Below are 49,253 nucleotides of genomic sequence, written 5' to 3'. Positions count from 1 at the left end.
GCCGTCGGCGTGCATCGTGGCCAGCTGGAGCACACGCTTGTGCAGGTCGATCGCATGGAGCATCATCGGAGCCTCCTCAGTTGAGGGTGAAAGTGGCTCCTCAGCTTGCATCACGATCCCGCGTTCTGGAAGTATCAGAGTGGTTTTCTCTGTTCCCTCTGCGCGAGACTGTTCTTTTGCCGGATCTGGATGAACCGAGAACGTCAGGACCCATTCTCCACGTGCGGTGACGCGGACGGACCGTGTGCCTCCGCGCGGTCGCGGACGACCTGCAGGATGTTGCCCTGGATCTGGCGCATCACGAAGTCCGTCCACAGCGCGGCGTAGGGGTTGAAGTGCGTGCTGAGCCGGTGCGTGCTCCACAGGCGCAGCTCCACCTCGCCGGGGGCGACGGGGACGATCTCGTAGGTGCCGTCCAGCACGTCGAAGTACTCGCCGCCCACGGTCACGTGCTGGTCCAGCGTCTTCGTGGGAATGCTGTCCGCGGCGATGGTGAACGAAAGGCGGCGCAGGGGCGTCCACTCGGTCACCGTCTCGCGGAACAGGACGCCGCGCTCGAAGCTGGCCTCGCGCACGCCGCCTACGCCCTCGTGCGAGAGCGTGGCCTCGATGGGCCGCGGAAAGCCGATGCGGTGGATGAAGGTGGTGTGGTACTCCTCCGGCCGGATGGCGGGGACGCGGATGATCTGGCTCCACACCGCCGCCTCGTCCGCCCGGATGCGGATGCGGTTCTCCACGACGCGCCGCGACTGCATCTGCGGCAGCCGCTGCTCCAGCGGACCCGCGGCGTAGGGAAGGACCAGCACCACCAGCAGCGCCGACGCGCGCAGCCGCCGGTTGGCGATGGACCGGACGATCCAGGCCAGCGCCCCGCCCAGCAGCGCCATCGCCATGAACACGGGCGCCATCATCACCACGCAGATCAGCCCCTCCACCCCCACCGCCAGTACCGTGACCAGCACCATCACCGCCGCGGCCAGCGGAATCAGCACCGCGTGGAACGCACGGCGCTCGCCCGGCGGCGCGCCCGCGAACGCCAGGTACCCCACGGCCAGCGGCACCAGGAAGATGAAGGTGAACGTCATGGGCACGGCGATCGGCAACGAATCGCTGAACGCCAGGCGGGCGACCAGGCCATAGACCACGGCGCCCGCCAGCGTGGCGGCGACCGTGCGCTTGTTGAGGAGCGACATCGCGGGAAGCTCCAGGCTTTTGGGAGGAAAAGGCGAACGCGTTTGTTGAACACGTTCAGTTGAACGGGTTCAAGATGATGCACGGACATCCGCCGCGCAAGGAAAATCGCCGCGCTCCCGGAAGAGCGCGGCGATTCGTCCGCCTTGGATGCCGCCGGCGCGGCCTAGAAGTGGATGGCGCGGCCGGCGACGGCGAGGGCCGCTTCCTTGACCGCTTCGGGGAGCGTGGGGTGCGCGTGCACCGTCATGGCGATGTCCTCGGCGCTGCTGTGGAACTCCATCGCCAGCGCGGCCTCGGCGATCATGTCGCTGGCGCGGGGGCCCAGGATGTGAAGGCCCAGCAGCCGGTCCGTCTTCGCGTCGGCGATCACCTTGACCATGCCGTCCGTCTCGGCCATGGCGCGGGCGCGGCCGTTGGCCTGGAAGGGGAACTTGCCCACGCGGTACTCGCGCCCGGCGGCCTTCGCCTCTTCCTCGGTCATCCCCACCGACGCGATCTCGGGCCAGGTGTAGACCACGTTGGCCACGGCGTCGTAGTTGATGTGGCCGTGCTTGCCGGCGGCGAACTCCACCGCGGCCACGCCCTCTTCCTCGGCCTTGTGCGCCAGCATCCGCCCGCCGATGGCGTCGCCGATGGCGTAGACGCCGCCGACCCCGGTGTGGAACCGCTCGTCCACCTGGATGACGCCGCGCTCCAGCCGCACGCCGGCCTCCTGGAACCCCATCCCCTCCGTGTACGCGCGCCGGCCCACGGCCACCAGCACGTAGTCCGCCTCGATCGGCTCCTGCCCATCGATCGAGACCACCACCTTGTCGCCGCGCCGCTCGGCGCCGGTCACGCGGGTGCCGGTGCGCAGCTCGAAGCCCTCCTTGCGGAAGATGCGGTCGGCGGCCTTTACGATCTCGGCGTCCATGCCGGGAAGGATGGTGGGCGCCATCTCCAGCACCGTCACCTTTGCGCCCAGGCGCAGCCAGACGCTCCCCAGCTCCATTCCGATCACCCCGCCGCCGACGACGACCAGGTGGCCGGGGACTTCGGGGATGGTGAGCGCGCCGGTGCTGTCGATGATGCGCTCGTGGTCGAACTTCAGGAACGGCAGCTCCACGGGCACGGAGCCGGGGGCCAGGATCACGTGCTTTGCCCGCAGGGTGCGCGCGCCGCCCTCGCCCTGCACCTCGATCGTCTCGGGGCTGGTGAGCCGGCCAAAGCCGCGCACCCACTCGATCTTGTTCTTCTTGAAGAGAAAGGCCACGCCGTCGGTGTTGGACTTGACCACCGCGTCCTTGCGCGCGTGCATCTTCGCGACGTCCATCCTGGGCTCGTCGACGGTGATGCCGTGCAGCTTGCTCTTGTGGCGGATCTGGTCGAAGAGCTCGGTGCTGTCGAGCAGCGCCTTGCTGGGGATGCACCCCACGCGAACGCAGGTGCCGCCCAGCGCGCTCTCCTTTTCTACACAGGCGGTCTTGAAGCCCAGCTGCGCGGCGCGGATGGCGGCCACGTAGCCGCCGGGCCCCCCGCCCAGGACGACGAGGTCGAAGGTTTCTTCTGCCATGGGACCAGTGCGTGAGTGCGTCAGTGCGTTGAGTGCGGGAGTGGTCTCCACCGCACGATGTCGTCTTCATCGATCCCGCCGCGCCCGGCGTGCGGCGCGGCGGACGGGAAGCATGGGGCGCGCCGCCCGGTCCGGCAAGCGCGCCCGGGATCATACACCTGGTTGCATGCATCCGGGCCCGACCGGAGCCGCGTATCCGACGATTGGAACCGCGGTCCGCCGCGCCGCGGCGTTTGCCCCATCCTTGCATTGAAAACGATGCGGCAACCGCTGCAAGGGTGAACAAAGATTACAGGGGATCAAGGAAAGCACGCGTGCACTGGTTTCTGCGTTATCTGGAGTTGTGGCTGAGCGCGCTGGGGGTCGCGGTGATCCTGCTGGTGCCGGCCGTGGTGGGCGTCTCGCGCGACAACTACTGGTACGTCACCGCGCTGGTGGCGATCGTCGTGGGCGTGGTGCACGGGCTGATCTTCTGGAGCGTGCACCACCGCCAGCGGCTGGTTCGCGAGCGCACGGTGGCGCAGGTGCGCGCCATGCTGCGCGACGACGTCCACAAGCAGGTGGCGGCGCTGCTGACGATGGACGCGCGCGCCACCGATCGCCAGCGACAGCAGCTGGACGGCGTGTTCGATTCCATGATCCTGCTCGACCACCTGCTGGAGTCGCTTTCCACCGAGCGCCTGCGCACGTGGACGGGCTCGGAAGAAGGCCGCGTGGAGATCGAAAAGGGCAATCGCCCCACACGCACAGGTGGACGGCCGGACCTGCACGTGCACCGCGATTCGAAGAACTGAAAAGACGGGTCTCACACCGAATCCGGGAAAACACCCGTCATTCTGAGGAAGCGCCCACGCCGGGTTCTCAGGGGGTGTTGCCAAACCTCGCCGCGTGATTGACTTCCTGAGGGAGGCGCCACCTCGTAACTCGCTTGCACACTGCACCTTGGCGCCGACCGAAGGACCTCGCCAGCAGAACGATGGGGCTGGTCCCGCGGCATGGAGCCGGCCCCGCCTCGCCGGAGAGCAGGTCCTTCGGTCGCGCGCAGTCGGTTGTGTGAAATCGGGTTACACGTGGTGCGCTCCCTCAGGAAGTCATCGCTTCTTTGTGAGGTTGGGGGTTTAGCAACACCCTTTCAAGAAAGTCGCGAAGCCCGTTGGCGCGACCGAAGAATCTCCCTCCCCTCGCGCGGAACCCCTTTCCGGGCAGAGCCCGGGAACCCCGCGTGACGGAAAGATCCTGCCGCTTCGGATAAAGATTCTTCGGTCGGCGCCAGGCTCCGGAGCGTACGGAAAGCACCGCACGGCGCCTCCCTCAGAATGACAGTTTGTCGGATGTGGTATCTGTGTGAGGATTTGGTTTATCAACCGAAACACGAAGGACCTGCCGCCACGCGACAGGTCCTTCGTCTCATCCACTTCCGCACTCACGCACTGACGCACTCCCGCACTCCCGCACTCCCGCACTCCCGCACTGCCGTCACCCCTCCAGCAGCATCGCCGTGGGATCTTCCAGCATCCGCTTTACCGTCACCAGGAAGCGCACCGCCTCGCTGCCGTCCACGATGCGGTGGTCGTAGGTGAGCGCCACGTACATGATGGGGCGGATCTCGATGGCCCCGTTCACCACCATCGGCCGCTCCACGATGTTGTGCATCCCCAGGATGCCCACCTGCGGCGGGTTCAGGATGGGCGTGGAGAGCATGGATCCGAACACGCCGCCGTTGGTGATGGTGAAGGTGCCGCCCTGCAGGTCCTCGAGCCCCAGCTTGCCGTCGCGCGCGCGGGTGCCCAGCTCGGCGATGGCCTTTTCCAGAGCCGCAAAGCTCAGCCGGTCCGCGTCGCGCACCACGGGGACGACGAGCCCCTCCTCCGCGCCCACCGCGATGCCGATGTCGTAGTAGCTCTTCAGGACGATCTCGTCGCCCTGGATCTCGGCGTTCAGCCGGGGAAACTGCTTGAGCGCGCCGATGACGGCCCTGGTGAAGAACGACATGAAGCCCAGCTTGATGCCGTTGCGCTTCACGAAGTCGTCCTGGCGCGCCTTGCGCAGGTCCATGATGGCCTTGAGGTCCACCTCGTTGAAGGTGGTCAGGCTGGCCGTGGTCTGCTGCGCCTCCACCAGTCGCCGGGCGATGGTCTGCCGGCGGCGCGACATCCGCTGCCGCTCCTCGCGCCCGTCCGCCGCGCGCGCCGGCTTCGCGGGAGCGGCGGGCTGGGCGGGCGCCGCGGGAGCCGCCGGCTGCGCCGGGGCCGCGGCGGGCGCGGGCTGGGCGGCGCGGGCGCGGCCGTCCTCGATCACCTTGAGCACGTCTTCCTTGGTGACGCGCCCGTTGGGGCCGCTGCCGCGGATGGAGGCCACGTCCAGCCCGTGCTCCGCCACCAGCGCGCGCACCGCCGGCGACGTCTGCGCGTCCGCCGGCCCGCCGCCCGCCGAAGCCTCGGCTGCCGCGGGAGCTTCCGCCGCCGCCGCCGGTGCGGCCGCGGCCTCCGCCGGCGCCTTTTCCTCGTAGCGTGCCGAGGCCGTCTGCCCCGCCGCGTCGGCCGGGGTGGCGCCGTCGGCGGACTCCAGCGTGCCCAGGAGCTCGTTCACGCCGACGGTGTCGCCCTCGTTCTTCTGGATCTTGCCAAGGGTTCCGGCCGCCTGCGCCGCCACCTCGACGGTGATCTTGTCCGTCTCCAGCTCCACCAGGATCTCGTCCTTGGCGACGGAATCGCCCTCCTTCTTGGTCCAGCGGCCCACCGTGGCCTCTACGACGGACTCGCCCAGGGGCGGAACTCGGATCTCAACGGGCATTCTGTGCTCCCGGTACGTTCTGAAAGAAAGGGGACAGGTTACAGGGGACAGGGTACAGCCAGCAACAGCACGCGCCGTTGCCCGCTATTCCCTATTCCCTGTTCCCTATTCCCTGCAGTTTTCACTTGCGCTTGCCGATCAGCTTTTCGCCGCCGCGGCGCGCGGGCGGGCCCACCGGGGGCGAATCGCCCAGCGCGGCAAAGACGATGCGGTTCTGCTCCTGCTGGTGGCGGTGCTGGTAGCCCTCCGCCGGGCTGGCGCGGTCGGGCCGGCCCTCGTAGCGCACGGGGACGTCCAGCGCATCCACCAGCCGCGGCCCCACGTACGTCCACGCACCCATGTTGCGCGGCTCCTCCTGCACCCAGACGATCTCGCGCAGGTTGGGATACGTGGCCGCCAGCGCGCGGATCTCCTCCGCGGGAAAGGGATACAGCTCCTCCACCCGGCCCAGGGCCACCCGCTCCACCCCCGGCACCGCCGCGCGCTCCCGGCGCTGGTCGTCGGAGCTGCCCACCAGGTCCACGTACACCTTGCCCGACGACAGCAGCAGCCGCGTAACGCCCTCGGCCCGCTCCGCCGCGGACGCGTCGGCGATCACCGGCTGAAAGGTGCCCTGCGCCAGCTGGTCGATGCCGGACGCCGCCAGCGGGTGGCGCAGCAGGCTCTTGGGGCTCATCACCACCAGCGGCCGCGGGTCCGCGTGCAGCATGGCCGCCTGCCGGCGCAGCAGGTGAAAGTAGTTGGCCGACGTGGTGCAGTTGGCCACGCGCAGGTTGTTCTCGGCGCACAGCTGAAGGAACCGCTCCAGCCGCGCGCTGCTGTGCTCCGGCCCCTGCCCCTCGTAGCCGTGCGGGAGAAGGAAGACCAGCCCCGAGCGCTGCTGCCACTTCTGGTACGACGCCGCCACGTACTGGTCGATGATGACCTGCGCGCCGTTCACGAAGTCGCCGAACTGCGCCTCCCACAGCACCAGCGCGCCGGGATCGCCCACGCTGTAGCCGTACTCGAAGCCCACCACCGCCATCTCGGACAGCGGCGAGTTGTGGATCTCGAAGCTGGCCCTTGCCTGCGGAAGCAGGTGGAACACGTTGAGCCGCGCCCCCGTATTGGCGTCGCGCAGCACGGCGTGGCGGTGGCTGAAGGTGCCGCGCTCCACGTCCTGCCCCGTCAGCCGCACCGGCACGCCCTCGGCCAGCAGCGACGCGAAAGCCAGCGCCTCGGCGTGGCCCCAGTCGATGCTGGGCTGGCCGCTCTCGGCCTCGCCGCGCTTCTGCAGCACCTTTTCCAGCCGCGCGTTGGGCACGAAGCCGTCCGGGCGCGCCAGCAGCGCGCGGTTCAGCTCCAGCAGCGTGCCGCGGGCCACGGCCGTGGCCCGCGGCGCCTTGCCGTTGCGCGAGGGCGGCTCGTCGTGCACGGTGAGCCTGGGCCTGTCGCCCAGCTCTTCCAGCACGCGGGCCAGCTGGTCGAGCACCCGCTGGTACGCCGCGTCCGCCTCTTCGCGCGACAGCACGCCCTGCTCCACCAGCCGGTTCGCCAGCGTCTCGCGGGCCGTGGGATGGTCCTTGATGACGCCGTACATCACCGGCTGCGTAAAGAGCGGCTCGTCGCCCTCGTTGTGCCCCCAGCGCCGGTAGCCCACCAGGTCGATGACGAAGTCCTTGCCCCAGCGCCGGCGGTACGCGTGCGCCAGCCGCGCCACGGCCAGGCACGCCTCGGCGTCGTCCGCGTTGACGTGCACCACGGGGACCTCGAAGCCCTTGGCCAGGTCGCTGGAGTAGCGGGTGGAGCGCCCCTGCTGCGGGTCGGTGGTAAAGCCGACCTGGTTGTTGGCGATGATGTGGATCGTCCCGCCGACCGAATAGCCGGGGAGCGACTGCATGTTGAAGGTCTCGGGCACCACGCCCTGCCCCGGGAACGCCGCGTCGCCGTGGATGAGCACGGCCAGCGCGCGCGAAACCTCCACCCGGGGCGGGCCGGCGGACGCGGTTTCGTCCTGGGCGGCGCGCGTCATCCCCACCACCACGGGATTGACGAACTCCAGGTGGCTGGGGTTGGGGGAAAGGCGGACGCGCACCGGCCTGCCGTTCACGTCGCGCTCGTCCGTCCACCCCATGTGGTACTTCACGTCGCCGCTGGGCTCGTCGGAGTTCTGCTCCGTGTCGCGGCCCACCGCCTCCTGCGCCACCTTGAAGCCGGCCAGCATCATCGCGTACGGCTTGCCCAGCACGTGGGTCAGCACGTTCAGCCGGCCGCGGTGCGCCATGCCGATGAGCACGTCGTCCGCGCCGGCGCCCGCCGCCTCGGCGATGATCTCGTCCAGCATGGGGACCATGGCGTCGGTCCCCTCGATGGAAAAGCGCTTCTGCCCGAAGAAGGCGCGGTGAAGAAAGCGCTCGAAGCCCTCCACCTGCGAGAGCCGGTCCAGCAGCGCGCGGCTGCGCTCCGCCGGCAGCGGCTGCGCGTAGGCGCCGCTCTCCACCGCCTCGCGAATCCACCCCCGCTCGTCGGGGTCGGGCAGGTGCAGGAACTCGTATCCCACCGTGCCCATGTACACGCGCCGCAGCCGCTGGATTTCGTCCAGCGCGCTGGCGGAGCGGGGGTCGTGGCCAAAGATGGCGCTCGCGGGAAGCCGCGCCAGCTCGGCGTCGCTCAGCCCGTAGCGCGCCGGGTCCAGCACCGGGTCGGGTGCGGCGTCGGCGCCCAGCGGGTCCAGCCGGGCCCCCGTGTGGCCGCGGGCGCGGATGGAGCGTCCCAGCTCGCGCGCGGCGAACACCTTTTCGATGTCCGCCGCCGGGGCCGCCGCGCCGGCGGACGGCACGGGCGCCGCCGCGGTGGACGGCGCCGCCGCGGCCTCCAGCGCCTGCAGGTCGGCCGGGGACGCGGATGCGAAGTAGTCGCGCCACCCCTGCTCGACGGAAGCGGGGTCGCGTGTAAAGCGCTCGTAAAGCTCGAGCACGTAGCCCGCGTTGGGGCCGTGAAAGCGTTGCTCTGCCATGGGTCCAGCCTGGTCAGGTGGCGCCCGCTCCCGCGGATGCGCCCGTAAGCCCTGCCGCCGTCAGTGGGGCGGAGGGCGAGCCGCGCGTAACTTATGCGGCGGCGGCGCGGCCCGCCACCGCCGCCCCGCGGGCGCCCGCGGGGCACTGACGCACGGTGTGCGCCGCCGGGAGCCCCAGCCGGGCTTCCGGAGGGGCGATGGCGAATGATGCTCGTTGCCGAATCCCATTTGGCAACGCGCCGTCCGCCCGCTGGAGCGAATGAATTCGCCGCTGGGAAATCGCAAAGTCCGCCTTCGCGGACTCGGCGGCCCGGCTATCTACGGCATCCGAAGCACCTGCGCGTCCGCAACCGGGCCAATCACCGGATTAGATCCGCAATGAACACAATTCGCTGCGACAACCACACGAGCGCCGCCTTCGGGGACTGGAAGGTGGGGGCAGGTGCCTGTCACGTGGTCGGGATCGTTGTTCAACCTCCCCCAGCAGTTTGGGGGAGGTGGGCGAGTAATGCGAGCCCGGAGGGGGCGTGCCCCCCGCTCAGCCCCCTTGCCGAAGCGCGATCGAATTCTCCCCTCTCCGCGAGGAACGAGCGGGGAGGGGCCGGGGGAGGGGCACCCCGCCGACGCAGCCCGGACTGTCCAAAGCGCGATCGAATTCTCCCCTTTCTCCCGCTCCGCGGGGGAGAGGGGCCGGGGGAGAGGGGGCCCGGTCGGGCGCCAGTTCGATCCCCGTCGCCGATCCTCGACCGATGCTCTTCCCCGCCCTGAACACAACGAAGAGGGCGGACCTCTCAGCCCGCCCTCCTCCACGATCCACATCCACCCAACCGCCCGCTACCGGATCGACTTCAGCTGCACGACGACGGGGCGGCCGACGATTTCCTGCTTCACCAGCACGTGCGGGCCTTCGGCGCGCAGCCACATCACCAGCGCCGACGAGCCGCCCGACACCTGCACGCGGTACGACTGAAAGGTGCCGGCGGGCACCGTCACGCTTTCGAGGGCGCCCACCGCGAACGTCACCGGCTCCACCGCACCCGTGCTGGTGTTGAAGAACGGGATGACGATGGACCTGCCCGGCGCCAGCTCGGCGGTGGAAAGCATGGCCTCCTCCATCTGGCTCCACGCCAGCCCCGGGACGGCGGCCACGTCGAACGTCTTGTCGCCGCCCGCCTGCGCCGGCATCGCCGACGATCCCGTCACACGGCCGTTCTCCACCCGCACGTCGGCGCGACCCTCGAAGGGGCCGGCGTAGGTCTCGCCGTACGCGCCCGGCTCCCACCGCGGCCCCCACGCCGCGTCGATGGTCTGCCGCACGGCGCCGAACGTCCCCTCCATGCGGAACTTCCAGCCGTCGCCGTCGCGCGCCAGCGTGTTGACGGAGCGGCCAAAGGCGTTGCCCTGCGCCAGGATCTCGTACTCCGCCGTGAACGGCCGCAGCCGCGCGGTGTCGAAGTCGCCGCGCTGCGCGTGCGCGGGTGCGGCCAGCAGCACCAGGGCCGCCACGGCCGCGGAACGAACCAGGGTCTTCATCGGATTGCCTCGAGTGAGCGTGTGGGGAAGGTGGCCGATGGAAATCACACATCGCGGGGCGCCGTGGACATCGCGCCCCGCGCCGGCGTCAGTGCAGGAACCGCGGCCCCTCGGGCTCGTCCAGCCCGGCGGCAAAGCGGCGGGGGCGGCGCGGAAGCGGGGGGATGGCGGGCGGCACGTCCACGGCGTGGTCCGGCTCCATCCACCCCACCACCGACACCGGCAGCAACCCGATCGCGACGGCCACGGCGGCGAACACGCCCACCGCCGCGCGCGGGTCCGACGGCAGCCACAGCGCCTCGATGCGCAGCGCCAGCTCCGCGTAGACCACCACCGACAGCAGCAGCCACCCCGTCCCGTGGAACGCCGCCGCGTACGCGCGGTCGCGGGCGGCCAGCCGTCCCGCGTCCAGCGGGCGCGCGCCGCCCCGCAGCACCGACGCCTCGCCCAGCGAGAACAGGCACACCAGCCCGGCGATCAGCGTCACCGCGCCGCCAAAGCCGGCCAGCGCGCCGTCCCCGCCAACGCCGCTCACGGCCACGTGCGCCGCGAACGCCGCCCACAGCCCCGCGACCGCCATCCGCCGGTGCCGCTGGTCGTGCAGCCGCAGCCACGCGAAGGGGCGGCCGTGGCGAACGCGCAGAAAGAACTCGCCTGCCTTCATCTTTCGATTGATCCTGCGTCCGTGGAGCGCGGCCCGGCGCTCCATCCGTGGGGTGGATCCGGGGACGCACCCGGATACGGACGCGCGCCCCGCCAGGATTCACGCCGTGCAGTCGGCGCGTCCCGGCGGGGGGATGATGCGGGTCAGCGGATGGCGGGCCGGGCGGACGCGGCGCGCAGCGCGTCGCCGGTGATCCACACCGCCGCGCCCAGCAGGAACAGGTCCTTGATCAGGAACGAGCCCGCCATCCCCGGCATGGGAAGCGGCCAGCCGGGAACGCTGGCCCACGCGCCCGGCGTGGTGAACAGAAAGCTGAGCGTGGCCAGGAAGACGAGGGACGCGCCGATGCCGCCGGCGGCCCCCGCCCGCGGCGACCACGGCCTCGCCAGCAGCAGCCCCGCGACGATGATCTCGGCGACCCCGATGAGGCTGGATACGCCGCGTACGCTCAGCACGGCGTACATCCATCCCATCAGCGGGCTGTTGGCCACCAGCGGGCGGATGGCCTCCGCCTCGACCGGGTGGAACTTGAAGAGGCCGAAGTACAGCAGGATGGCCACCAGCCCGTAGCGCAGGAGGGCGGCGCCCGCCGCCTCCAGACGCGCGCCCGCCGCCGCCGCATCCACCCGGCGCGCCGTCACCAGCCCCGCATCGTGCGCAATCGTGGTCATCATCCCCCGCCGCGTTCGCGTGATCCCGCCGCCGGCTCCCGTCCGGCACCTGAGATCCAGAATGCGCCCGGCGCCCCGATGGTTCCCGCACGTCTCGACCCCGGATTCACGAGGGGCTGGTCCCTGGCCCCGATCCCCAAACGGCGACGCGCCGCAACCTGCTGGCCCGGCGAAGCTTGAGCCTCCACCGACTTCTTGCCGCCTCTCGTTTTGCAAAGACGTGCGGAGAAATGCACGCAGTCCTCCGCCCGCCCGGGGAACGGACTGCTCCCGGAGCAGAGACGGAACTCCAGCGGTGGCGCGGCGGATACGCGGTGGAGGCGCGCGCCGGGACGGCAGGCACGGTTCGTGGAACAGGGGCCGCGCAGGCCGCCCTCGCGCGGCTGCTCACGTCGCGCGCGCAGGTAGCCGAATCCTGCCGCCGGGCGCGGACGCCATCGTCCCGCCACTCACGGCAAACCCGTCGAAAGGCGGGGACGCAAAGCTACGAGGCTACCGCGGGGCCGCGCCCCGCCACGCCAGTCGAGCCGCCAGACGCTGTACTCCGTGGTTTCCCGATGATCATCCGTCGTCTTGCCGCGCTTGCCGCACTGGGCAGCGCAACCCTGGCCGCGTGCGGCCGCGCCGACCAGGCGCTCCCCTTCGACAGCGGCTCCCTGGAGCCGGTGACGCGCACCATCCCCGCCGCGGGAGGCACCGTAAGCACCCCCGCCGGCGCGTCCGTGCAGCTTCCCGCCGGCGCCGTTCCCGCCGGGACGGCCGTCACCCTGACGCCGGCCCCCGCGCAGGCGCCCGCCACCGGCACCGCCGCATACGCGTACGCCTTTCAGCTGCAGCCGGCCGGCCTGGCCCTGTCCACGCCGGCGTCGGTGGACCTGCGGGTGGACGCCGCCGCCCCCAACGCGTGGCTGGCCTCCGTCGTCGTGGCCACGCCCAGCGGCATCGTGGAGAACGGCGCGGGGAGCGTGGACCTGAACAGCGGCCTGCTGCGCGGGGAGATCGGCGCGCTGGGCACCGTCACCGCCGTCGTCCCCGAAGCGTCCGCCATCGTACGCGCGCAACCGCTGGGCGCCGCCATTCGCGCCGCCTCGCCCGCGACAGCCGCCGCGCTGACCGGCCCCGCGACCCGCGCCCTGCGCGGCGACTGCGGCGCCCCCGGCCGCCGCTGCACGGGGCTGGCGGTGGAGGTGAGCGAGCGCCTGCTGTCGCTGGTCGACACGGCGGCGGTCCTCTACCCCCGCATCTCGGGGCAGATCACGATCAACGGACTGTCGGCCTCGGGGTCGCTGACGGCCCTCACGCCGCTGCGCGTGCGCCTGGGCGCGCGGACCACGGCCACCACCCTCCACAGCCGCATCGTCGCCACGGCCACGCCGCAGACGGTGGTGACCGAGACGGACGGGCGCATCACCCTGACCAACGTGCGCGTGCTGGGGCAGTCCGGCCGCGACCAGGGCGAGACCACGGCCACGCTCACGGTGGAGTACCAGGGCGCGCAGGCGTGGATTCGCCTGGAGCACCAGTTCGACGCGGTGGTGGAGGGCGGCACCCGCCAGCCGGTGACGGTGGCCGCGCGCGTGCCGCTGGTCCGCGTGCAGTAGGTGGGTGCGATGACCTTCAGACCGGGAGCGCACGCCCTCGCGGCCGCCGCCGTTCTCGCGGCCGGCACCGCACAGGCGCAGGTGGCCGCGACCCCGCGGGCGCTGGGGATGGGCGGCGCGTACGGCGCCGTGGCGCGCGGGCAGGAATCGCTCTTTCAGAACCCGGCCAGCCTGGCGCTGGGCGGAACGCCCCGCTGGTCCGTGGCCGTGGGGCAGGTTGCGGCGGGCGCCGGGGTGCGGGGCGCCGGGTTGGGAGACGTGGGGGACCTGCTGGACTACGACGCCCTGGCCCAGCCGCGCCGCGACGAGATCCTGGCCGGCGTACCGGACTCGGGGGTGGATGCGGACGTGGACGTGCGCGTCCCCATCGCCGCCGTGCAGGTGAGCCGGGTGGCCGTGGGCCTTTCGTGGGCGGGAAGCGCGCGCCAGAACGTGGGCCGCGACCTGGTGGACCTGGTGCTGAACGGATACCAGTCCGGCCGCACCGACTATTCGGTGGGCGCCACCGGCGGCACGCGGCTCAGCTACTTCGACCTCTCCGCCGCCTGGGCCCGCCGCGCCGGCCCGGTGAGCGTGGGGGTGGCGGCGCACTACCTGGCGGGCGGCACGCTGGCCCGGTCGCGTCTGTTCGAGCCGCAGTTCGACCTGGAGGCGGAGGACCTGTCGGCGGAGTACCGCGAGGTGTACGCCCGCGGCGGCCACGGCTGGGCGGTGGACGTGGGCGTGGCGGCGGAGCCGGCCCCCGGGGTCACGGTGAGCGCCGCGCTGTCGAACGTGGCCGCGGGGATGACGTGGTCCGACGAGCTGCGCACGCGGCACGTGGTGCTGCGCCGCGCCACCTTCGAGGGCGACGGCGTGGAGAACGCGTTCAATTCGCTGGAGGACAGCGACGAGGGCGTGGACCCGTCCGCCGCCCCCGCGACGGTGTACGAAACCGCGCGCGGGCTGTACGACCAGGCGTACCTTCCCGCCACCCTCCGCGCCGGGGTGGCGTGGGCGGCGCCGGGCGGGCGCACGCGGGTGGCCGCCGGCTACCAGGACGCACTGACCGCCGGCCGGATGGGCGCGGGATGGGACCGCACCGTCTCGGTGGGCGTGGAGCAGCGCGTGCCGCTGGTGACGCTCCGCGCGGGCGCCGCCACCGACCTGGACGGGGCCGCGCTGCTTTCCGGCGGCCTGAGCCTGGGACCCCTGCACGTGGGCGTAGCCCGCACCAGCGCGTCCGCGGGGCGCAGCGGCTGGACCGCCAGCCTGGGTCTGGCCACGCAGGCCCCTCGCTGATCCGGACGAAGAAGGTCTCGGGCCGAATCCAGGAAAACAACACCTTCACGGGTACAGAGGAACAGAGTCAGACAGAGGAGGCAAGATGATGTTTCAACTCGCTTTCTCTGTCTGACTCTGTTCCTCTGTACGATCATTCTTTTCCAGGATCTGGGATCACGCAGAAACGCGGAGGGGCGCCCGGCACCGTCGGCTACGGCTGGCTCTCGCGCGAGGGGCCGCCCGTTTCCGAAGGAGATTCTTCGGTCGGCGCCACGGGCCTTGGAGCGTGGTAGACGGCTCTGCGCGGCGCCTTCCTCAGAATGACAGCGGGTGGCCAGAGGCGTCGTTCAGGAGGGATGCGCATCCGCGCCGCGGGCGGAGGCGATCAGCGACGAGATGCGTGACATCAGGTCGCCGGGGGCGCGGATGCGGCGCAGCTTGCCGCGCACGTCGTCGATCACCGTGCGCTCGAAGTGCACCTCCGACGCGCAGATGGCGCACGTCTCCAGGTGCCGCTGCACGCACTCCATCTCTTCGGGCGGAAGCTCGCGGTCCACGAAGTCGTCCAGGCGCAGGAACGCCTCTTCGCAGGTGTATCGGTCGATGTGGCTCATAGGTCCCCCTCCATGGGCCCGCGCACGGTCGCTGCCGCCAGCCCGGCGTCCAGCGCCGCCTGCCACAGCCGCTTCTGCAGCAGCTTGCGGCCGCGGTGCAGGCGCGAGCGCACGGTGCCCACCGGTACGCCCGACACCTCGGCGATCTCCTGGTACGACAGGTCTTCGATGAAGTACAGCGTGCACGCCACGCGAAACTCCTCGGGGAGCGAATCCACCGCCCGCGCCACGTCCTGGCCCTCGATGCGGTCCAGCACCTCGCGCGCGGGGTCGCGCCCGGCGCCGTGCATCCCCGCGTGGTACGTCTGCACGTACAGGTGGATGAGCGGCGCCTCTTCCTCCATCCCGTCCATGCTCACCTCCGGCCGCCTGCGACGCCGCGACGCGTAGAAGCAGTTGACCAGGATGCGCAGGAACCACGCGCGAAAGTTCGTGTCGGGCGTAAAGGTGTGAAAGCCGCGAAAGGCCAGCAGCGCCGCCTCCTGCACCAGGTCCTGCGCGTCGTCGCGGTTGCCGGCCAGGCGCAGCGCCGTCGCGTAGGCGCGGTCCACCACCGGCGCCAGCAGCGACTCGAAGTCGGCCGGCGCCGCGGCGGGTGCGGCGGGGGAGAGGGTTCCTTCCATGGCGTGTCCCGCGGCGGGTTCGCCGGGTTTGATCGTGCCCGGCAGAGAGAGGAATGCGGATGGGGCGGGAATGGTTCCCGAGCGGGTGAAGGGGTGAAGGGGTGAAGGGGTGAAGGGGTGAAGGGGTGAAGGGGTGGATCGGGGCTCGGCGAAGGGGATCACGCTGGCGCCCGACAGGGCCCCCTCTCCCCACGGCCCCTCTCCCCCGCTGCGCGGGGGAGAGGGGAGAATTCGATCGCGCTTCGGATGGCTTCGTGCGAGGGGCACGCCCCCTCCGGGCTCGCATTACTCGCCCACCTCCCCCAAAACCCCTGGGGGAGGTTGAACTGCGATGCTGCTTTGATCCCGCCACGTGGCAGGCACCCGCCCCTACCCACACCCTCACAGTCCGCGAAGGCGGCCTTCGTGTGGTCGTTGCAGCGAATTCATTCGCCCTTGCAACCCCTCGCGCAGCGAATCACCCCGTTCACCCCTTCACCCCTTCACCCCTTCACCCCTTCACCCCTTCACCCCTTCACCCGTTCACCGCTACGCCGCCCGCGGCTCCACCTCCAGGATCGGCGCCAGCCACTGCCCCGTCAGGCTCTCCGGCACGCGCGCCACGTCCTCCGGCCGCCCCATCGCCACGATGTGCCCGCCGTCGGGGCCGGCGCCGGGGCCCAGGTCCACGATCCAGTCCGCCGTCTTGATCACGTCCAGGTTGTGCTCGATCAGGACCACCGTGTGCCCCGCGTCGGCCAGGTCGCCCAGCACGCGCAGCAGCTTCTTGATGTCGTCCATGTGCAGGCCGGTGGTCGGCTCGTCCAGGATGTACAGCTTTTTGCCGCCGCGACGCGCCCCCATCGCCAGCTCGCGCGCCACCTTGATGCGCTGCGCCTCGCCGCCCGAAAGCGTGGGCGCGGGCTGGCCCAGGCGCAGATAGCCCAGCCCCACCTGCTGCAGGTGCCACAGCACCTCGCCCAGCCGGTCCTCGTGAAGAAAGAAGCGGATGGCCTCGTCCACCGTCATCTCCAGCACGTCCTGGATGCTGCGCCCCCGGTAGCGGGCCGCCAGCACCTCGGGCTTGAACCGCGCGCCGCCGCAGATCTCGCAGGGGACGAAGACGTCGGCCATGAACACCATCTCCACCTGCACCTGGCCCTCGCCCTTGCACGCCTCGCAGCGCCCGCCCGCCACGTTGAACGAAAAGTGCCCCGGCCCAAAGCCCAGCCGCTTGCTGTCGGGAAGGCTGGCGAAGATGCGGCGCACCTCGTCGTACGCCTTGATGTACGTCACCGGGTTGCTGCGCGGCGTGCGCCCGATCGGCGACTGGTCCACGAGAACCACTTCGCGCAGCTGGCTTACGCCGTGCAGCCGCTCGAAGCCGCCCACCGTCTCGCCCAGGTGCCGCTTGGCCGTCGTCTCGCCGCCCGAAAGCTCGCGCTCCACGGCGCGATAGAGGACGTCGTGCACCAGCGTGCTCTTTCCCGATCCGCTCACCCCCGTCACCACCGTCAGCGCGCCCAGGGGAAAGACCGCCGAGTCGCCCTTCAGGTTGTGCTCGCGCGCACCCTCCAGCCGCAGCCTGGGGCCGTCCACCGGCCGGCGGCGCGCGGGGATCTCGATGCGCTCGCGGCCAGACAGGTACCTCCCGGTCAGCGTGTCGGAGGCCAGCATCTCCTGCAGCGTCCCCTGGAACATCAGCTCGCCGCCCAGCTCGCCGCTGCCGGGCCCCAGCTCCACCAGGTGGTCCGCCAGACGCATGGCCTCGGGGTCGTGCTCCACCACGATCACCGTGTTGCCGTGGTCGCGCAGGCGCACCAGCAGGCGCAGCAGGCGGTCGTTGTCGGCGGGGTGCAGGCCGATCGTGGGCTCGTCCAGCACGTACAGCGTGTCCACCAGCCGCGAGCCCAGCGCGTTGCTGAGCGTGATGCGCTGCGCTTCGCCGCCGCTGAGCGTGCGCGTCTGCCGGTCCAGCGTCAGGTATCCCAGCCCCACGTCGCACAGAAAGCCCACGCGCGAGTCCAGCTCCTTGAGGATGCTGTCCGCGATCCCCCGCTCCTGCTCGCTGAGCGGCGGCTCCGGGCAGTCCGCCCCCGTCCGCCCCTCGCGCATGGCCCGCAGCCAGGGCATCAGCCGCCCCAGCGCCAGGGCCGAGACCTCCGCGATGGTCCGGCCGCCCACGCGCACCCGCAGCGCCTCGGCGCGCAGCTTGGCGCCGCCGCAGACGGGGCAGTCCTGTGCGCTCTGGTACTGGCGGATGAAGACGCGGATGTACTGCTTGTACCGCTTTTCCCCCAGCTCCTCGAAGAAGTCGTAGACCCCCTGGAAGCCGCGCTGGCCGTGGAGGACGATCTTGCGGAACCGCTCCGGCAGCTCGCCCCACGGCGCGTCCAGCGACACGCCCTCCTTGGCCGCCAGCTGCGCCAGCTTCGCGCGGCGCGTGTCGTAGCGCGGCTTGCTCCACGGGTCCACCGCCCCCTCCGCCAGCGACCGCGAGGCGTTGGGGACGATGAGCGAGTCGTCCAGCCGCAGCACCGCGCCAAAGCCGGTGCACTCCGGGCAGCTGCCGTAGGGGTTGTTGAAGCTGAACAGCTGCGGCGAGGGCGTGGCGAACTCGATCTCGGGGTGGTCCGGGCAGCGGAACCGCTCCGTGAACCGCATGCGCGGCGGGCCGACGGGAATGACGATGGCCTCGCCCTCGCCCTCGGTAAACGCCGTCTGCAGGCTGTCGGCCAGGCGCGCCGTGTCGTCGGGGTCCGCGCGCAGGCGGTCGACGATGACCAGCAGCTCCTTTTGCCGCGTCAGGTCCACGTCCGCCGGCAGCTCGTCCAGGTGCATCTCGCGCCCGTCGGCCATCAGGCGCAGAAAGCCCAGCGCGCGCAGGTTCTCCACCACCAGCGCGTGCGTGACCTTGTGCGAAAGCGGAAGCGGAAAGCACACCATCACCCGCGTCCCGGGGGGAAGCGCGAGCACGGCGTCGGTGGCGGTCTGCACGGTGTCGGGCTTGACCTCGCGGCCGCAGGGGCGGCCGGGGTGGTCGCCGGGGCAGTAGGTGCGGCCCACGCGCGCCCACAGCAGGCGCAGGTAGTCGTGCACCTCCGTGGCCGTGCCGACGGTGCTGCGGCTGGTCTTGGTGGGGTTGCGCTGCTCGATGGCGACCGCGGGGGAAATGCCCTCGACGCGGTCCACGTCGGGCTTTTCCATGCGGTCGAGGAACTGCTTGGCGTACGTGGAGAGCGATTCCACGTACCGGCGCTGCCCCTCGGCGTATACCGTATCGAACGCCAGCGACGACTTCCCCGAACCCGACGGCCCCGTGATGACCACCACCGCGCGGCGCGGCAGGTCCAGGTCCAGGTTCTTGAGGTTGTGCTGCCGGGCCCCTCGAATGACGATGCGATCCTTCATATTCCCGAAAACATACCGAACTCTGAACGTGTGCGCAAAGTGCGTGTCGAAGGTGGCGCATCCAGCCCGCACGAATCTCGCCGCGGGACCCGTCCCGTACAAACGGCGGCGGGGAGGGAGAGGCGGAAGGGAAGAACGATCGGCTTCGGACAGGACTGCGCGAGGGGCACGCCCCCTCCGGGCTCGCACCACTCGCCCACCTCCCCCAAAACCCCTGGGGGAGGTTGGGGTGGGGACTGGGGGGTGGTGGATCGACGAACGGGATCGAACTGCGCCCGACGGGGTGCCCCTCCCCCGGCCCCTCCCCGTTCGTTCCTCACGGAGAGGGGAGAATTCGATCCCGCTTCGGAAAATCCCGACCGAGGGGCACGCCCCCTCCGGGCTCGCACCACTCGCCCACCTCCCCCAAAACCCCTGGGGGAGGTTGAACTTCGTGGCTGCTTCGATCCCGCTACGCGGCAGGCACCCGCCCCTACCCCACATCACGCCAGTCCGCGAAGGCGGCCTTCGTGTGGTTGTTGCAGCGAATTCATTCGCCATTGCTGCCCTCCTGCCCTCCTGCCCTCCTGCCCTTTCTGCCCTTTCTGCCCTTCCTGCCCTTCCTGGCTTCTGCCCCTTCCTGCCTTCCTGCCCTTGCCACCTGCTCGCCCCCGGATCGACACCCCGCCGTCATGGACGATGCCGCAGGAGCGTCCTACTCTGTTGTCGTTCCGCAGGGACGCGTCCCACCCCGTCCGGAGCATTCCCCATGCGCAGCAAGCTGTGGCTGGCCCTGGCGCTGTGTCCCGCGCTGATGGCCTCGCAGTGCATACACCCCGTGGACGTGGGCGTAACGCCCGCCCCGCGCACCGGCGACGCGCCCGCGTTCCGGTTCGGCTACCGCGGCGACCCGCTGACGTACGTGGAGGAGTTCCAGGTGGCGGACTGCCAGGCGACCAACGCGGAGCGCGTCACGTGGCGCATCGTACGCGATGGACAGACGCAACCGACAGCGAGCCGCTGCGGATCACGTACGGCGTGCCGCCGCGGGGCTACCGCCAGGAAACGCCGCCGCGGACGCTGGCGCCGGGAGGCTGCTACCGCGCGTCCGCCGTGGCGATGGCGCCGGTGGGCGAGACGCTGGGTCCTCCGTCCGGGGGCGAAACGTTCCGCCTGCTCCCCAACGGCCAGGTCATCGTGGGCGAGCCGGGGGCGATCTTCAGCAACACGCGCCCGTTCCGCCAGCTGAACCGCGCCTCCGTAGGCTGCACGCGCGGCTGGCGGCGGGCGGACACGGCGGCGGACAGCGCGGCGGTGGATGCGCGGGAGTACGAGGTGCTGGACGCGCGCGTGTCGTGCGGTTGGCTCTTCACCCAGTGGCCCGGCGTGGTGGAGGAGCCCGTCAGCACCGAGCGCGCCAGCCTGACGCTGGCCGGCCTGCTGGCCATCTACGTGGGCCTGGGCCTTCTCTCCGAATACATCCCCGACATCCCGCAGTGATCCCGCGCGACGAGGCCGCCCCCTTCACCCCTTCACCCCTTCACCCGTTCACCCGTTCACCCGTTCACCCCTTCACCTCCCCGCCCGGCAAGCCTCTTGCACCACGGCGGCACCCTGCGCCGCGCTCGGAGCCGTGGCGCGCGGAGGCCAAAACCAGGAGAGAGGGTGCCATGCATCACGTTGATCTGACCGGGCTGCGGGTGGCGGTGCTCGCGGCGGACGGGGCCGAGCAGGTAGAGATCACCTCGCCCGTGGACGCGCTGGAGGACCACGGCGCGGACGTGGAGATCGTGTCGCTGCGCCCCGGGCGCCTGCGCACCGTCAACTTCATGTATCCCGGCAAGAAGGTGCGCGTGCACCGCACCCTGCGCACCGCCGACGCCGAGGACTACGACGCGCTGCTGCTGCCGGGCGGCCTCATCAGCCCCGACACGCTGCGCCAGAACGAGCAGGCGCTGGACTTCGTGCGCGGGTTCGACCGCGTGGGCAAGCCCATCGCCGTCATCTGCCACGGCCCCTGGCTGCTGGTCTCCGCCGGGCTGGTGGTGCGCCGCAACCTCACCTGCTGGCCGGGAATCAGGGACGACGTGCGCAACGCCGGCGCCATCTACCACGACGAGCCGATGGTGCGCGACCGCAACTGGGTGTCCAGCCGCGGCCCGCAGGACCTGCGTCACTTCAACCGCGGCATGCTGGAGCTGTTCGCCGAGTTCGTGCCGCTGGCGCCCTCCGCGCCGGAGTACGCCGAGACGCGTCCGCGGCCGCGTCCCCGCCGCGAGCGCAGCCTGCCCATCGGCCGCATGCTGGGCGGCGGCGCCGTGGCGGCCGGGCTGGCGTACCTCATCAGCCAGCAGCTGGGCCGCGAGACCGGGGCCGAGATGGAGTACGTAGAGGTGGTGGACCTGGAGCCCGACACCATCGACGTGTACGACGACGTCGAGTACGACGACGACGTCACGCTGGCCGGCGGCTACGCGGGCGGCATGCCCTACCGCGAGGGCGGCCCCGAGTACACCGCGGGCACCACGGGCTACCTGGGCAGCGACGGCGGCGGCTATGACACCGTCGAAACGGACCTGGGCACCGGCGGCACGGCCGGCACGGGAGCGGCCGGCGTCGGCCTGGGCGGCGGTGGCGTGGCGGACACCGACTATCGCACCGGGACCGGCACGGGAACGGGGATGGGGATGGGGTCCGGAGCCGGTGTCGCCGGGATGGGCACGGGCCTGGGAGCCGGCGTCGGAACCGGGGTGGGTACGGGCTCCGGGACCGCGAGCGGCACGGGGACCGGCGGATTCGGCAACGTGGGCGGATCCGGCCCGATCTGATCCCGGCAGGTGCCCAAACGCGAGCGGGGGCGGCCACGACGGTCGCCCCCGCTTTGCTTTCCGTCGATCTCGCCGTCCAGGCCGAAGCCTCATCCGACCGGGAAAAAGAAATGGGCCTCACCCAGAGGGCACAGAGGCCATAGGGGTTTCTCGTGCCGTTTCCTCCGCTCTCTCACCGTCGGAAACGCGGAACCGTAGTGAGCGGAGGCATGGCGCGCCGGTCGACGAGGCACGAGCCGGCGTGATGTGTCGGGAACGGAACAGAGATGGAATGCGGCAGGGAGCCATCCGCGTTTTTTGGAAAAGCATGCCCATCGGCGGATGATCTCCGCGGCGCCCCGGAACCGGCCGCCACGACCACCTGATGCGCGATCTTTGGAGCCCTCCACCCGCTCCACAACGTCAGGGACGCGTGCGTTCCAGGCCGCGCCCCAGGTTTGAGGACGGGCCCCACTATCCCCCCTCCCGCCGCGCGCCTACTTTTCGGCGCATGTCCATTCCCGAAGCGCTCTACACCGTAGCCCTGCGCGCCGCGCGCCCCCTGCTGCCGCTGGCCGCGGGCGGCGAGGGCAAGCTCGCGCGCGGCATCCGCGGGCGCGCGGGCGTGCTGGAGCGCATGGAGGCGTGGGCGCGCGTGCACCGCGACCCCGCGCGCCCGCTGGTGTGGTTCCACGCGCCCAGCGTGGGCGAGGGGCTGCAGGCGCGCGCCGTGGTGCAGGCGTTCCGCGCGCGCCGGCCGGACGCGCAGGTGGCGTACACCTTTTTCTCCCCCTCCGCCGAGGCGTTCGCCCGCACCGTCCACGCCGACGTCGCGGACTACCTGCCGCTGGACGTCCCCGCGGACGTGCACCGTGCGCTGGATGCCCTTCGTCCGTCTGTCATCGCGTTTTCCAAGACGGACGTGTGGCCCATCCTCACCCGCGAGGCATGGTCCAGGAGCGTCCGCCTGGCGATGCTCAGCGGCACCCTTCCCGCCGCGTCCAGCCGCCTGCGCGGCCCCGCGCGCGCCCTGCTGGCCCCCGCGTACGGCCGGCTGGACGCCGTCGCCGCCATCTCGCCGGAGGACGCGGAGCGCTTTGGCGCGCTGGGGGTGCCGGCGCAGCGGCGCAGCGTGATGGGCGACGCGCGCTTCGACCAGGTGTGGGCGCGCGCCGCCGCCGTGGACCGCGGCTCGGACCTGCTGCGCCCCTTCGGCGGATACGGCGGCGTAACGCTGGTGGCCGGCTCCACCTGGCCGCCGGACGAGGAGCGCCTGGTCCCCGCCGTAGGCGCCCTGCGCGCGTCGGGCCACCCGGTCCGGCTCATCCTCGTCCCGCACGAGCCCACGCCCGAGCACCTTTCCCGCTCCACCGGGCTGCTGCGGCGCGCAGGATCGCCCCCCGTCCGCCTGTCCGAGGTGGAGGGCGGCGCGGGGCCCGGGGAAACCGTGCTGGTGGATCGAGTGGGCGTGCTCGGCGACCTGTACGCGCTGGCGGACGTGGCGTACGTGGGGGGGGGATGGGGAACGGCGGGCCTGCACTCCGTGCTGGAACCCGCCGCGTTCGGCGTCCCGGTGCTCTTTGGCCCGCGCCACGCCAACGCCCGCGAAGCCGCCGCGCTGATCGCCGCCGGCGGCGCCTTCGAGTGGGGGGAGGATGAATCCACCCTCCGCACCCTCGTCGCCGGCCCTGCCCGCGCCCGGACGGCGGGCGATGCCGCGCGCCGCTACGTGGAAGCCGGCCTGGGCGCCGCCGAGCGCGGCGCCGACGTCATCGAGCGGCTGCTGTAGCGACGCGGATCGCGCCGGACCCCGGCGGACAGCGCGCAGAGGCGGATGGCGCAGAAAGCGATCCGGATCATCTCAGAGGGTGTTCAAGAATCCGACGCTGCACATCCAGGCAGATCTACCAGCGCTGTCATTCCGAGGCCCGGCCACGCCGCAGCCTGCTTTCACACCAGAGGTTGCAATGCCGAGGAATCCCCTGTCGGGATTGCTGGAGAGCAGACGCGGTAGCCCGTGCCTGCTTCGCGGCTACGACACGGGCGGACAGGGCCAGTGCCGGAGCGGTGCGGCGGGGCACCAGCAGCAGACAGTAGATTTCTCAGTCGGCGCGCAGGATTTCGTGCGAGCCGATGGTGCGGTGTGGCGCCTCCTTCGAAATGACATACGGGCGCGAGCGCAGGGATTCTTGAACACACTCTCACAGGTCGATCCGCTGTGGAGGGGGATCACGCCGTGCCAACAAAACAGCGCGCCCCGGCGATCGATCTCGCCGGGGCGCGCCGTGCATTGCCGCGCTGGATCAGCAGGCGCAGGGGCCGGTGACCTTGGGATCGGTCGTCGGCGGGCACCAGATGCCGCACGTCCACTGCCCGTAGGTGGCGGCCGCGGCGCCGTTCACCGTGCCGCGCTCCTCGGCCGTCTCGGCGGTCTGGAACGAGTTCACCCGCAGGTCGTCCGTGTTCAGGGTCAGCTTCTTCATCGTCAGATCTCTCCGGGAATTTAATGTGCGAGCCGTGCGACTGGCACCGGCAAGGGTCGCTGTGCACACGGCCCGCGGGGAGTACTCCGTCTGCGAGCCCGGCACGGGCTCCTTGGCGAGCAGGGTGCCATCACACGCGGTGGCTCCAATCTATCGCAACCTGCGCAAATTGAAAGCGGGCGACAGCATAAGACCAATCTTCCGCAGCAAAGCAAAGGCAGCGGAGTTCCTCCACTGCCTCCACCTGGACCGGGATGAAAACCGGGCCCGGCCAGATCGTCGTTCCAGGAAAGGCGCGGCGCCGCACCTTCCTGAACCCGGAAAACCGTGGCGCCGGCGCGATCCCCCCATGCTGGGCGGCAGGGTTTCCCACCGCCTCCGTTCTGCGAGACCCCGGGTGAGACCGGGCGCTTACGGATTCCGCATGCGGATCAGTAGTAGCACGAGCAGAAGGTGGTGTAGCCGTTGCTCTCGCAAAAGCCGCCCAGCGCGCCCCGCTGTCTGCAGTTCAGGTCGCAGCTGTACGCGGCACAGTACGCCTTGCTGCCGGCCTTTGCCGGCTGCGGCGACGCGAACGCCTGCACCGCGCCAAAGCCCAGGGTGAGCACGGTTGCCAGCGAGAACGCCGCGTTGCGGAATCGAACCGATCCGAGCATGGGATGTCTCCGGGACGTGGGAACGAAGGAGGGATCGCCGGCCCACTCAGGACCGGCACGCCATGATAATCGCCCGATCATTGCTTTGCAATATTAGTCTTTAAACGATATTGATAATACATAGATCCTCCGCGTAGCGCACCGCTTCCGGCAGAAGGCGGACGACCCTCCCCGGCATCCGCCGGAGAGGGTCGTTCAGGCCATCGGACGTTCGGCGCTCTACTCCGCCGACGAGTCCCGCTCTCCCTCCGCCTGCGAGGGCTTGTCTTCGGGGCCGTCCAGCCGGCGCTCCGTGGGCGTGGTGGGCCGCTCGGGCTCGGGCTGGTCCTGCTCGTCCACCGAGTGCGGGCTCTTGTCCTCGTAGCGCGGGTCTCTCACCGTTTCCTCCGGGGTCGGTTGGGCCTGGTCGGCTCGGGCGACGCGGTGGACGTGTCCAGCCGCGTCGCGTCGGGGTCGGACGGCGGCACCACGTCGATCGAGAGCGGCGCCGCGGAAGGCTCCACCGCCGTGGCCGCCGCCTGCGCGCCCCCGCCCAGCGGCGTGGGGGGCGGCGTCTCCACCACGCGGTCCGGAGAGGGCTCGTGCGTGCGCGGCGGCAGGCCCATGATCTCGCGCAGCTCCGCCTCGTCCACCACCTCCTTTTCCAGCAGCCGCTTCGCCAGCACCTCCAGCACGTCGCGGTCCTGCGTCAGCAGCCGGCGCACCCGCTCGTAGGTGCCCTCGATCAGCCCGCGGATCTCGCCGTCGATCTCGCGCGCCGTTTCTTCGCTGTAGTTGCGCTGCGCGGGCATGCCCCCGTCGCCCTGCAGGAACTGGCTGCGCCGCGGCCCGCTCAGGTTCACCGGGCCCAGCTCGCGCGACATGCCGTACTCCATCACCATGCTGCGCGCCAGCTCCGTCACCCGCTCCAGGTCGTTCCCCGCGCCCGTGCTGATCTCGTTGAAGACGATCTCCTCGGCCACGCGCCCGCCCAGCAGCACCGCGATGCGGTCCATCAGCTCCTGCTTGGTGAGCAGGTAGCGGTCTTCGGTGGGCAGCTGCTGCGTGTAGCCCAGCGCCGCCACGCCGCGGGGGATGATGGAGATCTTGTGCACCGGGTCGGCCGTGGGCACCCGCTCGGCCACGATGGCGTGCCCCGCCTCGTGGTAGGCCACGATCGTCCGCTCCTTGTCGTTGATCAGGCGGTTCTTCTTTTCCAGCCCCGCGATGATGCGGTCCACCGCCTCGTCGATCTCCAGCATCCCCACTTCGCTCTTGTCGCGCCGGGCCGCCAGCAGCGCCGCCTCGTTCAGCAGGTTGGCCAGGTCGGCGCCCACGAACCCCGGCGTGCGCCGGGCGATGCGCTCCAGCTGCAGGTCGGGCCCCAGCGCGATCCCCTTGCTGTGGATCTTCAGGATCTCCAGCCGTCCCTGCCAGTCGGGCCGGTCCACCAGCACCTGCCGGTCGAAGCGCCCCGCCCGCAGCAGCGCCGGGTCCAGGATCTCGGGGCGGTTGGTGGCCGCCATGATGATGACGCCGATGCGCGGGTCGAACCCGTCCATCTCCACCAGCAGCTGGTTCAGCGTCTGCTCGCGCTCGTCGTTGCCGCCCAGCATGTTGCCGGGCGAGCGCGCCTTGCCCAGCGCGTCCAGCTCGTCGATGAAGATGATGCAGGGCGCCTGCGCCTTGGCCTGCGCGAACAGGTCGCGCACCCGCGCCGCGCCCACGCCCACGAACATCTCCACGAACTCGGCGCCCGAGATGGAGAAGAAGGTGACCCCCGCCTCGCCCGCCACCGCCCGCGCCAGCAGCGTCTTCCCCGTTCCCGGCGGGCCCACCAGGAGCACGCCCTTGGGAATCTTGGCGCCCAGCTTGGCGAACTTGTCGGGGGTCTTCAGGAACTCCACCACCTCCTGCAGCTCCACCCGGGCCTCGTCCACCCCCGCCACGTCGCCGAAGGTGACGCCCGTTCCCTCCTCGCCCACGATGCGGGCCTTGCTCTTTCCGACCGTCAGCACCCCCTGCGTGGGGTTCATCCGCCGGAACATGAACACCCAGAAGCCCACGATCAGCAGCAGGGGAAAGAGCCACGCCAGCAGAAAGCCCCAGCGCCCCTCCTCCACGCCCGTGTAGGGAACGTTGCGGGCCTCCAGCAGCTCGATCAGGTGCTTGTCCTCGACCCCGGGGAGCGTGGCGCGCCAGCGGTCCGGCCCGTCGCCCTTGCTGATGGTGGTGTCGGGGATCGCCTCGATGCTGGTGGCGCCAATGCGCACCTCCTTCACCTGGCGGTCGCTGATGCGGTTCTTGAGCTCGCTGTAGGGAACCGTCCGGGCGCGCGCGGGCGCAAAGAACTGGTTCAGCAGCACCAGCCCCAGGAACAGCAGGAGCAGCGGGAGCAGCGAGAAGCGCGGCGGACGCGGCACGCCGGGCTTGGCCCGGCGATCCCGCGGTGACTTGCGGCGCTCGTTGGGAAAGTTGGGTTCGGCCATGCTGGCGGCGGGCGCAAACTCCGGACCAGTGCCGGGACGTCGCGCGGCGGCGAGGTGGATGCGGGGTTCGGCGAGAGAATGGTCTCACCCGGAGGAGGCAGAGGAAGCGTAGGGGGTTCCCCTGCTTCCCCTGCTTCCTCCGCGTGAGACGGGTGTTTTTGCGGACCGGGATGCGTGGGGCCCGGAACCTCAGGACCGCCCGATCAGCGGTTCAGCGGGATCAGGTAGCTCACGCCCACGGTGAACCCGCCCGGCTTGGACTCGCCGCCCAGCTGAATGGCCAGCGTGCGCGCCACCTGAAAGAAGACGCCGCCCAGGAAGTTGACGTGGGTGCCGGACTCCTCCTCGTCTCGCACCCAGTACACCCCCGCCCGCCCCAGCTGCCGTTCGGCGTCGTAGTATTCCACGTACTGGGTGCCGTTCACGTATCCGGCGCCCCCGTACACCGTGAGCTGCGAGCTCAGCCCGCGCATCAGGGCCACGTTCACCGACCGCCAGGCGCCCTGCGAGCTCAGCTCCGCGTCGCCCCCCGCCGCGATCACTTCGGCCGAGGTCAGGTCGGGCTCGTACCATTCTTTGTCTTCGGGCGACTCGGTGGCGAACTTGGCGTCCACGTACAGCCCCATCCCGCCCAGCAGGTCGGTGACCGCGTGCGCGCTCACGCCCACGAACTGGTTGGGGATGTTGGCCGTGTACCCGATGCCCAGGTGGGGCTGCCAGGGCAGGTTGCGCGGATAGTTGTTCACCTGCGCGTCCGCCCGCTGCGGCGGGGCAAAGGCGGCCAGCGCCAGCGCGGCGGCGGCAAACCGGCGAAGGTGCGGACGACGGGACGTGGTCATGAGCATTCTCCAGGAAAAGAAGGTTGGTCGCGCGGCTCAGCCGCGCACGCGGATGGGTACCATGATCTCACCGGGAACCGGCACGCCGTCCAGCACGGCCGGGTAGAACCGCAGCCCGCGCAGCTGGTCGCGCAGGGTGCGTTCGTAGCTTCCGCCGGTGGTGCCGCCGCGCGCCACCACCGCGTCGTACACGAAGCCCAGCGGGTCCACCGCCACGCGCATCAGCATCACGCGCTCGCGCCGTCCGTTGCGGTAGCGCAGCCCCGCCCCCATGTACGAAGCCAGCTCCGTCTCCACCTGCGCGCTCAGGGGGCGCGGCGGGCAGTACTCGCGCGGGGCCACGACGTACGAGATGTCCTCGTCCATGCGGATCAGCAGGCGCGCGCCCCAGGGGGCCTGGCGCTCCGGCGCCCTGCGCAGGCTGGCGAACACCATCTCCTGCACCGGGCCCAGCGCCGCCGGGTCCATGGTGTGCAGCACCGGGTCGCGGCGAATGTTCAGCCCGTCGGGCTGAAACCACAGCGTCATCACCACGATCCCGCCCGGCGCGCCGGTGCTGTCGCTCATCTGGCCCAGCGACGCGCTCAGGCGGGCGGTGTCGACCAGCGCCGCCACGGGGGGCAGGGCGTCGGTCTGCGCTTCGGGGCCGCAGCGGCCCACCGGCGTCACCGCCGGATCGGGCTCGTGCGCCGCCCCCGCCACCGCGGGCGAGCACGCCCCCGCGGCAAGCAGCAGGCACAGGGCGGCGCCCCGGACAGAATCGCACGGGCTCATGCGTTTCACCAGTCGACAAGCCGCGAACGCCCGCGGGGTCTTACCCGGCATGGTCCACCTCCTGCAGTGTAAGTTGACCCCGGCCCACCACCACCTCCGCACCGGGATGCATCGCCATGATCCGTCCATCCCTGCTCGCCGCCGTGCTGTGCCTTCTGCTCAGCGCCGCATCCGCCTCCGCCCAGACCCGCGTGTCGGGCACCGTCCTGGACGACCAGACCGGGCAGCCGGTCGCGGGGGCACGCATCGAAATCCTGGACTGGGGGGCACGCAAGCTGGCCGAGCGGGTAACAGATGCCAACGGGGTGTTCGAGTACACCTTCTCGCGGCCCAACTCGTTCCGGGTCCGCGTAACGCGGCTGGGCTATGCCCGGGTGGTCACTCCCGAGCTGTCGACCGGCCGTCATACGTACCTCAACGTGCAGGTACGGCTGAAATCTGACACGGTGCTCCTGGCGCCGCTAGCGGTGGTGGCCCGGGGCGCGTCGCCGCCCAGCCCCCTGCTGGACGGGTTCTACGCACGCGCGGGCGCCGGCTTCGGCACCTACTACACGCGCGACGAGATCGAGCGGCTGCGCCCCTCGCGCCTGAGCGACGTGGTGCTGCGCACCCCCGGCTTCTTCGTGGGGGGCGGCAGCGTGGGGCGCCAGCTGTACAGCTCGCGGGCGGGCGGGGTGAACCGGGACTGCCCGGCCCAGATCTACATCGACGGATTCCTGCTCAACCCGCGCAGCCGGTCGGGCGAGGTGATCGGCATGGCGCTGGACGACGCGGTCCTCCCGCAGGACGTGGAGGGGATCGAGATCTACCGCGGGCTTTCGACCGTGCCCGCCGAGTTTCTGAACGAAGACGCCAAGTGCGCCGTCGTCGCCGTGTGGACGCGGCGGGGCGGAGACCGCTCATGAACCCCTGAACGTGAACCCTGGAACCACCATGACCGCAGCACGCACCGCGCTGGCCATTGCGGCGCTTCTCGCCGGCACCGCCGGCTGCACCGACATCAAGTACCACCAGCAGACCGCCTGGCAGGCCCGGCTCATCCCCGAGATCGGGCTCGAGGACCCCACGGCCACCGTGGCCGCGGTCACCCGCCGCGCCACCACCATCCAGGCCGGCATCACCCTGGTGGGCGAGCCCAACACCACCTACGCGTGGGAGATCGGGCAGGGGCCGTGCACGACGGCGTCGTCCACCCGCCGCATCGGGGTGCTGGGGTCGTACCCCAACCTGACCACCGACGCAAACGGCGACGCCGAGATCGCGCAGACGTTCATCAACGGCTCGCTGGAGCGGGGGCTGGCGTACTACGCGGCCGTCGTGGACCCCGCCAACCGCAACGAGGTCCTGGCCTGCGGCCGGCTGGAAGGGTTCTCGACCGAGGGCAACGGCGTCACCGGCTAAGGGCTAGCGGGTCTCGATGACGATGGCCCCCAGGACCTTGCGCGAGCCCAGCCCCGCCAGGGTGGCGGAGGCGGTGGCCGCGTCCAGGTAGCGCAGCCGGCGCGCCAGCCCCGGGTGAAGCTGCCGCAGGACCTCGGGGCCGCCCAGGAAGCTGGCGTCCTGAAAGACCACCACCTCGTCCCCGCCCGACAGGCTGCGGGCGGACCTGCGCAGCCACTGCGGCCGGATGCGCTCGATCACCTGGTACAGGTTCAGCGAGCTCAGCTCCGCCATCTGCTCCTGGGTGATCACGTCCGAGCGGCCGCGCGCCTCGCGCACCTCGCCGTCGGACGGCGAGGCGGACGGGGCGGAGGTGGCGGCCGGAGTGCACGCGGACAGGGCGGACGACACCATGGCGAACATCAGCAAGCGCGGGAATGGGCTTGACTTATGCATGGCGAGAGGTTATAGGTTAGGGTGGGCGGATGAACACATCTTGCGCGTCGCAAAGGCGGCGATGCAGCAAAGCAAGGGAGACGTGAAGATGAAACTGACCAGAAAGCTTATTGCACTCTGCGTGCTGGCGCCAGTGGCGTTTGGGGCGTGTGGGGGCGGAGGCCAGCCCACGCTTCCTGACGGCAAGTCCCCCGGCGACTCGCCGAAGGATCCGCCCCCGCCGGGCGACGCCATGCTGTCGCCGGTCGGTGCGCCGGTGGTGCTCGTCTAAGGGCCCTGCCGGGTCGCCTGTGAAGGCCTACGGGCCCATCCGCGTCTCGCGGGTGGGCCCGTGTTCGTTCCCCCATCCCCCGGCGTTCCCGCCCCCCGCGCCTGGAATCATGATACCCGATCCGGGAAAACAACACCTTTCATGAGTACAGAGGAACAGAGTCAGACAGAGAAGAGAGCTGAACGTCGTCCTGGCTCCTCTGTCTGACTCTGTTCCTCTGTACGATCATTCTTTTTCAGGATCTGGTATGAGCATGAAAGGATGAGACGGCCCGCGGGGGAATGCACAATCGGGCCAAGCATCTGGTAGAAGAGCATCACACGCGGGAAGCAGAGCAGTCTGACTCTGCTTCCTCCGCGCCTCTGCGTCTCCGCGCCTCTGCGTGAGGCCAGGCAGTCCGGGCGGCATGGCAACTGATCCGGATCGGGTATGACACGAACAGGTCTTTTGCGGACCGGCAGGACGAACGAAGACGGGGGCCGCGTCTTGCGACGCGACCCCCGTTTTTACGAACCAGCGGAAACCGGCTTACTGGTCGAAGCCGTACGTGCTGCCCGGCGCGGAGAACTCGTTCGCGCCACCGTACGTGTTGACCGGCAGGCCAAGCACGCCCGCCTCGGCGGCCGGCATCGGCCACTGGAGCGGAGTGCCCACGTACAGGTCATTCCACCCGCGCCCGTCGAAGAACCACGTGGTGTGATAAGGCCCGGTCATGTACGTCTCCAGGCGCTTCTCCCACTTCAGCATCTCGAACAGGTTGCCGCAGCTGCCGTTCGGCAGCTTGGGCACGCAGCTGGTGTTGAGGCCGGCCGCGTTGGTCGCGTTCAGACCGCCCACGCCCACGCGCGTCTCGTTGATGATGGTAGCCGCGCCCGCCAAGTCGCCCGTGCGGAACCGGCCCTCGGCCATCAGGAGCCGCATCTCGTCGGCCTTGATCCAGGGGTGCGAGGTGTAGTAGGCGCTCGGCTGCAGCACGCCCAGCGGGCGGTACCACGACCAGCGCCACTCGCCGCGCTCGGGACGGTTGTGCTGGGTCGCCGCGGAGAAGCGGAAGTACGGCAGGGCCGGGCACGTCGTCGACGTGCAGGTACCCTGGCTCGCCAGCTGCTCGGCCTGCGTGTTGCCCTGCGCGAAGCGCTTGTCCGGAGTACGGATCAGCACGCGCTCGCCGGTCGGGTACGGGTTGGTGGGGTAGCGCGCGCCTAGCGGGCGGCTCAGCCACGCCTGGTACGAGCCCGACTGGTCGGCCATGCCGATGATGAACAGCGGCATCTGGCCCCACGTGGACAGCGTGGGGTAGGCCAGCAGGAACACGCCCAGGTCCGTCAGCGCCTGGTCCTGGTTGATCTGCCAGTCGGCCGTGACGCCGGCCTGCGCGTCCGCCATGACCTGCGTCCAGTTCACCGCCGCACGCTCCGCGGGGGTGCGGGCGACGCTGGCGCGGTAGCGCGCCTGCAGCGAGTTCGAGATGGCGATGAGCTCCGTCATCGTCACGTTCGCATCACCCTTCGTGGAGAACATCCAGTCGGAGGGGATGGTGATGCTGGCCGCCGCCGGCGACGAAGCCATGGCGATGGCCGCGTCGAAGTAGCCCATCGCGGCGCTCATCACCTCGTTGTACGTCTTGGGCTCACCCAGCTGGGCCGGAGCGCCGCTCTCGTCGAGCACCGCCACCGTCTCGTCGATGATGAAGCCCTTGTCGTACAGCACCGCGATCGACGCGTGGCTGAGGCCCTGCATGAACTTGCCGAAGATCTTGGCGCGCAGCACGCCCGTCGCGCCCAGCTCGTCGGCCCAGTCCTCGTTGGCCTCGATCGCCCGCAGGCCCGTGGACACGGCCGACAGCGCCCGGTAGTTCTGGTTCCAGGAGTAGTCGATCACCGGGTACTCCCGGTGGGTCACCGTGTTGCGGATCTCGGAGCGCGGAAGGCGCGAGTACGTCAGGATTCCGAAGTTCGCCGCGGTCGAGGTCCACTGGAACGCCTGCGTGGACAGCGCGAACGCCGGCGAAGCCGTCGGGTCTCCGTCCCACTGCTCGCCCAGCAGCCACTGGCCGAAGGAGCCCTGGATCAGGGACTCCACGTCGCCGGCGGAGGTCAGGGCGACTTCACGACCCGGGTTGTTCGGGTTCGTGACTTCGAGGTCGGCGCACGCTGCTGCTCCGAAGAGCAGCAGCGAGCCGGCGACCATTGTCCGGAATGTATTCATGGTCTGAAAATCCCCCGCTTAGAAGTTTACCTCGACGCCCAGCGTCCAGGTCCGGAAGTTGGGGTACTGGTACCCTTCGACGCGGCCCAGCGCGGCAGAGCCCGTCTCACCGCCGGTGGCGCCGACCTCGGGGTCGAAGCCGCGGTAGTCCGTCCAGGTCTTGAGGTTGCGGCCCGTGAGCATGAGCGTCAGGCCGTCGACGCCCGAGATCCCCGGGAAGCGGCCCAGGATGCGGTCACCCAGGCTGTAGCGGAACGAGAGCTCGCGAAGCTTGACGAAGCTGCCGTCCTCGACGAAGGCCGAGCTCGCGCCCAGGCCGCTGGCGCCGTACAGGTCGCCGTAGTACGAGATCGGCTTCTGCAGCTCTTCCGGAATCCCGGCCTGGTCGGACAGACCGGCCTGGTTCTGGAACACCGCCCACTGCAGCGGCTGGTTGTACACCGAGATGCCCTGCACCGCGTTGAGCAGGCCGTACACCGACAGGCCGCCCCACGAGATGGTGGACGACAGGCCGACCGAGTAGTCGGGCAGCGTGCGGCCCAGCGGGCAGTAGTCGGTCTGGTTGCCCGTCACGCGGTCCACGCACAGGCCGCCGAACGGCTGGCCCCAGCGAAGCGCCGACATGAACGTGCCCGCCAGACGGATGTTGGCCGGGGCCAGCGTGCCCCAGTTGCGATCCTCGAGCGAACCACCCTCGCCGACCCACACCAGCAGGCCGTCGTCGTTCACGGCGAACTGGTCGCACTCACCGGCGATGCTGGCCGGCAGGTGCTCGCAGCTCTCGGCGAACTGCACGCCGTAGAAGGTGCCCAGCTCCTCGCCCTGACGGGCAAAGAACGCGGTCGCCAGCGCCTGGCCCGGCACGCCGTAGCGGAACCCGGAACCGGCCAGCTCGGTGATCTTGGAACGGGTGCGGTCGTAGTTGAGCCGCGCGTTCCAGGCGAAGTTGCCGCGCTCGAGCAGGCGCGTGTCCAGCGCCACTTCCCAGGTGTTGCTCTCCAGGGTGCCGGCGTTGGTGGTCCGCGTGCGGTAGCCCGTGAAGGCCGGCAGCGGCAGCGGCAGGATCTGGTCCTCGGTGACCGAGCGGGCGTAGTTCACGTCCAGCTGCACGCGGCCCTCGAGGAACCCGAACTCGATGCCCACCTCGTCCTCGGTGGTGAACTCGGGCTTCAGGTCGACGTTGCCCAGCGTGATCGGCACCACCGAGCCGCCGCTCACGTCGAACGTCTCGTACTGCGCCGCGAAGGCCGGACGGCCGCCCGCGGTGCCGCGCGAGTAGCGCAGCTTGAGCTCGTCCATCACCGGCAGGTTGAACCAGGGCTCCTCGGAGATGAGCCAGGCGCCGGCAAGGCGGTAGTACCACTGGCGGCGCTGCTCGGGCCCGAACAGCGAGCTGCCGTCGTTGCGCACCAGCGCGTCGATGATGTAGCGGTCCGCGATGTCGAAGTTCGTGATCGCGAAGTAGCCCTCGGAGCGCACCGGCTCCAGCGAGCTCTGCGCGCTGAAGTTGTCCGGATCGGCGATGTCGAAGTTGCGCAGCCCGCCCACCGCGAAGTCGTAGCCGGCGGTGAACACGTCCTCGGCGTCCGCCTGCTCGTACAGGTACCGGAACTGGGTACGGTTGGCGATGTTGTCCGTCAGGTCGAACCGGAAGGTACCGGTGACGCTGGCGTTGAGCGCCTCGGTAAGCAGCTGGTACCGGTCCAGGTAGCCCTCGTTGAACGTGGGGCTCGGCGTGATGGTGCGGTAGCCCTTGTGGTAGTAGTCCTCGTCCGAGCGGTCGAGGCGGTCGTAGCTCACATTGGCGTCCACGTCAAAGAAGTTCACCGGCGACACGCGCAGGTTCGCGCTGCCCATGAACCGGCCGCGACGGGTGCGATAGTCGCGGTTCAGCAGGTCGTAGATCGGGTTCGAGCTCTCGGTGTTGGTCGGGTGCGGCTGAAGGACCAGGTTGTTCGGGTCGTCCAGGCACTCGTTCTGGCGCTCGTCGGCGTCCGTCGCCGGATCGTCCTCGCAGGCGAACAGGTTCACACCGGCGGGCATGCGGGTCAGATCGAAGATCGGGTTGCCGTTGCCCTCGGGGAACTGGTCCGACTCGCTGCGGCTGTAGAACGCGCTGGCCTGCACCGCGATGTTGCTGCGGATGGCCTGGTCCACGTTCACGCGGAAGTTGTGGCGGTTCTGCCCCTCGAGACCCGGCAGAATGCCCGCGTCGTTCAGGTTGCTGTACGACACGTGGAAGTTGGTGAGGCCGGCCCGGCCCTCGGCCGCCACGTAGTGCTGCGAGAAGTCGCCCTCGCGGAAGAAGCGGTCCAGCTGGTCGTACGTCTGGCCCGGGTAGGCCTGGTTCTGGTACGTGTGGAACGCGTCCGAGCCGGCGATGGTCAGGCCGACGCAGTCCTGGAACGCGCACAGCTGGCCGCCGCTGTTCACGAAGAACTGGCCGCTGTCGGTGTCGACCAGCTTGTAGTGGTGCGACTCGGTGAGCAGCGCGTCCGGGGTGCCCGGGATGTTGCTGCGGCCGAACTCGGTGCGGGCCACGTAGCGCACGCGGTCGTCCGAGATGGCGCTGCCGCGGCGGGTGCGGATCTGGATCACGCCGTTGGCCGCGCGCGAGCCGTACAGCGAGGCGGCCGCGGCGCCCTTGAGCACCTCGATCTCCTCGATGTCCAGCGCGTCGATGTCCGAGATGCTGGCGTTCAGGATGACGCCGTCCACGATGTAGAGCGGCTCCTGGTCACGGCCCGAGGCGTTGATGCTCTTGGGGCCGCGCAGCAGCACGGAGGGAGCGGAGCCGGGGCGGCCGCTGCCCTGCACCACCGTGACGCCGGCCACCTTGCCCTGGAGCGCGGAAGCGGCGTTGGACGGCGGAACCACGATGTCCTCACCGGACACCTGGGCTACCTCGAAGGGCACCTTGCGCTCTTCGACGGCACCCGCGGTACCCGTGACCACCACATCCTCGAGGAGGATGATCTGGGCGGCCATGGTGAAGTTCTGGGTAAGCGTGGCGCCCGGCGACAGCGTGACGCTGCGCGACACCTGCGACAGACCCTGGCGCGAAGCCGTGATCTGCACGGACTGGCCGGCGCGGATGCGCCCGCCCGGGATGACCAGACGGTACGTACCGTCCGCACCGGTGCTCGCACCGGCGTTGAGGCTCTCGATGCGTACGAGCACCGCAGCCTCGGGTCCACCCTGCGCGTTGGTCACTCGACCAGTCACCGTTGCGGCCTCCTGGGCCAGCAGCGAGACCGGCGCGAGGGCCGCCGCGATCAGGACCGCGATCAGCCGACGGAATTGTCTCATTCCTCGTCCTCCTGTGTGCCGACGGTCCAGGGGGGACCGCCGAGGGATTGTTTCCGATGCCTGCGCACGCGGACGTCCAATGCATCGCGCGTCGCGCCGGGCCTTGCGCCGGACGCCCATGGAAGGCGCCGGGGCGGCCCGATCGGGGCACTGCCCTGCCGAGGTTCGTAGAGATCTGGGGTCGCCGACACCTCCTGCTGCGAAAGGATGGACGGTTGCTGGCTGATGGAAAAACGCGCGTGTTCGCGCGGGAACGCTCCGTTCGGTCTCGCCGGCCTGCGGCGCTGGGACAGATCCCGGCGGTGCGGGACGGTTGAATGCTGCTGGGCGTGAGTCCGTGATATGTAGAACGGGCGTTCGATCATGTCAAGGGTGTGCAACGAACTGCTCCCGGCGAATGCGGACATGATGGCGTCCCGGGCGGTGGCCCCGCTACCCGCCGACCATGCGGACGGCGCGGAGGAGGGCGCGTGCCTTGCTCAGCGTTTCCTCGTACTCGTCGGCGGGGCGGGAGTCGGCCACGATGCCGGCGCCCGCCTGCACGTGAGCCCTTCCCTCCCGCGCCACCACGGTGCGGATGGCGATGGCCGTGTCCATCGTCTGCCCGCCGTACCCGAAGTAGCCCACGGCGCCGGCGTACGGCCCGCGGCGCACGGGCTCCAGCTCGTCGATGATCTCCATGGCCCGCACCTTGGGCGCGCCGCTCACGGTGCCGGCGGGGAACGAGGCGCGAAACACGTCCATCGCGCTCATCCCGTCGCGCAGCCGGCCCTGGACGGTGCTGACCATGTGCAGCACGTGGGAGTACTTTTCGATGACCATGCGCTGCGGCACGGTGACGGTGCCCCAGCGGGCCACCCGGCCCACGTCGTTCCTCCCCAGGTCCAGCAGCATCAGGTGCTCGGCGCACTCCTTGGGGTCCGCCAGCAGCCCTTCGGAGAGCCGCCGGTCGTCCTCGGCGTCCTTTCCCCGCCGCCGGGTGCCGGCGATGGGGCGCACCGTGACCGTCCCCTCCTCCAGCCGCACCATCACCTCGGGCGACGAGCCGATCAGCCGCACGCCGTCAAGGTCCAGGTAGAACAGGTACGGCGACGGGTTCAGCGTGCGCAACGCGCGGTACAGGTCGAACGGCCGGGCCTTCAAGGGCACCGTGAGCCGCTGCGAGTACACCACCTGAAAGGCGTCGCCGGCGCGGACGTACTCCTGGATGCGCCGCACCCCGTCTTCGAACGCGTCCCGCGCGATCGTGCTTTCGAACGGGTCGTCGGCCTCGCCGCCGGGGTCGCCCAGGTCCAGCGGCGCCGGGCCTTTTTCCTGCTGCAGCCGCGCGATCAGCCGGTCCAGCTCGTCGATTGCGGATTGATAACGTCTGGGCAGGTCAACTTGTGACACCCCATCCGTTTGCACGGCGACGACGGCCCGGGCGCGGTTGAACAGGTTGTCGATGACGAGCACCGTTCCCGTCAGCATGAAGACGGCGTCCGGCAGGCCGCGGTCGTCGGGCGGGGCGTCGGGAAGGTGCTCGATCAGCCGGACGACGTCGTAGCCGAAGTAGCCCACGGCGCCGCCCCAGAAGCGGGGAAGGCCGGGGATCTCGGCGGGGCGGTGCGCCCGCAGCATGCGGTCGAAGGCGCCCAGCGGGTCGCCGCTCTCGCCCTGGTCCCGCCACCCCTCGGCGGGGGTCCACGTCTCGATGCGCCGGCCGTACAGCCGCCACGCGGCGCGGGGCTCGGTGCCCAGGATGGTGTAGCGCGCCCACGTCTCGCCGCCCACCACCGACTCCAGCAGAAAGCCGAAGGGGGGCCGGGCCAGCTTGTGGAAGGCGGAGACGGCGGTGTCGGTGTCGAACGGAAACTCGCGCACCACGGGAACCAGCGTGGCGTCGCGGGCAAACGCGAGGAACTCGTCGAGCGTGGGGGTCGGAGACATCCGGGAATGGTCGGGATCCGCGACGGCAGGGGATCGGCAATCTCTCGACTTCTGCGGCGGATGTCAACGTGAACGGGTGAAGGGGTGAACGGGTGACGGGGTGAAACGGGTGAGGGGTGCGACGCGCCGGGGTCCGTGCCGCGCCCGCCACCACGGGCTAAAGCCCGCGGCTGGAAAGGCCAGAAGCCCCGTCTCGGCTCGCTGACGCTCGCCGAACGGGGCTTCACCTGCTCGGGTGCAGAAGGGCCGGCCCGCCAGGACGCTTGGGCGGGCACTTCAGGTTCCGGCTCCTCCACTGCAGGCCAGCCCGCGAAGGCGGGCTTCGTGTGGCTGTTGCAGCAAGTTCATTCGCCATTGCCGCGGGCTGTCGGGATCGCAGAAGGGTCTCGGGCCCTTCTGCATCGACCGAACGGAGAACACCCTTCACCCCTTCACCCCTTCACCCCTTCACCCCTTCACCCCTTCACCCGCTCACCCGCTCACCTCAATCCGCGGCCATCGGAGCCTCCGGGTACTCATCGCCGTGCACGGACTCCTCGCGGACGTGGCTGCAGCCGGCGCGCTCGTCGTACTCCACGCGCAGCACCTGGTCCAGGCTCTCGCGGATCCCGTCGATGTGGGTGATGAGGATCACCTGCTCGAAGCGGTCTTCCAGGTGATGCAGCAGCTGGACGACGTTGTCGCGGCGCGCCACGTCCAGCGAGCCGAACACCTCGTCCAGGATGAGCAGCGACAGCGGGTGGCCGGCGCGCTCGGCGATCATCTGCGACAGGGAAAGGCGCAGGACCAGGTTGGCGACGTCTTCCTCGCCGCCGGAGATGACGGGCTTCTCCTCGCCCTCGTCCAGCACCATCAGGTTGTACGACTCGTCGATCTCCATCGACGTGTAGCGGCCGTCGGTGAGCTGCGCGAGGAAGGCGCTGGCGATCTCGGAGAGCTCGGGGCGCACCTGGTCGTTGAGCTCCTGCCGCAGGTCGGTGTACGCGGCGTCCAGCTCTTCGTGGTAGTGAAGGTCCGCCTCCTGCTCGGCGATGGTCTTTGCGCGCTCGTCGTACTGGGTGACGGCGTCGCGGGCGCTCCGGAGCACCTGCTCGGCGGTGTTGGCGTCGCCGCGGGCCTCGGCGGCGCGCAGCTCGGCGGCGCGGCGCGCCTCGGCCAGCCGGTCGTGCTCCACCCGCAGGGCGGCGAACGTTTCTTCGCTGAAGTCCAGCGCCGTGCGCTCCTTCCCCGCTTTCCTGACGACCGCCAGCGCGGCGGCCTCGCGCTCGCGGGCCTGCTTTTCGTCCAGCGCGGCGGCGGCGCGGCGGGTGACGGCCTCTTCCAGCCGGGCGGCGCGCTTCTCCACCTCGCGCAGGGCCTTGAGCCGGTCGTCCGCGGCGCGGTGGGCCTTGGCGTCGTAGCCGCCGGGAAGGGCGGCCAGCTCCGCCCGCAGCTCTTCGCCGCGGGCGGTGCGGGCGGCCAGGTCGGTGCTGAGCTGCTCCAGCTCCTGCAGCGCGCTCTGGCAGCGGGTGAGCTTGCGCGCGCGGTCATCCACCGCCTCGTTGAGCTGGGGAAGGAGCGTCTCCAGCTCCACCAGGTCCTCGGGGCGGGGCTCCAGCTGCTCGTGCCGCTTTGCCCACCACTTGCCGTCCTGCACCAGCAGCGTCCACTGATCGCGCAGCTCCTCCAGCAGCCGCTCATAGTCTTTACCGACGGGGCGACCGCAGGTGGGACAGGTGCCTTCGGGCCCCAGCCGTTCGATCTCCGCGATCTGCCCCTTCAGCTCGGAGGCGCGGTCGCGGTAGCCGGTGAGCTTGGTGAAGGCATCCTGCTTGTCGGCGAGCCAGGCGGACTTCTTTTCGTCCAGCGTGCCGGCGACGGTGTCGCGCTGGGCGCGCAGGGCCTCCAGCTCGGCGGAGTATTTCTTTTCCAGCTCCGGCGCGCTCTCCAGCTTTTCGCGGCGCTCGCGGGCGCGGGTCAGCTCGGCGTCCAGGTCGGCCAGCTGCCGGGCCAGCGCCTTGCGCCCCTCCTCCTGCCGCGCCAGCACGGTGAAGCGCTCGCACGCCTCGGTGGCGGCGGGAAGCTCGCCCAGCTGCGTGCGCAGCGGCGCCAGCTCCTTTTCGGCCGCGTCCACGACCTGCAGCTCGGCGGAGGCGCGCTCCAGCTCGCGCTTTGCGCCGTCGCGGTCGCGCTCGGCCGCCTCGATGACGTGGCTGAGCTCGCGAAAGCGCTCGCGGTCCTTCTCGGCCTTCTCCCACCGCGGCGCGAACGCCTTTTCGGCCGCGGCCGCCTCTTCCGCTTCCTTGCGCGCCGCGCTCAGCCGGTCGACGGCCTCGGTGACGCGGGTGCTGGCGGCGGTCAGCAGGCCCACCAGCTCGTCGCGGTCGCCCAGGGAGGCGCGCAGGCCGCGGATTTCGCTGCGCAGCTCGCTGCGGCGGTTGCGGACGAGCTCCTGCGCGCGGCGCAGGCGTTCGTATCCCAGCACCTGGCTCAGGAAGCGCCCGCGGTCGGCGGGGCCCATGGCGGCCAGGAACTGCAGCTCCTTCTGCCCGGTGAAGTAGGTGTTGAAGAACTCGTCGCGCGACATCCCCACGCGCGACTGCAGGTAGCCCGACACGCCGCCCACCCCCGAGGCCACGGCGGTGGGGCCCCCGTCCAGGAACACCTCGGCGCCGTGCAGGGTGCGCAGCACGCGGTACTCGTGGCCGCCCAGCGAAAAGGCCAGCTCCACCTCCACGCGCGCGCGTGCGCCCGCGCGGGAAAAACGGATGGTGTCGTTGGTGCCCCGGGCGGCGGACGCGCCGTACATCGCCCAGGCGATCCCCTCGAGGATGGTGGACTTGCCGGCGCCGTTGGGGCCGATGATCCCGGTGAGCCCGGACCGGAAGGTGATGGTGCTGTCGGAGTGCTGGCGGAAGTTCTTCATCCGCAGGGAAAGGAGCTTCATCGAAGGATCTCCTCGCCCGTGCGGTCGATGTACGCCGTGCCCAGCTCCACCAGCCGCTCCTTCTCCAACCGCTTGTCGCGCAGCTCCCAGGTCTTGCGCAGGTAGCCGGCGACCTGCTCCTGCAGCGTCTGCCGGCGCACGGGCGCGCCGGTGCCGATGCGGCGGCGCACCTCGGGCGGGCGGACGTCCAGGTGAAAGTGCACGGCCTCGGACTTCCACTCGCGGATGCGCTTGTGGTTCAGCTCGCGGACGACGGCGCGCGGGACGTCGTAGACCACCATCCGCACGATCTTGCCCCGCAGCCCGTCGGGAATGCGCCCCACGGCGGCCAGGATGGTCTCGTCCAGCTCGGCGGAGCCCACGCCCTCGGCGCTGATCTTGGGGAGGTCCACCATCGTCCGCGTCTCGACCGGGTGGAACTCGGCGGTGCGGGAGGCGGTGTCGTAGACCAGGAAGCCCTTGTCTTCCTTCTCGGCCCAGATGTTGGTGGAGGTGCGTTCCAGCCCGCCGGCGTACCACACGTTGGGCTCCAGCTCGGTGACGGTGTGGTGGTGCCCCAGCGCCACGTAGTCCCAGTCGGGGGCGACGATGCGCTCTTCGGGGATGATGGCGCCGCCGTACTCGGAGATGTAGCTGATCTTGCCCGCCGTCCGCGGCCCCTCCATGGACCCGTGCAGCACCATCACGTTGTGGCGCGCGCCGGCGTCGGGCTCCATGTCGGGCTGGCCCTCGGTGGCCAGGGCGACGTGGGGAAGGCAGAAGACGCTGGTCTCCACCTCGGGGATGCTGATGGTGCGCGCCTCGTCGCAGGCCACGCGCACGCCGTCGATCTCGCGGAACAGGTTGAGGATGTTCCCCGTGTCGGCGCTGCGCGGCGAGTCGTGGTTGCCGGCGATGAGGACGACGGGAAGGTCGCGCACCCGCTCGGTGAGCAGGCTGAGCTGCCGGAAGGCGTCGGCGATGGCGGTGTTGGAGGGGCGGACGGTGTGGAACACGTCGCCCGCCACCAGCACCAGGTCGGGGCGGAGCTCGACGAGGCGCGCCACGGCCTGGCGAAAGGCGTCGGCCACGTCGGCTTCGCGCACGTTCACGCCGCGCGGGGTGACGCGGTGGTAGGCGCGGTAGCCAAGGTGCAGGTCTGCGAGATGTGCGATCTTCAACGGCGTTGGCTGCGTGGACGTTTTTCTATTGATGGACTGCGATCGTCCGGATCTTCTGGATCTTCTGGATCTTCTGGATCTTCTGGATCTTGTGGATCTTCAAGGCTCTGGCGCGACCCGCGGGCGCCCCCTCCGCTCGCTTAGGCTCGCACCTCCCCCAAAACTGCTGGGGGAGGTTGGTAGATCCGAAATATCGAGGCTCGACGACACCGATCGAACTGGCGCCCGCGGGGTGCCCCTCCCCCGGCCCCTCCCGTTCGTTCCTCACGGAGAGGGGAGAATTCGATCCCGCTCCGGACACGCTGTCGAGCGCGTCACCCTCCCCCGCGCTGTTTGCGGGGGAGGGCCGGGGTGGGGGGCGCCGGCCGGCGCAGTGCGAACCCGATCGAAATCACTCCTCTCCCGGCCCCACCCCCAACCTCCCCCAGCAGTTTTGGGGGAGGTGGGCGAGTGGTGCGAGCCCGGAGGGGGCGCCGGGGCCCCCGCGCCGAACCGTCCGGAGAGCGAAGAAGCCCCTCCGCACTTCCCTCCGCCCGCACTTCTCCGTACCATTCACCCCGGCCCGGTCCGTGCGGCGAGAACCGCCCCCGCGGGCCGGGGTACCGAGCGCCGTCCGCCGGACCGGTCCAGGCCTATTCATCCCGATCCCGACGTTGGGGACTTACGCCATGTTCAACCGCACGCGCAAGAAGCTCAAGAAGCCCCTGGACCAGCAGCACCGCGAGCTGCAGGACCAGGTAGAAGCCATCCCCTTCGTGATCGAAGACTACAAGGGCAAGGGCAAGTGGTTCCGCGCCTTCGTGGTGCGCTACCTGGCCGGGCCCATGGTGCGCTGGCAGAAGCGCATGCTCGACAAGCAGCGCTACAGCGGCACGTCGGGCCAGAAGCTGAAGCAGGCCGAGCAGATGAAGCGCCACCTGGAGCAGCGCCGCAAGGCCATGGAGTTCATGCAGGGCGAGATGCAGCGCCAGCAGAAGAAGGCGCAGAAGCGGTCCAAGGGCCGCTAGTCCGCCCGCGCCGGCACCGCCACCCCGCCGCGCTCCCCGCCCACGGGGGGCGCGGCCTGCGTTTGCGCGCCGTCCACGCGGTCGCGCAGCACGACGGCGCACGCCAGCGCCGGCCACTCCTCGGCCGGCCAGGGCTCGAACAGCCCGGCCCTGGCGGGAAACGCGAACGACGGGTCGGCCGTGGCGGCCAGCAGAAAGTTCTGCCGGTCGGGAAAGTCGCGCCCCACGTGCACGTACAGCCGCACGAAGGGAAACGAGGCGGCCGCCGTGCGCACCACGGACCAGAAGCGGCACTCCCCCTCGCCGCTCGCCACGCCGATCACGTTGAGCAGCGCCACGCCGTCGGGACGCAGCAGTGAGCGGACGAGGCCCATGGCCTCGGCCGTGACCAGGTGGTGCGGCACCTGCTCGCCGCCGCCGTACACGTCGACCACCACGCGGTCCCACGCGCCGCGCGCCAGCGTCTGCGCCACGGCGCGCGCGTCGCCGTGCAGCGAGGTGATGCCGTGCTCCGGCCGCACCCCGAACCAGCGGTACGCCAGCCGGCTCACCGCCGGGTCCAGCTCGACGACGGTGATGCGCGAGCCGGGATCGTCCTCGGCCATGCGCCGCGGCAGGGTGTACGCGCCGCCGCCCAGGAACAGGTAGGTGGCGCCGGCGGGGGTGGTGTCGCGCAGCCACCGCTCGGCCGCGGCCACGTAGGCAAAGGTGGGCGCGCCGCTGCGCTCCAGCTCGCCGGACTCGATCTCGTCGTCCACGTACAGCCGCAGCTCCGGCTGGCGCCGCCCGCCGGGGTGCACGATCTGCGTGACCCGCAGGGTGCCGTACGCCGTTTCTTCCTGGTGCAGCAGCCGCTCGCCCCCGTCCGCCGCCGCCCGGGCCTCGCGGGGAAAGAAGAGGGGAAAGGTGAGCAGCGCGCCCACGCCCAGCAGCAGCGGCCCGGGGCTCACCATGGGCAGCAGAAGCAGGCCGCTGAGCGCCGCGCCCGCCGCCGCGCCCACCAGCACGGCCATCACCGCCTCTTCCGCGCCGCGCGACAGGCCGGAGGGCTCGGCGTCGTCCGCGTCGTCCGGCGAGCCGTGGAAGTGCGCGGCCCAGGCGGCCAGCGCGGGAAGCAGGAAGCCGATGGCGTAGACGGGGATGCCGACCAGGAAGAGCAGCGCCAGCGCGCGCGCCGGGCCGCCGTACCGGTCCCAGCCAAAGTAGGTCCACAGCGCGGCGAACACGCCGGCCAGGGCCACGGCCACCCCCGCGCCCACCCAGCGCCAGGTGGGGGCCTGGTCCGGACGCGCCTCGGGCGAGCCGGCCCACAGGCCGGCGGCCAGCGCGGCGGCCAGGGTGGCCACCACGCCGCCCGCCGCGGGAAGCACGCCCTGCGCCTCGTACAGGATCAGGCTTGCCGCGGCGAACGCCACCACCCCCAGCGCCAGCCCGGCCAGCGCGGCGCGCGCCAGCACCGGCCACGCGGGGCGGCGGGCGTCAGGACTCGAATCGGCCGTATCCTCCACGATAATAAAGCAGCGGGGTTCCTTCACGCGCGTCGGCGGCAAGCACTTCGCCGACGAAGATGGTGTGGTCGCCGCCTTCGAGGGCGGCGCTCACGCGGCAGTCCAGCCAGGCCAGCGACTCGTCCAGCACGGGGGCGCCGGTGCGCTCGGGGCGCCAGGCGGTGCCCCGGAACTTCTCCTCGCCCCCGCCGCCGGCGAAGCGGCGGGCCAGCGTTTCGCCCTTTCCCTCCTCCAGCACGTTGACGGCGTAGTAGCCCGCCTCGCGGATCCACCCGTGCGTCTCGGAGCCGTGCGAGACGCACACCAGCACCAGGGTGGGGTCCAGCGACAGGGCGCTCACGGCGCTCACGGTAAGCCCGCAGGCGGCGCCGTCGCCGCGGCACGAGGTGACCACGGAGACGCCGGTGGCAAAGTGGCCGATCACCCGGCGAAACTCGCTCTCGTCGATCATCTTGGCAGCGGGAATTTTCCGTCGTAGCTTGCCGCGCGGGTCCGGTCTGGCCGGGTCCTTGCTTGCATCGCCCGCGTGTGCAAGGGCCCGGCCATTTCCGGAAAACAAAAGCCGGCCGGACGTGGCCCGGCCCGCTTTCCCCAAGGGATTCCAGAGACCGTGAAGATGCGCGTCGTGGCAGCCCGCGCCGTCCGCGTGGCGGCGCCCCTGATTGTAACCGCTCTGGCCGCGTGCGACAACGTGGAATGGGGCGGCGCGGCCGTTCACGTGGTGAACCCGCCGCCCGCCGGCGCCGGCGACGCCAACGTCCCCGACCCGGGCACGGTGGCGGGGCTGGGCCTGCCCACCGGGCGGGTGCTGTTCCACGTGGTCCGCAACCCGGACGGAACGGCGCAGCTCACGCCCGTGGCCGAGATCTCGGGCGACTCGCTGCGCACGCTGCGGCGCCCCGCCGGCGTGGCGCCGCAGGCGTACGAGCAGCGCTTTCGCCAGGCGGTGATGGACGTGAACACCGAGTTCGTCCTCTTTCGCCGCGGCGCCGAGGTGGGGACGATGATCGTCCGGGCCCCGGGCGCGGTGACGCCGTGCGGGGTGCCCACCTCGTCGGGGCAGGCCAGCACGGTGGCGGCGGCGGCGGCGGAGCGCGAGTTCCTGGCCTTTCGCCGCGGCCTGGCGCCGGAGGTGATCGGCGAGTACTCGCCGCCGCAGGTGGAGGGCACCATCCAGCGCTACGCGTCGCTCATCGCCGAGCGGCTGGTGCTGCAGAACGGGCTGCAGCGGCCGCGCAGCTGGCCGGGGGCGCAGCGCGACCTGCAGGCCATGAACCTGGTGCTGGGCGGGCAGTCGGAGATGGCGTCCACCTACCTGGTGGGCGACAACCTGGGCGTGGGGCCGGCGGACCCCGAGGGGTACAGCGTGTTCTACGTGGCCAGCTACGAGCAGCGCGCGGGGTACACGCCGGTCTACACCGAGGTGCGCGACTACGACAAGACGGGCAAGGGCGCGCCCAAGCTGGTGGACCACCTGAACTGGAACGGCGCGGGCGGGGCCGAGATCCTGGTGCAGGTGTTCGGCACGCAGGAGTCGTGGTACGAGGCGGTTTCGCGCGACAAGGGAAGCTGGCGCAAGGTGTGGGAGGCCGGCCGCTGCCGCGAGCCCGCGCCGCCCGCGGCCCGCTCCATCGGCGCGGCGGAGCGCACGGCGCCAGCGTCGCGCTGACAAAAGAAAAAGGGCCTCACACAGAGTCAACGGAGTTAGCGGAGTTTTCTCGTGCCGGCCCGCTGGCTCTGAGGTAGGAATGGTGGACAGGAAAGGGGTGGATGATTCCGATCATCCACCCCTTCTTTATTCGCCCCGCTTGCGGTCCAGAATGCCGGCCGGGTGCGGGATATCACGATACGCTCTCGCGAAATCGGCGGAGGTGAGGCCGGGGGGATCCTGGGCATCCGCTGGAAGGGCGCGGTAAGCGTACCACTCCGTCCAGCCGGGCGACGAAGCGGCTACCTCGTCGCCGTGCAGCGGGTGATCGAGGAATTCAGCGAAGTGCTCGTTGCGCTCCGCCAGCCGGCCGCGCAGCGCGATGGGATCAAAATCCCCCTGTTCGTCCACCATCTTTCCTCCCGTCGTGCCCGTGCGTCGATGGGATCAAGATAGCAGATCGAGCACGCCTTGTCCATTCCGTCCAGCAACCGCCATCAGCGGATCGCCTCCAGCTCCGTGACGATGGCGTCCAGGCGGATGTCCCAGGGCTCGTGGGGGACGGAGGGGGTTTCCTGGGCGGCGAAGAAGAGGCCGCAACGGAAGCCGCGCCAGTCCGGGTGCGCCAGCAGGCGGTCGTAGTAGCCGCCGCCACGGCCCAGGCGGTGGCCCTCTCGGTCCCACGCCAGCCCGGGGACCAGCGCCGCGTCGATCTCCCCCACTTCGCGAACCGGGCACGCCTCCGCGTCCGGCTCGCGGATGCCGAAGCGGCCGGGACGCAGCGCGTCGGCGGAATCCACGGCGTGCAGCGTCATCAATCCCTGCGGCAGGCAGCGCGGATAGACCAGGGTGATGCCCCGCCGCCGCGCCTCCGCCGCGAGCTCGTCCGTCGCTACCTCCTCGGGGAGCGAGGCGTACAGGAGCAGCGTCCGCGCGCCGGCGACCTCCGGGACGTCCCATACGCGCTCCGCGATGCGCGCCTGCGCGGCGGCGCGCTCGGCGGGAGGCAGGGCGCGCAGAAAGGCGCGCGCCTCGGCACGCAGCGCGTCCTTGCTCACGCGCCGTCCGCCCGCGCCACGGCCACCGCGACGGACGCGGCGACGCGCGCGTTGTTCAGCAGCAGCGCGACGTTCGCCTCCAGCGACCGGCCGCCCGTGGCTTCGGCGACGGCGCGCAGGAGGAAGGGGGTAACGTCCTTGCCGCGGATGCCCTCGCGGCGCGCCCCGTCCAGCGCGGCGGAGATGGCACCATCCACCTCCGCCGCGTCCAGCGCGTGCTCCGCGGGCGGGGGGACGCAGAGCAGCATGGCGCCGGGAAGGCCCAGGTCGCGGTGCGCGCGCCAGAGCGCCGCCGCCTGCGCCGCGTCGTCCACGCGCACGTCCACGGAAATGCCGCTGCGGGCGGAGTAGAACGCCGGCAGCTCGTCCGTCCCCCAGCCGGCGACCAGGACGCCGGCCGTCTCCAGCGCCTCGCGGGTAGCGGGAAGGTCCAGCACGGACTTGGCGCCGGCGCACACCACCAGCATGGGCGTACGGCCCAGCTCCGTCAGGTCGGCGGAGACGTCGCGATCCGCACCGCGGTGCACGCCGCCGATGCCGCCGGTGGCGAACACCCGCACCCCCGCCCGCGCCGCCAGCCACATCGTCGCCGCGACCGTGGTGGCGCCGTCCAGCCCCCGCGCCACGGGGACGGCCAGGTCGCGCGTGGAGAGCTTGAGCACGCCCTCCGCCGTCGCCAGGCGCTCCACCTCCGCGCGCCCCATCCCCACCCGCGGCACCCCGGCCACCACGCCGACGGTGGCCGGCACGGCACCGGCGGACGCGACGGCCTCCTCCATCGCCAGCCCCACCTCCAGGTTGCGCGGGCGCGGCAGGCCGTGGGCGAGCACGGTGCTTTCCAGCGCGACGACGGGCCGGAACGCGGCCAGCGCCTCGGCGACGGCGAGGGAGGTGTGGATCATCAGGCGCGCGCTCGGAGTGCGGGGGATCGGATCGCCGCGTAAGTTAGGGAGCGCGGCGCGAAAGTGCGACGGGGCCTCCCCGTCTCCGGCCCTTCGGCAGGGTGCGGAGCGAGGGGCAGGCGCCCCCTCCGGGCTCGCATTACTCGCCCACCTCCCCCAAAACCGCTGGGGGAGGTTGGGTGGGGGCTGGCGGCGGCGTGGCTTCTCCCCCGCAAACTGCGCGGGGGAGGGTGATGCGATCCACAGGCCGTCCAGAGCGGGATCGAATTCTCCCCTCTCCGTGAGGAACGAGCGGAGAGGGGCCGGGGGAAGGGCCCCCCCGCGGACGCAGTTCGATGCAATTCGCCGAACCGCGATCCATCGGCACCCCCAACCTCCCCCAGCAGTTTTGGGGGAGGTGGCGAGCCTAAGCGAGCCGGTGGGGGGCGCCCGCGGACGCAGCTCAATCCCTGCCGGAGCGGGATCGAATCCTCCCCTCTCCGTGAGGAACGAGCGGGGAGGGGCCGGGGGAGGGGCCCCCGCGGACGCAGTTCGATGCCATTCGCCGAACCGCGATCCATCGGCACTCCCCAACCTCCCCCAGCAGTTTTGG

The 49,253-nt window shown here is 70.9% G+C and carries 38 protein-coding genes and 1 riboswitch; of the genes, 11 read left to right on the top strand and 27 right to left on the bottom strand.

Features of this window, described 5'->3' with window-relative positions:
* Positions 1–203: 203 nt before the first annotated feature.
* Together VGC13_RS21315 and lpdA are read right to left on the bottom strand one after the other, a co-directional pair.
* Positions 204–1,193, bottom strand: coding sequence for a hypothetical protein (locus VGC13_RS21315; protein WP_331127310.1), 990 nt, complete (start codon positions 1,191–1,193; stop codon positions 204–206).
* A 164-nt stretch (positions 1,194–1,357) separates the two neighbouring features.
* Positions 1,358–2,746, bottom strand: coding sequence for a dihydrolipoyl dehydrogenase (lpdA, locus tag VGC13_RS21310; RefSeq protein WP_331127309.1), 1,389 nt, complete (start codon positions 2,744–2,746; stop codon positions 1,358–1,360).
* Between the two features lie 314 nt (positions 2,747–3,060).
* On the opposite strand from lpdA, the gene VGC13_RS21305 reads away from it, so the two are divergent.
* Positions 3,061–3,540: a hypothetical protein gene (locus VGC13_RS21305; RefSeq protein WP_331127308.1), complete on the top strand. Its 480-nt coding sequence runs from the start codon at positions 3,061–3,063 to the stop codon at positions 3,538–3,540.
* Positions 3,541–4,222: 682 nt separating this feature from the next.
* Here the strand turns inward: VGC13_RS21305 and odhB are convergent.
* From odhB to VGC13_RS21280, 5 genes are all read right to left on the bottom strand, one after another.
* Positions 4,223–5,539, bottom strand: a complete 1,317-nt coding sequence (gene odhB / locus VGC13_RS21300) for a 2-oxoglutarate dehydrogenase complex dihydrolipoyllysine-residue succinyltransferase (RefSeq protein WP_331127307.1) — start codon at positions 5,537–5,539, stop codon at positions 4,223–4,225.
* A 121-nt stretch (positions 5,540–5,660) separates the two neighbouring features.
* Entirely contained in the window at positions 5,661–8,534 is a 2,874-nt protein-coding gene (locus VGC13_RS21295) for a 2-oxoglutarate dehydrogenase E1 component (protein WP_331127306.1), read from the bottom strand.
* Positions 8,535–9,368: 834 nt separating this feature from the next.
* Positions 9,369–10,067 (bottom strand): hypothetical protein, encoded by a 699-nt coding sequence (locus tag VGC13_RS21290; RefSeq protein WP_331127305.1) that lies wholly within the window; start codon positions 10,065–10,067, stop codon positions 9,369–9,371.
* Positions 10,068–10,155: 88 nt separating this feature from the next.
* Positions 10,156–10,731: a hypothetical protein gene (locus tag VGC13_RS21285; protein WP_331127304.1), complete on the bottom strand. Its 576-nt coding sequence runs from the start codon at positions 10,729–10,731 to the stop codon at positions 10,156–10,158.
* Positions 10,732–10,874: 143 nt separating this feature from the next.
* A complete protein-coding gene (locus VGC13_RS21280) occupies positions 10,875–11,402 on the bottom strand; it encodes a DUF417 family protein (protein ID WP_331127303.1) in 528 nt (175 codons plus the stop codon).
* A 443-nt stretch (positions 11,403–11,845) separates the two neighbouring features.
* Positions 11,846–11,937, top strand: a riboswitch (cyclic di-GMP riboswitch).
* A gap of 22 nt (positions 11,938–11,959) precedes the next feature.
* On the opposite strand from VGC13_RS21280, the gene VGC13_RS21275 reads away from it, so the two are divergent.
* Positions 11,960–13,003, top strand: coding sequence for a hypothetical protein (locus VGC13_RS21275; protein ID WP_331127302.1), 1,044 nt, complete (start codon positions 11,960–11,962; stop codon positions 13,001–13,003).
* A 9-nt stretch (positions 13,004–13,012) separates the two neighbouring features.
* A complete protein-coding gene (locus tag VGC13_RS21270) occupies positions 13,013–14,284 on the top strand; it encodes a DUF5723 family protein (RefSeq protein WP_331127301.1) in 1,272 nt (423 codons plus the stop codon).
* A 329-nt stretch (positions 14,285–14,613) separates the two neighbouring features.
* Here VGC13_RS21270 and VGC13_RS21265 read toward each other — a convergent pair whose 3' ends face one another.
* From VGC13_RS21265 to uvrA, 3 genes are all read right to left on the bottom strand, one after another.
* Positions 14,614–14,880 carry an anti-sigma factor family protein gene (locus VGC13_RS21265; protein WP_331127300.1) on the bottom strand — a complete coding sequence of 89 codons (267 nt, stop codon included), beginning with the start codon at positions 14,878–14,880 and terminating at the stop codon, positions 14,614–14,616.
* Positions 14,877–15,503 (bottom strand): sigma-70 family RNA polymerase sigma factor, encoded by a 627-nt coding sequence (locus VGC13_RS21260; RefSeq protein WP_331127299.1) that lies wholly within the window; start codon positions 15,501–15,503, stop codon positions 14,877–14,879. Before VGC13_RS21260 ends, VGC13_RS21265 begins: the two co-directional genes overlap by 4 nt.
* Before the next feature lie 528 nt (positions 15,504–16,031).
* Positions 16,032–18,893, bottom strand: a complete 2,862-nt coding sequence (uvrA, locus tag VGC13_RS21255; protein WP_331127298.1) for an excinuclease ABC subunit UvrA — start codon at positions 18,891–18,893, stop codon at positions 16,032–16,034.
* Between the two features lie 954 nt (positions 18,894–19,847).
* Between uvrA and VGC13_RS21250 the strand changes: the two genes are divergently transcribed.
* The 3 genes from VGC13_RS21250 to VGC13_RS21240 all read left to right on the top strand — a co-directional run bounded on the left by VGC13_RS21250 (position 19,848) and on the right by VGC13_RS21240 (position 23,468).
* Positions 19,848–20,372 carry a hypothetical protein gene (locus VGC13_RS21250; RefSeq protein WP_331127297.1) on the top strand — a complete coding sequence of 175 codons (525 nt, stop codon included), beginning with the start codon at positions 19,848–19,850 and terminating at the stop codon, positions 20,370–20,372.
* Positions 20,373–20,542: 170 nt separating this feature from the next.
* Positions 20,543–21,700: a type 1 glutamine amidotransferase domain-containing protein gene (locus VGC13_RS21245; RefSeq protein ID WP_331127296.1), complete on the top strand. Its 1,158-nt coding sequence runs from the start codon at positions 20,543–20,545 to the stop codon at positions 21,698–21,700.
* Positions 21,701–22,190: 490 nt separating this feature from the next.
* A complete protein-coding gene (locus VGC13_RS21240) occupies positions 22,191–23,468 on the top strand; it encodes a 3-deoxy-D-manno-octulosonic acid transferase (protein WP_331127295.1) in 1,278 nt (425 codons plus the stop codon).
* A 514-nt stretch (positions 23,469–23,982) separates the two neighbouring features.
* Here VGC13_RS21240 and VGC13_RS21235 read toward each other — a convergent pair.
* The 6 genes from VGC13_RS21235 to VGC13_RS21210 form a co-directional block, all read right to left on the bottom strand.
* Complete coding sequence (locus VGC13_RS21235) at positions 23,983–24,162, bottom strand: hypothetical protein (RefSeq protein ID WP_331127294.1); 180 nt, start codon at positions 24,160–24,162, stop codon at positions 23,983–23,985.
* Positions 24,163–24,593: 431 nt separating this feature from the next.
* A complete protein-coding gene (locus VGC13_RS21230) occupies positions 24,594–24,818 on the bottom strand; it encodes a hypothetical protein (protein WP_331127293.1) in 225 nt (74 codons plus the stop codon).
* 219 nt (positions 24,819–25,037) lie between these two features.
* Entirely contained in the window at positions 25,038–25,196 is a 159-nt protein-coding gene (locus VGC13_RS21225; RefSeq protein ID WP_331127292.1) for a hypothetical protein, read from the bottom strand.
* On the bottom strand, positions 25,193–27,286 hold the full coding sequence (ftsH, locus tag VGC13_RS21220) for an ATP-dependent zinc metalloprotease FtsH (RefSeq protein WP_331127291.1): 2,094 nt from the start codon (positions 27,284–27,286) through the stop codon (positions 25,193–25,195). Before ftsH ends, VGC13_RS21225 begins: the two co-directional genes overlap by 4 nt.
* Positions 27,287–27,489: 203 nt before the next feature.
* On the bottom strand, positions 27,490–28,125 hold the full coding sequence (locus VGC13_RS21215; RefSeq protein WP_331127290.1) for a hypothetical protein: 636 nt from the start codon (positions 28,123–28,125) through the stop codon (positions 27,490–27,492).
* Positions 28,126–28,161: 36 nt separating this feature from the next.
* Positions 28,162–28,899, bottom strand: coding sequence for a hypothetical protein (locus VGC13_RS21210; protein ID WP_331127289.1), 738 nt, complete (start codon positions 28,897–28,899; stop codon positions 28,162–28,164).
* Positions 28,900–29,015: 116 nt separating this feature from the next.
* Between VGC13_RS21210 and VGC13_RS21205 the strand changes: the two genes are divergently transcribed.
* Positions 29,016–29,804 (top strand): carboxypeptidase regulatory-like domain-containing protein, encoded by a 789-nt coding sequence (locus VGC13_RS21205; protein ID WP_331127288.1) that lies wholly within the window; start codon positions 29,016–29,018, stop codon positions 29,802–29,804.
* 28 nt (positions 29,805–29,832) lie between these two features.
* Positions 29,833–30,300: a hypothetical protein gene (locus VGC13_RS21200; protein ID WP_331127287.1), complete on the top strand. Its 468-nt coding sequence runs from the start codon at positions 29,833–29,835 to the stop codon at positions 30,298–30,300.
* 3 nt (positions 30,301–30,303) lie between these two features.
* On the opposite strand, the gene VGC13_RS21195 is transcribed toward VGC13_RS21200, so the two are convergent.
* Positions 30,304–30,702 (bottom strand): hypothetical protein, encoded by a 399-nt coding sequence (locus tag VGC13_RS21195; RefSeq protein WP_331127286.1) that lies wholly within the window; start codon positions 30,700–30,702, stop codon positions 30,304–30,306.
* Between the two features lie 121 nt (positions 30,703–30,823).
* Between VGC13_RS21195 and VGC13_RS21190 the strand changes: the two genes are divergently transcribed.
* Positions 30,824–31,006 carry a hypothetical protein gene (locus tag VGC13_RS21190; RefSeq protein ID WP_331127285.1) on the top strand — a complete coding sequence of 61 codons (183 nt, stop codon included), beginning with the start codon at positions 30,824–30,826 and terminating at the stop codon, positions 31,004–31,006.
* 528 nt (positions 31,007–31,534) lie between these two features.
* Here the strand turns inward: VGC13_RS21190 and VGC13_RS21185 are convergent.
* From VGC13_RS21185 to VGC13_RS21165, 5 genes are all read right to left on the bottom strand, one after another.
* Positions 31,535–33,196: a hypothetical protein gene (locus VGC13_RS21185; RefSeq protein ID WP_331127284.1), complete on the bottom strand. Its 1,662-nt coding sequence runs from the start codon at positions 33,194–33,196 to the stop codon at positions 31,535–31,537.
* A 36-nt stretch (positions 33,197–33,232) separates the two neighbouring features.
* Positions 33,233–36,523, bottom strand: coding sequence for a SusC/RagA family TonB-linked outer membrane protein (locus tag VGC13_RS21180; RefSeq protein ID WP_331127283.1), 3,291 nt, complete (start codon positions 36,521–36,523; stop codon positions 33,233–33,235).
* Between the two features lie 432 nt (positions 36,524–36,955).
* Positions 36,956–38,452: an anthranilate synthase component I gene (gene trpE / locus VGC13_RS21175; RefSeq protein ID WP_331127282.1), complete on the bottom strand. Its 1,497-nt coding sequence runs from the start codon at positions 38,450–38,452 to the stop codon at positions 36,956–36,958.
* 484 nt (positions 38,453–38,936) lie between these two features.
* Positions 38,937–41,378 carry an SMC family ATPase gene (locus VGC13_RS21170; protein WP_331127281.1) on the bottom strand — a complete coding sequence of 814 codons (2,442 nt, stop codon included), beginning with the start codon at positions 41,376–41,378 and terminating at the stop codon, positions 38,937–38,939.
* A complete protein-coding gene (locus tag VGC13_RS21165) occupies positions 41,375–42,538 on the bottom strand; it encodes an exonuclease SbcCD subunit D (protein WP_331127280.1) in 1,164 nt (387 codons plus the stop codon). The genes VGC13_RS21170 and VGC13_RS21165 overlap by 4 nt, the downstream gene beginning before the upstream one ends.
* 668 nt (positions 42,539–43,206) lie before the next feature.
* On the opposite strand from VGC13_RS21165, the gene VGC13_RS21160 reads away from it, so the two are divergent.
* Entirely contained in the window at positions 43,207–43,545 is a 339-nt protein-coding gene (locus VGC13_RS21160) for a hypothetical protein (RefSeq protein ID WP_331127279.1), read from the top strand.
* On the opposite strand, the gene VGC13_RS21155 is transcribed toward VGC13_RS21160, so the two are convergent.
* Positions 43,542–45,080: a fused MFS/spermidine synthase gene (locus VGC13_RS21155; protein ID WP_331127278.1), complete on the bottom strand. Its 1,539-nt coding sequence runs from the start codon at positions 45,078–45,080 to the stop codon at positions 43,542–43,544. The genes VGC13_RS21160 and VGC13_RS21155 overlap by 4 nt on opposite strands.
* Positions 45,025–45,504: a flavin reductase family protein gene (locus VGC13_RS21150; protein ID WP_331127277.1), complete on the bottom strand. Its 480-nt coding sequence runs from the start codon at positions 45,502–45,504 to the stop codon at positions 45,025–45,027. The genes VGC13_RS21155 and VGC13_RS21150 overlap by 56 nt, the downstream gene beginning before the upstream one ends.
* 165 nt (positions 45,505–45,669) lie before the next feature.
* Here VGC13_RS21150 and VGC13_RS21145 point away from each other — a divergent pair, with 165 nt between their 5' ends.
* Positions 45,670–46,722, top strand: coding sequence for a hypothetical protein (locus tag VGC13_RS21145; RefSeq protein ID WP_331127276.1), 1,053 nt, complete (start codon positions 45,670–45,672; stop codon positions 46,720–46,722).
* 126 nt (positions 46,723–46,848) lie between these two features.
* Here the strand turns inward: VGC13_RS21145 and VGC13_RS21140 are convergent, their stop codons facing one another.
* From VGC13_RS21140 to VGC13_RS21130, 3 genes are all read right to left on the bottom strand, one after another.
* Complete coding sequence (locus tag VGC13_RS21140; protein ID WP_331127275.1) at positions 46,849–47,115, bottom strand: hypothetical protein; 267 nt, start codon at positions 47,113–47,115, stop codon at positions 46,849–46,851.
* A gap of 83 nt (positions 47,116–47,198) precedes the next feature.
* Positions 47,199–47,759, bottom strand: a complete 561-nt coding sequence (locus VGC13_RS21135; RefSeq protein WP_331127274.1) for a 5-formyltetrahydrofolate cyclo-ligase — start codon at positions 47,757–47,759, stop codon at positions 47,199–47,201.
* Positions 47,756–48,661: a pseudouridine-5'-phosphate glycosidase gene (locus tag VGC13_RS21130; protein WP_331127273.1), complete on the bottom strand. Its 906-nt coding sequence runs from the start codon at positions 48,659–48,661 to the stop codon at positions 47,756–47,758. Before VGC13_RS21130 ends, VGC13_RS21135 begins: the two co-directional genes overlap by 4 nt.
* Positions 48,662–49,253 lie beyond the last annotated feature (592 nt).

Source organism: Longimicrobium sp., from assembly GCF_036399255.1.
Lineage (GTDB): Bacteria > Gemmatimonadota > Gemmatimonadetes > Longimicrobiales > Longimicrobiaceae > Longimicrobium.
Note: the sequence above shows the minus strand (reverse complement) of the source record. Positions and strands in the feature narration are given on the sequence as shown.

Coding starts and splice junctions, on each gene's coding strand:
- lpdA (WP_331127309.1), bottom strand. CDS start 2,746: ATGGCAGAAGAAACCTTCGACCTCGTCGTCCTGGGCGGGGGGCCCGGC.
- VGC13_RS21240 (WP_331127295.1), top strand. CDS start 22,191: ATGTCCATTCCCGAAGCGCTCTACACCGTAGCCCTGCGCGCCGCGCGC.
- VGC13_RS21245 (WP_331127296.1), top strand. CDS start 20,543: ATGCATCACGTTGATCTGACCGGGCTGCGGGTGGCGGTGCTCGCGGCG.
- VGC13_RS21260 (WP_331127299.1), bottom strand. CDS start 15,503: ATGGAAGGAACCCTCTCCCCCGCCGCACCCGCCGCGGCGCCGGCCGAC.
- VGC13_RS21205 (WP_331127288.1), top strand. CDS start 29,016: ATGATCCGTCCATCCCTGCTCGCCGCCGTGCTGTGCCTTCTGCTCAGC.
- VGC13_RS21145 (WP_331127276.1), top strand. CDS start 45,670: ATGCGCGTCGTGGCAGCCCGCGCCGTCCGCGTGGCGGCGCCCCTGATT.
- VGC13_RS21150 (WP_331127277.1), bottom strand. CDS start 45,504: ATGATCGACGAGAGCGAGTTTCGCCGGGTGATCGGCCACTTTGCCACC.
- VGC13_RS21285 (WP_331127304.1), bottom strand. CDS start 10,731: ATGAAGGCAGGCGAGTTCTTTCTGCGCGTTCGCCACGGCCGCCCCTTC.
- VGC13_RS21265 (WP_331127300.1), bottom strand. CDS start 14,880: ATGAGCCACATCGACCGATACACCTGCGAAGAGGCGTTCCTGCGCCTG.
- VGC13_RS21180 (WP_331127283.1), bottom strand. CDS start 36,523: ATGAGACAATTCCGTCGGCTGATCGCGGTCCTGATCGCGGCGGCCCTC.
- VGC13_RS21270 (WP_331127301.1), top strand. CDS start 13,013: ATGACCTTCAGACCGGGAGCGCACGCCCTCGCGGCCGCCGCCGTTCTC.
- VGC13_RS21290 (WP_331127305.1), bottom strand. CDS start 10,067: ATGAAGACCCTGGTTCGTTCCGCGGCCGTGGCGGCCCTGGTGCTGCTG.
- VGC13_RS21185 (WP_331127284.1), bottom strand. CDS start 33,196: ATGGTCGCCGGCTCGCTGCTGCTCTTCGGAGCAGCAGCGTGCGCCGAC.
- VGC13_RS21140 (WP_331127275.1), bottom strand. CDS start 47,115: ATGGTGGACGAACAGGGGGATTTTGATCCCATCGCGCTGCGCGGCCGG.
- trpE (WP_331127282.1), bottom strand. CDS start 38,452: ATGTCTCCGACCCCCACGCTCGACGAGTTCCTCGCGTTTGCCCGCGAC.
- VGC13_RS21170 (WP_331127281.1), bottom strand. CDS start 41,378: ATGAAGCTCCTTTCCCTGCGGATGAAGAACTTCCGCCAGCACTCCGAC.
- VGC13_RS21235 (WP_331127294.1), bottom strand. CDS start 24,162: ATGAAGAAGCTGACCCTGAACACGGACGACCTGCGGGTGAACTCGTTC.
- ftsH (WP_331127291.1), bottom strand. CDS start 27,286: ATGGCCGAACCCAACTTTCCCAACGAGCGCCGCAAGTCACCGCGGGAT.
- VGC13_RS21315 (WP_331127310.1), bottom strand. CDS start 1,193: ATGTCGCTCCTCAACAAGCGCACGGTCGCCGCCACGCTGGCGGGCGCC.
- VGC13_RS21160 (WP_331127279.1), top strand. CDS start 43,207: ATGTTCAACCGCACGCGCAAGAAGCTCAAGAAGCCCCTGGACCAGCAG.
- VGC13_RS21210 (WP_331127289.1), bottom strand. CDS start 28,899: ATGAGCCCGTGCGATTCTGTCCGGGGCGCCGCCCTGTGCCTGCTGCTT.
- VGC13_RS21295 (WP_331127306.1), bottom strand. CDS start 8,534: ATGGCAGAGCAACGCTTTCACGGCCCCAACGCGGGCTACGTGCTCGAG.
- VGC13_RS21280 (WP_331127303.1), bottom strand. CDS start 11,402: ATGACCACGATTGCGCACGATGCGGGGCTGGTGACGGCGCGCCGGGTG.
- VGC13_RS21275 (WP_331127302.1), top strand. CDS start 11,960: ATGATCATCCGTCGTCTTGCCGCGCTTGCCGCACTGGGCAGCGCAACC.
- VGC13_RS21190 (WP_331127285.1), top strand. CDS start 30,824: ATGAAACTGACCAGAAAGCTTATTGCACTCTGCGTGCTGGCGCCAGTG.
- VGC13_RS21200 (WP_331127287.1), top strand. CDS start 29,833: ATGACCGCAGCACGCACCGCGCTGGCCATTGCGGCGCTTCTCGCCGGC.
- VGC13_RS21230 (WP_331127293.1), bottom strand. CDS start 24,818: ATGCTCGGATCGGTTCGATTCCGCAACGCGGCGTTCTCGCTGGCAACC.
- VGC13_RS21195 (WP_331127286.1), bottom strand. CDS start 30,702: ATGTTCGCCATGGTGTCGTCCGCCCTGTCCGCGTGCACTCCGGCCGCC.
- VGC13_RS21215 (WP_331127290.1), bottom strand. CDS start 28,125: ATGACCACGTCCCGTCGTCCGCACCTTCGCCGGTTTGCCGCCGCCGCG.
- uvrA (WP_331127298.1), bottom strand. CDS start 18,893: ATGAAGGATCGCATCGTCATTCGAGGGGCCCGGCAGCACAACCTCAAG.
- VGC13_RS21130 (WP_331127273.1), bottom strand. CDS start 48,661: ATGATCCACACCTCCCTCGCCGTCGCCGAGGCGCTGGCCGCGTTCCGG.
- odhB (WP_331127307.1), bottom strand. CDS start 5,539: ATGCCCGTTGAGATCCGAGTTCCGCCCCTGGGCGAGTCCGTCGTAGAG.